Raw genomic sequence first — 52,527 nt, 5'->3', positions numbered from 1 at the left:
GTCGGCCGGGTCCGCTTCGCAAAACACGGATGCCGGCCATGACGGTCTCGAAGGCCGGGGCGTCGCCCGCCTGGCCTGCGGTGACGCGAAGGGCCAGTGGCCGTGCACGGCTATCGCTGGCGAGGTGGACTTTCGTGCTCAGGCCGCCGCGGGAGCGTCCGAGGGCGTGGTCGTCGGGTTCGGCCCGGCCTGGTGCCCCTTTTTCCTGGCGCCGGCAGCATGCTGGTGAGCCCGGCAGACGGTGGAGTCCACCGAGACGGTCCAGCCGATGTCGGCGTCAGCGTCCGCTGCTGCCAGAACTGCGGCGAGGATGCGTTCCCAGGTGCCGTCCACGGCCCACCTGATCAGGCGTTTATGAGCGGTCTGAAACGAGCCGAGTTCATCCGGCAGATCCCGCCAGGGCGAGCAGGTGCGGTACTTCCACGCGATGGCTTCCAAGGTTCGGCGGTGGTCGGCCCATCGTCGACCGCGGACCGGATCGGCTGGCATCAGCGGCTCGATCCGGTCCCACATCGCATCAGTGATCACTAATCGGACAGACACATCCGGTCAACTGACCACCCGATCAAGGAGACACGCTCTAGACGCCGACCGCATTGCAAAACAAGAGGTGAAAGCCATGTCCACATCCGCTTCCCGGCCATCCATGGAGATGCACCCGGACATCATCGAAATGCGTGAGCGCCACGAAATGGCCGAGCGTGCCACCAGCACGCCGCAGGGGCAGGCGGTCGGAACGCTTGCCTTCCTCACCGGGATCTACCTGGCGGCCTCCCCGTGGATCACGGGCTTCAACGGACTGTCGACGCTCGCCGTGACCAACCTGCTCGTGGGTATCGCCTACGCGCTGCTGATGAGCGGAGGGTTCGGACGGGCGTACGAACGTACGCACAGCATGGCGTGGGGCGCCTGCGCCCTGGGCCTGTGGACGATCGTCGCGCCGTGGGTGGTCGCCGGTGACGTCAGCACCACGAAGACCGTCGTCAACAACGTCATCACCGGAGCGATAGCCGCTCTGCTGGCCATAGCCGCCAGTGCCGCCACCCGTGCGGCGGAATCCCGCAAAGCCCGATCGGGCATGACGGCGTCGTACCCCCGGCACGGCTGAGTCACCTTTCAAGGCAAGCCTGCCGGGCTAGGCCCTGTCGTTCGACGCCTGGGCTTCCGGCAGCTCGGGCGTCTGCCCGCACCAGCGCACCAGCGGAAAGGTGCGCTGGTGACGGCTGTGCTCAGACCGATTCCGCCGTCGGAACGACCGTGCGGTGGGGGCGAGCAGCGGCCTGAAGCACGTCGAGCCGATCATGCGCCTTGGCCGGCGTTCGCCGTACGCTCGGCAGGAGATACCGCCCTCACCCTCCCTTCCCGGGGCGGACGGCGCGAGCCCGCCCCGGGAAGGGAGGGGGCACGCGAACAGCCTCCGTGCGCCGACAGGCGCGCAGATCGCATGGGCAATGGATCAGCCATTCCCGCTCTCCGGTAGTTTCGAGACATGAGTCATCCGCATCCAGACCTCAAAGCCGCCCCGCCCCTTGCCGAAGGAGGGCTGCGGGTCATCGCCCTGGGCGGCCTGGGTGAGATCGGCCGCAACATGACCGTCTTCGAGCACGCCGGCAAGCTACTCATCGTCGACTGCGGTGTGCTGTTCCCCGAGGAGACCCAGCCCGGCGTGGATGTGATCCTGCCGGACTTCACCTCGATCCGGGACCGGCTGGACGACATCGTGGCCATCGTTCTCACCCATGGCCATGAAGACCACATCGGCGGCGTGCCGTACCTGCTGCGCGAGCGGTCCGACATTCCCGTCGTCGGCTCCAAGCTGACGCTGGCGTTCCTGGAGGCCAAGCTCAAGGAACACGGCATCCGGCCGCGCACGGTGCGGGTGCGGGAGAGCGACCGGCGCCGCTTCGGGCCCTTCGACTGCGAGTTCGTCGCGGTCAACCACTCCATCCCGGACAGCCTCGCGGTCGCGATCCGCACCAGCGCCGGGATGGTGCTGCACACCGGCGACTTCAAGATGGACCAGTTCCCTCTCGACGAGCGCATCACCGATCTGCGCGCCTTCGCCCGCCTCGGCGAGGAGGGCGTGGACCTCTTCCTCACCGACTCCACCAACGCCGAGGTACCGGGCTTCACCACCTCCGAGCGTGAGCTGAACCCGGCGATCGAGCAGGTGATGCGCACCGCGCCGCGCCGGGTCATCGTCTCCAGCTTCGCCAGCCATGTGCACCGGATCCAGCAGGTCCTGGACGCCGCCCACCAGAACGGCCGCAAGGTCGCCTTCGTCGGCCGCTCCATGGTCCGCAACATGGGCATCGCCCGCGACCTGGGCTATCTGAAGGTCCCCTCCGGACTGGTCGTGAGCACGAAGGAGCTGGAGAAGCTCCCGGACCACAAGATCACTCTGGTGTGCACCGGCTCGCAGGGTGAACCGATGGCGGCGCTGTCACGGATCGCCAACCGCGACCACATGATCCGCATCGGCAAGGGCGACACCGTCCTGCTCGCCAGCTCCCTCATCCCCGGCAACGAGAACGCCATCTACCGGGTGATCAACGGCCTTACCCGGTGGGGTGCCCATGTGGTCCACAAGGGCAACGCCAAGGTGCACGTCTCCGGGCACGCCAGCGCCGGCGAACTCGTCTACTGCTACAACATCGTCAAGCCCCGCAACGTCATGCCCGTGCACGGCGAGTGGCGTCACCTGCGGGCCAACGGCGACCTCGCGATCCGTACCGGTGTCGACCCCGACCGGGTCGTCATCGCCGAGGACGGCGTCGTGGTCGACCTCGTCGACGGGCGCGCGTCCATCACCGGCAAGGTTCCGGCCGGCAACGTCTACGTGGACGGCATGGAGGTCGGCGGCGCCACCGAGGCTTCCCTCAAGGACCGCCTCACCCTCGCCTCCGAGGGCGTGGTCACGGTGGTCGCGATCGTCGACGCGGACACCGGCGCCCTCGCCGAGGCCCCCGACTTCCTGGCGCGTGGCTTCGTCCACGACGACGCGACCTTCGAGCCGGTCATCCCCGTCATCGAGAAGACCCTCGCGACCGCGGCCGAGGAAGGCGTCGGGGACGCGCACCAACTCGAACAGCTCGTCGGCCGGGCCGTGGCGAACTGGGCGTTCCGCACCTACCGCCGCAAGCCCCTCATCATCCCGGTCATCATCGACGCCTGAGGCCGGCACAGCTGTGCTGCCGGCCGGCTCCTGAGTATCAACAGCCCGTCGGCACAGCCGAGTCATGAAGGTCAAGCATCCCTGGCAAGTGCCCGTACCGGTGCGGGACGGCCAGACACGGGAGGTCGCCCCGCAGGGGGTGACCTCCCGTAGTGCTGCCAGACGGACAACGCAGAGGAGTTAGCCCGGCCGAGGCGGCATCCGACCCTGGCTACGCAACTGGGCGGCAAAGCAAGCGAGTTGCTGTCAACTTCCTTGTGGCGGAGGCATGACACAGGGCGGTGCAGGCACTACGTTCCCTGCTAGGTCTATGCCAATGCATGGCCGGAAGGGGAGGAACTCGTGAGGTTCACGAAGGTCCCGGTGGGGCTGAGCAGAGCTGCCGTCACGGTCACGGCCATGGCGTTCGTCGCCGTGCTGGGCTCAGCCACCACAGCCAGCGCGGGTGCGAGTTGCAGCGTGGCCGGGTGTTCGTCGTCAGTCAACGACACCAACTTGGGGGCGACGGCGCTCAAGAACTGGTGCCGGGCCGGCGACAGCACAGGGGCGTGGACGGCGACCCAGCCGACCTGCAAGAGCGACGACGTGGCGCAGACGACCTACTACCTCTCCGTGAACGGTGGCCACACGCCCTACCGCGAGGACTGGGACACGCTGCGCGTGGACGCCGGGTACTGCTACAAGGTGAAGTTCATCGTCGACCTGGGCTCGGACTTCACCCGGACCTACGACCGTCGCGGCACGACGGCCGCGTACGTGAAGGCCGCGGACAACGCGGACGCCCACGTCATCGGCCAGAGTTCCAGTTCCTGCCCGTGATCGGGACCGTGCCGCTCCGGTAGCGACGGTTACTGACGGTCGGACGTCGGCCGGAGGCGATCCCCGTGCGGAGAGGGGAGGTTGTCGCCGCGTTGCCGTGGCGGCACCTGAAACGGACGGCGGGGTCAGCTTCCGGCTGGGCTGGAGGATGGTGTTTCCTGCCGGCGGATCCTGCTTGCGGTCATCGGACACCGTTGCGCCGGACCGCCCGGCTCGGCCAGTTTCCAGCCGCGTGGCGGGGTGTTCAGTTCCGGGTTGATGTGGAAGCAGGCGGTCCGACCGGAAGGGGCGACGGATTTCGGTCGCTTCCGAACACGCCGACAGGTCTAAACCTTCTGGGGCCGTGACTCCCGAGTGCCGTTTTGCGGGCTTTTACCGGGCTTGCGGCGAGGAAGAGGTGGGGCTGATTCCAGGGTGAATGAGGAAAGCGATCGGGGGTATGGCTCGAAAATTTGCACGAGTCCTGTGACAGGTTGTGTGTTCCTGGTGACTACCGGGGTTGCCGGGGCTCATTCTCCTGTGGGGGGAAATCGTGCACTCACGTGCCTTTGGCGCGCCCGCTCGGCGTGCCCGCAAGAGAGCAACTCGCTTGTCCATCGCGTCCGTTGTGGTGTCCGGTGTGCTCGCGCTGTCGATGCTGCCGGCCGCCACCGCTTCGGCGGACGACCCTGAGCCGGTCTCCGCCTGGGGCAAGGACGCGCCCCGTTTCACCATGCCGGAGGTGAAGGTCGGTTCCAACGAACCGGTCCCCTCGAAGCCGGAGAAGACGCCTTCGGAGGAGCTTCAGGCCTGGCGTGCGGCGCAGAAGGAACATGCCACCAAGCCCACCGCACCGGGTCAGAAGGGCTCCCGTTCCGCGGCGCGGGATGCCGGCGCTCTGAGCCTGGTGCCGGAGGGCCAGGGGGATGTGCCCTGGCACCGCATCACGGAGTTCGCGATCACCGACGCGCTCACCGCGCGGATCGACTACTCGACGGGCAACCTGATGCTCGCCGCGACCGACTTCCAGGTCGCCGGCGTGGGCCGGAAACTGACGCTGGCGCGGACCTACAACTCGCTGGACGCCCCCTGGGGCAAGGTGTCCCAGCGGTGGTGGCAGCAGTACGAGCGTTACCTGTCGCTCTCCTCGAGCACCGAGGCCGTCTTCTACGACGCCAGCGGTGCGACGCTGCGGTTCAAGAAGAACACCGACGGCACGTTCGCCACGCCCAAGGGGTACTCGCAGGAGCTGAAGAAGAACAGCGACGGCACCTACACCCTGTCCAACTGGAAGTCCCATTCCAAGGACACCTACGACGCGAACGGAACCCTGACGAAGGTCACCGACCGCAACAAGGGGACCATCACCGTCACCCAGCACGACGAGGGCAGCGAGCACAAGGGCTTCAAGCTCACCGAGACCCGTTCCGGGCGCTGGGTCGACCTGCTGAAGACGGACGCCTCGCAGTGGCAGGCCAAAGACCACACCGGCCGCACCGCCGTCTTCGACCTCGACCCGGCCGGCAACCTCGCCACAACCACCGACACCGAAGGCAAGTCCACCGTCTTCGGCTACGACTCCTCGCGTCGCATCAACAAGATCACCACCGCCGAGGGCCGTGTCACCGTCTTCGCCTACGACGACGCCAACCGTGTCACCTCGATGCTGCGCGGCACCGGCTTCAACAGCGACGGCCACACCGGCCCGACCTGGACCTACGTGTATAGCGCCGACTCGGCGACCGCGGCCGGAACCACCACGACCACGGACCCGGAGACCCACGCCACCAAGACAGCCACGACGCGGACGGCCAGGTCACCGAGGTGACCGACGCGCTCACCCACAAGCGGTCCACGAAGTTCGACGCGAACCACAACATCGACTCCAGCACCGACGCGATGGGTTCGGGCACCACGCCGGGCAACGTCACCGAGTACGGCTTCAACACCCGCAACAACCTCGAGACGGTGAGCCTGCCCACCGGCGGGGCCACGGTCAACCACTGGCAGACCATCGCCGGCTCCGGTGACGTGCCGTCAGACTCCACCAACCCCGACGGTGAGAAGACCGAGTTCAAGTACGACACCGCCGGCAACACCATGTCGGTGGCGCAGACCGGGACCGGCGGCGGCAACGTCTCCTACACCTACAACTCTTCCAGTCCGACGTGCGGCGGCTTCGAGGGCCAGCGCTGCACCGAGAAGACGAAGATGACCTCGACGAAGACGGTCACCACCGCCTTCCACTACGACGCCAAGGGCAACCTCGACACCGTCACCCCGCCCGCACCGCTTGCCAAGACCACGTACACCTACGACGCGCTGGGCCGCACCGAGACGATGACGGACGGCCGTGGCATCAAGACCGTGTACGAGTACGACGAGCGCGACCGCATCAAGACGGTGTCCTCCACCAACGACACCGTCCGCTACTGGTACGACGGCGACGGCAACCTCAGCCAGCGCAGCGACGGCACGGGCACCATCACCTACAAGTTCGACCCGCTGCAGCGCGAGACGATCCGCACCCTTCAGGACGGCTCGCAGACCTTGCTGGCCTACACGCCGGCGGGCAACGTCGACTACTACAAGGACCCCGTCGGCACGACCGACTACACCTGGAACAAGGTCAACAAGCTTGAGCAGCTGAAGGACCCCCAGGGCCGGATCACGACGTACAAGTACAACAGCAACGACTTCCGCACCACCACCACCTATCCAGGTGGCACGGTGCAGGAGGTCAAGCCAGACAAGAGCAGCCGCCCCGAGTCCATCAAGGCCACCTCGCCCCAGGGCACGTTGGTCAACCTCTCCTACACCTACGGCTACGGCACGAACGCCTCGACGGACGGCAGCAAGATCCGCACCAGCACGGACAGCGTCTCCGGGCTGAAGCGGACCTACAGCTACGACGGCGCGGGCCGCTTCTCCTACGCCAAGGAAGAGAAGGCGGGCGCGATCGCCGACTCCTGGCAGTACTGCTACGACCTGGCCGGCAACCTCACCAGCCAGGGCGCCGACCCGGGCTGCCCGCGCGGCACCACCTACACCTACAACGACGCCCAGCAGTTGACGAACAAGTCTTCTACGACCGGGACTTGGTCCTACGACGCCATCGGCAACGAGACCGCAGCCGCCTCCACCGACGACTACATCCGCACCGGCGAGAAGTGGTCGGACTACTCGCAGATGACGTCGATCACCGTCAACTCCAAGACCTACGCGGGCCAGTACGGCTCCACCGACCAGAGCGAGCGCATCAAGCTCGGCGACACGTTCTTCCACAACGGCCCGCTCGGGCTGTCCGCCAAGACCACCGCGGGCGTGGACATGGGATTCAACCGGGAACCCGGGGGCACCTTGAACTCCATGACGACCGGGGGCAAGGCGTACTACTACCTCACCGACGCGATCGGCAGCGTCATCGCCCTCACCGACGAGGACGGCAACAAGGTCGACTCCTACACCTACAGCCCCCGCGGCGTACGCATCCTGGCCCAGTCCACCGAACCGGTCGCCCAGCCCTACCGCTTCGCCGGCGGCTACCAGGACCCCACCGGCCTCTACCACCTCAAGGCCCGCTACTACGACGCCAACATCGGCCGCTTCACCCAACCCGACCCCTCCGGCCAGGAACAGAACCCGTACCTGTACGCCGAAGGCGACCCGGTCAACCGCATCGACCCCAATGGACTGCTCAGCTTCGGCGATGTCGCCGACTGGTTGGACAGCTCTAATGACTGGGTGGGAGCCGCAGTCGGATGTGTCGCCGGTATCGAGGCAGCGGCAGAAACCGGGACTATAAGTTACGCCTCAGCAGTCGGCGGCGTGGTCGGTGCCGGCGTCGGCAGTGCTGTGGGTGCCGGAGTCGCCGTGGCGACAGGCTGCGCGGTCGGAGCGGTAGCCGGCTACTACAACTCTGACCTCCTCACATACGGGTAGAGCCGTTGGCGTGACTCGACGTCTGGGCCGGGCCCCCGGCCCAGACGTTTCGGAAGGCAGCAAGCACCGGAATCGGAAGAATGCACAGTCGGGGTAAGAGGAGACTCATGATTACGGAAGCGATTCGGAAAACGCTGATCTTCTCTGCTATTGCGATAGTGGCGGGCGTGTGCGGATGTATCGCTGGTACCGCAACTGGCGACAAACCGCCCATTTTCTTCGGGGCGGTTGCGATTGCGGGCGGAATAATCTTGGCCGTCATGGCCGTACTGGCCAAACGTAAGCAATCGCTGAAACCGGAGTGAGTCGGCGAGGCCTGGTCCGTCTGGTGTACCTGCGCCGGTACCACACTCTCCATGTGGGTCAATGGATCTCTTCGCGTACGGAAGTGACCTACGCCGCCTTCCTGGACGGCTGGGGCGTCGCGAGTGGAGAGCGCCGACCTTTGCCCGCCGCGTGCAGTCGCTCCCAGTCGCCCACTGCGTGGGCGGGGACGATCGCGTCGACGGCGCCGGCCCGGTTCCGTGTTGAAGTGGACTGCATCGATGGCGGGGAGCGGACCCAGCCCAGCCGCACCACGTCGTCGCAGTCCGCACGGCTGCCGCACGCAGGCGGCCTGTTCAGGCTCGAGCAGATTGTCGACGGCGACCACGACATAGAGCCCCCCGGCGGTGTACGCATCCTGGCCCAGTACAGCGAACCGGTCGCTCAGCCCTCAAAGGCGACCCCGTCAACCGCACCGACCCCAACAGCACCGTCAGCCTCGGCACGGTGCTCGACGCTGTCGGCAAGGGCGGAGATGCCATCGCTGCCGGCCCGTTCGTCGGACAGTTGATAACCGGTGACTACAAGGCAGCGGCTGGAACGGCGATCAGCTTCGCGGCCGACAAGGCATTCGCCGCCGGATGCACGTACCTGACCGGCGGGGCTGGAGCAACCCCCTGCGCAGTCGGTGGGATGGCAGTAGGGAAGGCTACCGAAGCGGCGTACAACGACACGCTCTGCCTGCGACGAAGGAGACATCATGCAATCAACAGCAGAATCGACTGTAATCGCCTACAAGGGACTTGATGGCGTCCCTCTCTGGCTGGTATTCGGAATCGCCATCCTTGCCTTCATCGCCTTGGCCGTCGCCCAGGCTCGCAAGAGGAAGTAGCAGCAGCTGGATCCTTACGGGGTTCTGCCCGATACCGTCGTCTCCGGTTACGTCGACACTTTTCTCCATGGCTCCGCTCGGGAAACCGAGGTGACTGAGCGCCTATACGTAAAGGCTGTGAGGTGCCGCAGGCTACTACGAAGGGGAATCCTCACCTATGGGTAACGCGTGAAGAGCAGCTCACTCGGGAGACTAGGGCTCTAGCTCACAGTTGGGTCGAGAATTCATTCTCGACCCAACCAGCTTTTCCTACGGAATGCATCCGAAAAGGTTCGCCGAGTGAAACAATAAGAAAAGTGCGGACCTTTACGCAGTTTCGACCACAGGAGGGATATAAGCATTCATTATGAGAAAGTTACTGACGATGCTGTACCGCTTGCACTCGCTGTGATCGTTCTGGGGTCGGATACGGCGCCGGCGAACTGGGCGAGAAGGCCGCAACCAGCGTCCTGAACTAGACACCGCTAAGCAGCAGCCAGCAGACAGGAGAGCCACATGCCACACGTTCAACTTCTGGCCAAGGGTGCCGGGGAGGGTACTCCGCCCTTCTGGATCATCGCTGTCGCTCTAGTCGCTATCGTCGGTGTGGCGTTCTTGGTGGGCAAGGCCCGCAAGCGATAGCAGCATTCAGGGAACGCGAGAAGGCCTGGCCTCTCGTCCGGTTGGCCTGTGCCAGAAATTTCCCGGGCGGCAGCCCGTTTAAAGGCACCGCCTTCACTGCTGTGATGCTTGCCATCTTCATCATCCTGGCCATGGTTCTGGCTGTGCGCAGCAGAAAGAACAAATATCACGAGTAGGCACCTCGGATCTCGGACCGTCGGCTGTCCCGCCCCATCAGGGGTAGGGGGTTCGACCGGGAACCCGAGGCACCTTGCGCTTTGACGGCGCTGGCAGTGCCGGTCTTGCACCTCAGCGCTGAGCTCCCACCGCTGGCGGGTCAGCTGTGCGTCAGGGCGAAGACCCCGATGCGCCAAGCTCTGAGCCTGCCGAGCGAGTTGGATCCGAGACCCTGGGTCTGCCTGCGACGGACAAGGCATCGCGCAAGCAAGCGCAGAGTCGACCGTCCTGGCCTGCAACGCGCTTGACGGCGCCCCTCGCTGGAGATGCTGGACTGGCGGAACCGCAAGGTCTTCCCGACCGCACAGACTTGCTGGCACCTGCAACAGCCGGGAGGGGGAGGCAGCAGCCCAGCCCCACCCCTGGACAGCGGCTCAAGTGCAGCTCGCTTCGCTCGCCGTTCCGAAGGCTGGGGCGAGCAGAGCACCCCCGGTTGGACGGTGTCCGATGGGCAGCTACCCGCGACTTCGCACCTTTCGCGAGCCGTTCAACAAGATGAAGCCAGCACATCCTCCGTTGTGTTGTCATGTACCAGCGCTATGTTCGGACTGTGCGGATGGCGTCGCTCACGATGCGCTGCAAGATCTTTGTCCGCCGTCCGATCGTGATGGGCTCGGCTGGGGGGAATGGTGTTCGAACAGCGGAAGGCACGTCAGTCGCTCGACGACCTGGTGAACGGGGTCAGTCATCTGACGGCTCCCGTCCCGCCCGATGTACTGTGCGCCGCCCTGTGTGAGGTGATGGGGAAACGGCGAGCTAGGGACATCCGGTTCCGTACGAGCTCGTTCCCACCGGGCACTGCGAGCGGCATCGCCCTCGATCTCGGGGACAAGGACCTCGTAGTGGTCGAGAAGAATACGGCTCCTGACCATCAAGTCATCATCACCGGACACGAGCTGCGCCATCTGGAATTGGGTCACTGTCACACCGGTCTCTCCGGCACACCGGCGGCCGCCCGTCTTCTGCGGCACGACGCCGAGCTGAAGGAAGTGATCGAATCCGTGCTGGCGGTCGCGGGCAGGCACAGCCCTCTCCTCGCGGCACCGGACGAGGCGAAGGCAGCTCAGCACGTGAAGGAGGAGCAGCAGGTCGAGCAGTACGGACTGGCGCTCGCGCACGCCGTACGTCACCTGCTGCCCGGTGCGCAGACACGGATCCCCGATCTTGGCACTCCCGCCGGACGCATCGAGGCGGCTCTCGGATACCGGGGCGCCCGAGGCTGACCATGTCGGACATCACCTTCTTCATACCCGCGCTACTGGGCGGCCTCGCTTTCCTTTTCAGACTTCCTGGCCTGATCAGAAACCCTCGCGACCCCCTGCTGTGGTGCGTGGCCTCGCTGCTTCTCACCGCGTGCGGGGTGTTCTTCTTCGCCTCCATTCCCGTGATCGCCGCTGTCAACGACATCACCGGCATCCCGAACTTCAGCGGCCCCCTCGTCTACTGCGTCCTGACGGCCTACAGCGGCTCCTGCCTCGTGCTGCTGGTCAACTGGCGTGGCGGCCCACCGGGGCAGGTCCGCAGGGCGACACGTCTGTGCATCGCGCTCTACAGCGGCATCTGCGTCCTGCTCTTCGTCCTGTTCTTCCTGGCCGGGCATACCGTCGAACGGCTCAGGGACCTCGACACCTACTTCGCAAACACCCTGTACATGCGCGAAATGATCGTGCTGTACCTGACCGCGCACTCTGTCTCAGCCATCGTCATGACCGTCTTGTGCTGGCGCTGGTCGCGCGAGGTGGACGGCGCGCTGCGTACCGGTCTGTACCTCATGGTGCCGGGCATTCTGCTGACCCTGGCCTATGACGCCCTGAAGTTCGCCGCTGTCGGCGCCCGGTGGGCGGGTCACGACTGGGATTTCCTCGGCACGGATATCGCCCGGCCGATCGCTGCCGCCGGCGCTCCCCTCATAGCGGTCGGGTTCGGGTACCCGCTGGTCGCCCAGCGCCTGTCGAGCGCCCTCTCAGACCGTCGCCGCTACCGGCAGCTGGGACTGTTGTGGCAAGTGACCAAAGAGCTGACGGGTGCCGACCGCTCCACCGCGGTCCCGCCGTGGACGTCACCGGGCATGCGGCTCCTCCAACGCGAGCGTGACATCCACGACGCGCTGCTCGCCCTCAACCCCTACTTCGACGAAGCGGTCCGGACTCGTGCCCATACCGATGCCCTCGCGGCCGGGAAAACCCGGCAGGAAGCGGATGCCGCGGCTGACGCCGCCATGATTTTGGCCGCACTTGATGCTGTCCGTGCCGATCCCGACCGGCACGTCATCGCCTCCTCCCAAGCGCTCCAAGCCGTCGCGGGGGAGAACTCGCGCAGCCTTGTCGCCATATCTGCGGCTCTCGGCCACTCCCCCACCGGTGCTCACACAAGCGTCACCGCCAACGGTTGAGGGGCGCCGCCTGAGCAAGGGCGTCACCTGCAACGCACGACCAGAACTGGAACCCGAATCCGCCCCCAACACACCGCACACCAGGCATGCTTGCGCTGTCCCGCATCACCCACGCAGCCACAACGCGGTGCGCCGTCACCCACCACGGGCTGAGAGAAGAGCAGTCACATGACCGACGGGAAGACAGTCCACCCAGCCCCCGGAGCCCGCCGGGCCGTCATCATCGGCGGAAGCCTCGCCGGGATGCTGGCGGCTGCCGCGCTGCACGCACATGTCGACGAGACCTGGATCGTCGAAGCCGACGAACTCCCCCACGGCGCGAAACCTCGCAGGGGGCTTCCTCAGGCAGACCACGTGCACCTCATGTGGAGCGGCGGGGCGAACGCAGCCGAGACCGTGCTGCCGGGCATCATCGACAACTGGCTGCTGGCCGGCGCACGCCGTATTCCAATCCCCACCGGAATGGTGGGCCTCAGCACTCAGGGCTGGTTCCGCCGATGGGGACGCGAAACGCACTTCCTGATCGCATGCAGCCGTGACCTCCTGGACTCCGTGGTCCGCGATCAGGTCCTGTCCCTGTCCGGCGTAAAGGTCGTGCACGCCCGCGCGGAGGGCCTTGCGGGAACCGTGCAGCGCGTCACCGGCGTCCACATACGCCACGCCGACTCCAGCCGCGAGGTCCTGGCGGCGGACTTCGTCATCGACGCGAGCGGACGCGGCTCCCGCTCCCCCCAATACCTTGAAGAACTCGGAGCCGGCAACTGCCCGCAACGCACCGTCGACTCGGGTCTGGTGTACGCAACGCGCATCTTCCGCGCGCCTCCGGGAGCCGACGATTTCCCCGTCGTGACCATCCAGGCGGATCCGCGCGCCGCCGGGCCGGGACAAAGCGCCTCGATCCTGCCCATCGAAGGTGAGCGGTGGCTCGTCACCGCCTCCGGCACCCGTGGCGGCGAGCCCAGCGGCCGCAACGAGGACTTCGAAGCCTTCGCCAGGCAACTGCGCCATCCCATCGTCGGGGAACTCATCTCCCACCTCACGCCGCTCACGGACGTCACCGTCAGCCGTAGCACGCGCAACCAGCGCCGCTACTTCGAGAAGGTCCGGCGGTGGCCCGACCGCTTCGTAGTACTCGGAGACGCGGTGGCGGCCTTCAACCCCGTCTACGGCCACGGCATGTCCGTCGCCGCACAAGGAGCCGTGGCCCTGGGCGAGATGGCGTCAGCCTACGGTCTGGCCGAACCCGGCTTGGCGCGACGGATCCAGAGAAGGGTGGCCAAACGCGTGGACGTGGCGTGGAGTCTGGCGACCGGTCAGGACATCTTCTTCCCCGGTGTGACGGGAGGTGCCCCCAACATGGCGGACCGTCTCCTGGCCAAATACGTGGACCGGCTACTCAAGACGACAACGGGCAGCTTCACGGCCACCAGGAAGTTCACCGACGTGTCTTCGCTCCAAGCACCTCTCACCACGCTGGTGGGACCGCGCCTGCTTCTGGCGGCCGCAGTCGGACCGCACCTGCCGCCGTTGAGCGGCCCTCCCCTGTCCCAGGAGGAGAGGGCCGTCGCAACGGGGAAGAACGACTACTGAGAAGTCGATTCCTGTCGAACGGCGGCCGGTTTGAGGGAGCGGCCGGCGTGAACGGTGCGGGCGCCGCTTCGGCACCGGACGCGGTGTGTCAAAGGTGACGCGCTTCACCGGTTCCTGCCGGCCAGGAGGTGGGGTGGACGCGGGACCCAGACCGCCGAGCTCAGCGTCTGTTGCCGACTCACCCGGCCACGCCGACGTCCGGGCAGAGGGCGACGAGTACATCGTCTACGGCGAAGAACAGGTCACGCTCTCGTTCATCTTCGGACGGACGGTGGCAAGGGCACGCTCGTACGGCCCCCGAACGCCGGACCAGTACCGCCGCTACGGCCCACGGCGGCCGGACCGGGAACGTCCGACCGCCCCTCGCCCCGCGGTCACCCCACGGGAACCCCGGCCTCCAGATACAGCGCCGCCTGCCGTTCACGGGCCCGCAGCGCCCAGCGCAGGCGCTCGTAGCGCACCGGTGGCAGCAGGGTGGCGGCCTCCTTCTCGGTGACGAAGCGCCAGTCGCGCAGCTCCGGGCCGGGGAGCAGGAGCCGGCCGGCCTCGGAGGCGGGCAGGCGTCCGCCGTCGAAGAGGAGGCGCAGGCCCCCGTAGCCGGGCGGTGCGGGTGGCTCCCAGTCGACGACGAGGAGCCGGGGCACCTCGTCGAGGGTGAGGCCGGTCTCCTCGGTGACCTCGCGCATGCCCGCGCGCGCGGGCGCCTCGCCGGGTTCCACGACGCCTCCCGGGAACTCCCAGCCGGGCTTGTACGTCGGGTCGACGAGCAGGACCCGGTCCTGTTCGTCGAAGAGGAGCACCCCGGCGGCGAGCGTCTCGGCGGTCGGCTCGGGCGTCTGCACGATGTCGCTCACGGCCGCGTCCCCGCTGCGGACGGCCTCGGCGACGCGCAGCGCGGCCTCGTGCGGGCTGAGGACGCTGGTGTCCACGGGATGCGCGTCGGCGGTGAGCCACGAGGCGAGCGCGGCACGGTAGGGCTCGATGTGGTCGTAGGCCCACTGGCGCACCCGCAACTCGCCGTCGGGGAGGTCGGGTGGCACCTCGCGCCCGGCTATTCGCTCCCGCAGGATCGTTTCCGCCGGGGCCAGGAGCACATGCCGTACGGAGATCCGGCGCGAGGCGAGGCCACCGAAGATCTCGTCACGGTACTCCTGGCGCAGCAGGGTCATCGGGACCACCAGGACGCCGCCGAGCTCGGCGAGCATGGCGGCCGCGGTGTCGACCACGAGGCGTCGCCAGATCGGCAGGTCCTGGAAGTCGCCGACCTCGGCGAGGCGCTTGGCCGGCAGCAGGTGCGTGAGTGCGCCGCCGATGACCTCGGGGTCGAAGAGCGTGCTGTTCGGGATCAGGTCGATCAGTTCCCGTGCGGTCGTCGTCTTCCCCGCACCGAACGCACCGTTGATCCAGACGATCACGGTTCCCCCTCTTCTGTTGGCCCCCTGAGGCTTGCCCGTTCCACCCTGCCACGGAAACCAGGTGCTGTTGAGGTGAGCCTCCCCGAAGGGCGACATGCGGCGGCGCCGGCCCCCTGTCCCACGGGTACCGGCGCCGCGCAAGTCTCTCGTCAGCCGTCCTGGTCGAGGACGCCCTCCTCCATCGCCAGGCTGTCGTTGCTGATCGTGTGGTCCAGGTCGCTGACGGTGCTGTCGAGGTTCAGGTCGCCGAGCGGGTCCCCCGCGAGAGCGTGGGACGGGGTGACCGCCGCGACGACGAATCCGGCGGCGAGGGAGGCAACGGCGAGCATGCTTCGCTTCTTCATGCCCGGATCAACTACGAATCCCGCCTCTGGTCACGGGTAGCGCTCACGCCGACCGCACGGCCGTCCGGCTTCGCGCGGTCCGGACCGCGCAGGTCGGCCGACGGCAGCATGCCCCGCTCTTCCGGTGCTGTCCCTGACGGGGCGGAAGAGCGGGGCACAGCAGTAACCCGACTTGTTCGTAGTTACAGTGCCGCCAGCGTAGCGACGGGCACTGACAATCGGGGTCCGCGCCCGGACCTCCGATGTCCTGCTCCGGCCGACAGGGGCACCGGGACCCCGCCTGAGGCACGAGCGACGACGCGCCGCCCCTCGGCCCATCCAACACAACCGAACGCCGAGGGAGGACCTCGCAGCCATGCGACGGCACCGGAAGGCGAACTGACGAGGTATCGCACAGGTCCGTCCCCTCCCCTTCCAACAGAGTCCGACAGGTCCTACCGTAAACGCGCACGATTGACGCGAGCATGCAGACATCCCATCTCTCGCGAGTTTCGGAGGACGTAACGATGCGTCACCTTCACCCCCACACAACCCGCAGAAGAATGGTCGGAGCAGTCGCAGCGGGCCTGCTGTGCGCGACCGGGCTCGTGGCACCGACGGCCCTGGCCGCCCCAGCCCCCGCTCCCGAGCCGGGCGCACCCGCCCTGGCCGACGGTCTCGCCCTCACCCCTCCGATGGGCTTCAACAACTGGAACTCCACGGGCTGCCGTTCGGAGTTCAACGAGGACATGGTCAAGGGGATCGCGGACATCTTCGTGGCCAAGGGCCTCAAGGACGCGGGGTACCAGTACGTCAACCTGGACGACGGGGGGGCCCTGCCGACGCGGGACGCGGACGGCAAGCTGGTGCCGGATCCCACGCGATTCCCCAACGGGATCAAGGCAGTTGCCGACTACGTCCACTCCAAGGGCCTCAAGCTCGGCATCTACACCAGTGCGGGCACGAGGACATGCAGCAACGTCGGGTTCCCCGGAGCGCTCGGCCACGAGTACAGCGACGCACGGCAGTTCGCGGACTGGGGTGTCGACTACCTCAAGTACGACAACTGCAACAGGAGCAGCGGCAGCAGCTGGTCCAGCCGCGTGTAGGCGCCGGCGGCGAAGGCGGCGGCCTGCGGCGACGTCTCCGGCGGACAACCGCGGTGCCGGGGCCGCCCACGCTGCCGCCGGGTCGGCGAGGATGCCGGCCCCCAGTGCAACTCCCGCCGCCAGCACACTGCGTCGCTCCACACCCGGCCCCTTCCGCTGCACGGCGCCGACGGGCAGCCGGGCCTCGTCGTGACGCTACGTCCGGGTGGGCCGGCCGCGGCAGGACGCGCACCGCCGGCTGTGCCCACCCCGTCGCCGGCCCGTGCCGAGGCGCGCCGCGCGCCAGACGGCCCTGTCCTGGGCCCGCAAGGTCTCCGGGCGGCATCGATCTCGCCGGGCGGCGGCCAGCGTCCGGCGCGGCTCTTCGGTGCTGATGAGCCGTGGTGCGCGTGGACGCCGGGCGACGCCGAGGGGACTACGTCTCGTCGAAGTAGTGCAGGACGACAGTGCGCCGGACGCCGGCCTCCAGCATGGCCTGGGCCCGGTGCTGGCCGTTGACGTAACCGGTCTTACTGGCCGGCTGCAGCGCGTTGGAGACGCTGAACAGGGACGCCAGCGCCTCAGTCTGCCACCGGGAGGCTCCGGCCGCGTTCGCGTGGGCGATGGCGAACTCCTCCATGCCGTCGGGTTCCACGGACTGCGCGCGGGCCCGTTCGAGGACCTTCAGCGCCATCGCGTTGACCGCGTGCCAGTCGCCGCCGTGGTACCAGCAGCAGGTGCGAGCGTCGCCGCGGAGCGGCAGCACCTGACGTGTCCAGCGGCGCCACCAGGGCACCCCGGCCGGCATGCACGCCGACTCGCGGAACGGCTCCGGGCGGGCGAGACGGGCCACCGCGAACGCGGCGAACACCAGCTGCGGTTCCGGCTCGACGGCGCGCGGCACATAGCCGGTGCCGCGGTCCGTTGCGACGCTCGCGCCGACCAGGTCCTGCAGCTCTTCGTGGGTGATCACCGACCAGTGCGGGCCGTGCGGCCGGTAGTGGTCGGCGCCGTCGAACACCACGCGCCGAAAGCGGGTCTCTTCCAGCGCACCCTGCAGCTCCATCTGGCGCTCCACCCACACCGGCGGCAGGTCCTGGTCGGGGCAGTGCTTCTCCCACACCGCGCCCGCGAACCTCTCGACCCCGTTCATCAGGCTCATGCCTTCCGCTCCGGCGATCTGGGTCGCCACCGCGACCGGGCGCGCCCCGGGAGCAGTGAACAACTGCAGCCGGAACGTCCCCGACAGCCCTGGAGCGGTGAACATGTGGTCGTCCACGCTCAGCCGACGCGGAGCCGCCAGGGCGCGAAGCTCGTCCTGGCCTCCAGGGCGCGACGCTGTCTCGGGGGCCGGGCCGGCGGGAAGGTCATCGCTCATCCCCCGATCATTCCCGACCCGGCGACGTAGATCTCGCGCTCACTTCAACGGCGCGGTGGACCACTGCTGGATCACCGTGGCGGCGTCGGGCGAGTGGTGGTCGCGCCATACGTTCCAGGCGGTGCTGCGCAGATCGGCCAGGAACTGGATGCCGACGGCCTTCGGCTCGCCCGTGGAGATGTGCCGGCCGATCAGGTCGGCGAGTTTGCTCTCCTCTTCCGGGGAGCCGGTCGCGAAGAGCATGAGGACGTAGTCAGCGAAGTCGTGAGCCACCCACCGGTGGTCGTGGGACGGCCTGGTGAACGCGGTGATGCAGCCCTTGATCTTCTTGAATCCGTAGCTGTGTTCGCCGGGCCGCCAGTACTTCCAGAAGTGGCCCTCCTCGGTGGGGGGACCGAGGATGCCGATCAAGCGCAGGAGCCGGTCAAGGTCAGGGCACTCCTGTACGGGTTTGTTCATGCGCCGGACGGTAGACGCGCTGTGAACGGCCGGCCATCGGGTTGCTGATTATCGGCCAGAGGTCGGCGCCAAGTCGCCGCTGCCATACGAAAAGTAGAAGGCCGTCCGCCTCAGCCGCGAGGGAGGCCCGTGGGTGCCGATCCAGGCCACAGGCCGGATTCTTCACCGAACTCCTCACCTGGCAGCAGACGCCGCAGCTGTGAGCCGGCGCTTCACCCGGCCCGCAGCTGCGGCGGTGCCGCCTGGCCGGAGCGGTTCGGCCCGGCGTCGGTGCGTGGCGTAGCGCCGGCGGGGGTGTCAGTGGCGGGTGGGATCATCGCTTGGAGTGTCTGCGAGGCAGGGGGCCGGTTGTGGCGGTGGAGTGGGACCGGGTCGGGCAGCCGGGGTTCGACCGGATCGTTGAAGCGCTGGTGCACCGCGTGTACGACGCGACGGCGCGCGTGGAGGTGGTGAACGGGCGCGGCGGGGACGCCGGCATCGACATCAAAGTCACCCATGGCTCGAGGCTGCGGATATTCCAGTTGAAGTACTACCCGGACGGTTTCCCGACCACAGCGCACAAAGGGCGGCGCAAGTCGATCAGGCAGTCGTTCGCGCGGGCTCTACAGCACCAGCCCTGGGAGTGGATCTTGGTGGTTCCATGCACCCTGACCACGGCGGAGCGGGAGTTCGTCACCTCGCTGGCGGCTGGACAGACAGTACGGGTCAGGGTGTGGGACCGAGCCAAGCTGGACGGGCTGCTGGCCACACACGCCGACCTGGAGGCGTCCTTCACCCGAGGACCAGCTGTTCGAGGCGGCGAAGGTCTACGGGCAGGAGCGGGCGCTGCTCATGGGCGGGATGCGGGATGTGAGCGCCCGGGTGACGGCGCTGGGACGTCAGGCCGACGGGCTGGACGACCACTGGACCGTGGACTTCGCCCGCCAGGGCAAGACGGTGGTGCACACGCTGCGGGCCAAACACGCGCGGGCGCACGAGGTCTCCCCCGTGGAAATCACCCTGACAGGCAGCGGCCCCCTGACGCCGGACCTGGCCCAGGCCGTGCGGCGCAGCCTGGGTTTCGGGCTTGGGGCGTACCCCGGCGTTCTCACGCAGGCTGCGCGGGCCCGCGGGTGTGACCCGCGGTGCCCTGCACGACTCCATGGCCGGGCGGCGGCCGCCCGCTATGGAATCGGCAGCCGGCTCCGCCGCGGGGCGGCGCCGGCCAGGATCCGCGCGCGAGAGCGGACGGGCCCCGGGGGTGCGGCTGAGCGCCACGCGGGATACCAGCGGGTGACGTACGGCCCCCTTTGCCCGGCTCGACAGGACGGCCGCGGCCTGCGGTCCCGCGCTTCCTTCGCACGTTGCGCGGAAACCGCACTCATCGTCCGCTGCTCTGCGCCCACGTCCGCAGCCGCGTGAGGATGCGGCCCTGGACGGCATCCCCCGCCGACGGGTCCACGGACCACCGACGCGCGGCGTGCGGCGTGCGGCGAGCCGACGGCGGAGCACCGTGTACGACTCGAGGACGGGGGCCGGGGCCGGGAAATACGCCGAGCCGGCACCGGGGGCGGTGCCGGCTGGGCGGGTCGGCGGGCGCGGGCCAACGCGCCTGCCGAGGAGTCCTGAAACGGGTTCGGGCTTGCGACCAGGGCCGTCAGGAGACACCGCGGCTTGACCGTCGGCGTCAGGTGCGGGGAGCACGACGGCGATGTCAGCCGGTACGGGTTGGTCGCGGGACCATCCCCACGGGTGCGGGGAGCAGCTCGACGGTTGGAAGCTGTACGTCCTGAACCGGGGACCATCTCCACGGGTGCGGGGAGCAGTCCTCCATCGACGAAACCCGCATCCAGACACCGGGACCATCCCAGCAGGTGCGGGGAGCAGTTGCGGCCGGAGTCGGTGCTTAGGTCGAGGGTGGGACCATCCCCGCGGGTGCAGGGAGCAGATCGCCGAGGAAGTCGCCATGCTGCGCCGCAAGGGCCCATCCCCGCGGGTGCGGGGAGCAGGTCAGCCCGGTTCCGTGGCGGTGCGGGCCGTTGGGACCATCCCCGCGGGTGCGGGGAGCAGTGAATCCGCAGCGCGGCGCTGCCACTGCTCGGGACCATCCCCGCGGATGCGGGGAGCAGGCCGCCGAGTAGCGGGTGTTGCGGTCGGCGAGGGGACCATCCCCGCGGGTGCAGGGAGCAGACGGCCTCGAGGCGGGCGATCTTCTGGCGGTAGGGATCATCCCCGCGCGCGGGGAGCAGGAGCTCGGCGGGGACGTCGGGTACGAGGTCCTGGGATCATCCCGGCGGGCGCGGGGAGCAGCCGGCCCCCTGGGCGACCGACCAGCGGGATTCGGGATCATCCCCGCGGGTGCGAGGAACAGGCCGGTCGTACCGAGCAGCGCCGTGACGTCGTGGGGACCATCCCCGCGGGTGCGGGGGAGCAGGGGGTCACCCTGATCTGGCGCCCCTTGACGACGGGATCATCCCCGCGGGCGCGGGGAGCAGGACTTCGGTTTCAGCCAGGCGCGGAGAACGGGGGATCATCCCTGCAGCCACGGGGAGCAGCCTGTCGTGCGGATCGGCAGCCCGAGGTAGACAGGATCATCCCCGCAGGCGCGGGGAGCAGGCGGTGGTCGTGGCCGACTCGAGGTCGGTCTCGGGACCATCCCCGCGGGTGCGGGAAGCAGCCGAAGTGGTGCGCGTCCGCGATGTTGAGGCTGGGACCATCCCCGCGGTGCGGGGAGCAGACAACCGCGACCAAGGTTATGGCCTACGAGCCGGGACCATCCCCGCGGGTGCTGGGAGCAGTGGCTCGTGCTTCCCGTCCTCCGCAAGCCCGGGACCATCCACGCGGGTGCGGGGAGCAGGCCCGCCTCTCGTGCGGCGGCATGCCCCGCTTGGGACCATCCCCGCGGGTGTGGGGAGCAGGAGTCGCCATTCACCAGCATGGTTGCGGCGACGGGACCATCCCCGTGGGCGCGGGAAGCAGTTCCTCGACACGATCAACGAGTACTCGACCCAGGGATCATCCCCGCCGGCGCGGGGAGCAGTCGGTCATGTCCCATGGATCCGTGTGGGGGTAGGGATCATCCCCGCGGGCGCGGGGAACAGGGTTCGCGGCGGGCCCACCGGTACGCCTGCTCGGGATCATCCCCGCACGCGCGGGGATAGTCCCGCGGTCCGCTCGCCCGCTTCCGCCGCCGGTCCGGCTCTCCGCGCAGTGGGGTTAGAAGGCACACCGTCACCCACCGCCGCACGCCTACCTCAACCCAAGCCTCGCGCAGCCTGGTTGAGGCGATCAATCACCCGCTTGAGTGAACTCAATGACTGCTAGCGGTAGTTGCGTCGCGGAAAGTGGCAATCTCCGTGGCACACGTCGGTGGCTCATCACCGGCGTCCGCCTCATGCCGCCTTCGGTGGAGCAGGAGCAAGCTGCGAGAGGTCCAAGCGCTACCGAGGCGCTGTTGGGACTGATCGTTCTTCGGACGCTGCCAGGTGGACCGTACGGGGCGAGGACGGCCGCACACCCTCACGGGTGTCGGCCTGATTCCTCGCCGGCACGAGGCTTCGGCACTCGGGCGCGTGACACGCTCCCGAGGGACGGGAGCTTCTGTGGCCGCCCGGAATGCCCGGGTGGAAGGACGACACCATGGCCGTGAAACGGTCCGACGACATCTACCCGCAGATCGGCAACGCCCTCTGGGCCGACCGACTCGCGGACGCGATCGAGAACACCTGTACGGATCACGAGGTCGTGCCGCCTCCGCGGCAGGCGATCCTTGAGGGCCTGGCCGCCGCGCTCCCCGACACCGAGATCAAGGCCTTGATCGCCACACAGCGCGGCAGGAGGGTCCTCAAGCCCAACGCCTACCGGGTCGTGCAGGCTGGCGACGAGCAGGTACTCCTGCTGACCTGCGACGTCCACGGCGCTGCGGTGGTCCCATGGGACCTCAACGACCGCACCGCCGTCTGCTGGTCTTCGCCCGCCCCGGAAGCAAGCCACCGCGTCAAGGACCTCGTCGCCGCCGAGCTGGCACTCCAGGAGGCCACAAAGAGCGCGAAGTCTGCCGAGCGGGAGCGGGATGTTCTGCGCCGGGCGCCGGGGGACGATGCGTACGCTGCTCAGGCGCTGGCTGCGGCCACGCAGAAACATCAGGACGCCGTCCGCCACGTGCACGAGCTCGAGGCCGAGAAGCACGCTGTGCTCGCCGCGCTGGGACACCGGCGGCCGCGCCCGGTGGTCCGCGCCACCCAGGAGGACGGGCAGCCGAAGGCGGCGCTCACCCTCGCCGAGCAGCCGTACGCGGTTGCCGTGCACATGCAGCGGTACGCCGCCGACAACCTTCAGCGCGCCGGGAAAACCCGTGGGTACGACCTGGCCGAGTCCCTGGCGGACACGGGTCAGCTTTCCAAGGGCATGAACGTCCTGCAACAGTGGCAGATCATTCACTCCGACGGCACGATGTCGAAGTTGTGGCGGCTGGCCGCCGTGACCGGGAACAACCGTGCGCTGGCCCGTCTCGACGTCTTCCGGGTGCGTCCGGAGCACCTGGTCACGGGGATGCCCCAGTCCCTCGTCCCCATGCCGAAGGACAAGAAGGACGACCCCGAGCCGCTGCTGCTGAGTCTGCGAGAGATCCTCAACCGGCTCTCCGCCCGGCTCAACCGGGACGGCGCAAAGCCGGAGACGGAGGCGACTGACCCGTCGCGGAGGGCGGCGAAGATCGCCACGGTGTCCGCAGAGATCGTCATCGGCTGTACCAAGCCCGAGGCGCTGGAACACGTTCTACGAGCCCTCAACGTCAACGACCACCTGCGCGGCATCCAGCCTTACGACGAGGACGCGCGCTTGATCGCCCTGTTCGCAACGCTCCTCGACGCCTACGCCAGGGAGTCCCTCCTCGCGGACGCGCTCGCCGAGGCGTTCCCCGACGCACGAGGTGCGGACCTCCTCGACCTGGTAGGGGTGCGCGACGCGTTGACTGTCAACGGGCCGCTAGACCCGCTGGAACCGCTCGTTCCCACAGGCGCCGACGTCTCCCCGGTCGTGTTGCGCGACATCGCGGTGCGCGCCATTACCGCGCTGGTGTTCCCCCGAATCCCGCCCGAGGCCCCGCAGAAGGCGAACGTGCGCACCGTCCGCGACACCGGGCGGTTCTGGCCCGTCGTCAGGGGGACGCTGCAGGAGACAGCATGGAGCCAGATTCGGGCGAAGACAGCCGAGGGACGCACACGCTTGTGGTCCGCCGCCGTCGCACAGCTGTTTGTGCGACGGGGCAACATCCTCTCCGCCCTTGGTCTCTTTGGCACCACAGAGACCAAGGAGGGGGCCGTACAGGATCCGAGGCCGCTAACGGAGCTGCTCCTCGGGGCGGAGGCCGGTGACGCGGCCGCGTGGACCGCCCTGGTCCAGCGGATGGCGCCAGCGCTGATTCACGCTCCGCAGCCGTTCATCACCCCGGGGCAGGGCAGTGAGGCGGGCACCGGGCGCAAGGGCGTGCGCCGCACCCCTAAGAGCGCCCTCGCCGCCCTGATGCTGGCGTACACGGCGGGCGCGCCGGGTACCAGCCGGGCCCTTCTCCTCGCGTTCGCGAAGGCCGTGCTGGAGCACCCGGACGCACTGCGGCCGCCCGAGGCGGACGACGAGACGCCACTGGTCTGCTATGGCGAGCAGCACTGGGCCGAGTCGGAACGGACAGCAATCACTGCGGGGATGGTGATCGCTCCGGATGGCGAGGGCCGGCCAACCCGCTACGTCGCTGACAAGGCGTGGTTCGATGAGCTCTTCCCCGTCGACCTCTGCACCCCGGTACCGGCCACGTCCAGTGACCCGGCCAACGCGCATGCCAGCGCAGGCAACACGGGGGGCGCCGACGCCCCGAGCACCGCGAAAGGCGAGGCGGCTGCCGACCCACGCGACCAGCTGGTCAAGCTGCGCCGGGAGCTGCCAGCGCGGGTCGAACTCGTCGAGGGGAGCTACCAGAAAGCAGTGGACTCCGCTCACACCCTAATGACGGACTTCGAAGAGGCTCACCGCCTGCGCATCCAGCTCGGAGAAGAACCCCTCCCGGCTGAACAGCGGATCGAGTGGATGGAGAAGTTGTCGAAGGCGCGGGCCGCCGCGCAGGCCAGCGTGACGACGCTCGAACAGGTAGAAGCGCTCATCTTGAAGGTCTGACCGGTCAACAGCTTCAGCGCCTGTGCTGCGGAACCGGCCCGGTAGCCCTGCGACCGCGCCACCGCCGCACTCCCGGGACGGCAACCCCGGATGGAGGGGCCAGTCCTCAACTGAGGGCTGGCCCCCCGCTCTCCCGGGGCATTCGCCGCCAGCTCCGGAAAAGCCGCCGACGGCTCCCTTCTTGGGGACCGTCCGCGCAGGTGCGGGAAACAAGTCCGGCGAGGCCTCCGCCGGCAGGCGCGGACGCGACCATCCCCGCGAGTACGGGGAGCAGTCGCCGGAGCGGACGGCGTACCGGTCGCTGCCGGGACCATCCTGGCGGTGCGGGGATCAGCCTTTCCGGGTGCGGGGAGCAGACCGCCGAAGGCACCACCACGGCCAGCCGGGTGGAACCATCCCAGGTGCGGGAATCGGTCAATGAGATCGAGGCTCCTGACCACGTAGTTCGGACCATTCCCGCGGGTGCAGGGAGCGTCATTCGTGGCGCTCAAAGCTGAGAACCTGCGCGAGGCCATCCCTGCTGGTGCGGGGATCAGGTGGCCACGGAGAGCGTGAACGTGGAGCCCGCGGGACCATCCCCGCGGGTGGAGGGGAGCAGCGCTGGCAGACGTCACAGCGCACCTTCGACCTGGGACCATCCCCGCGGTGCGGGAAGCAGGCTGCTTCGCGGAGGTCGGTCCAGCCGTCGCAGGGACCATCCCCGCGGGTGCGGGGAGCAGGCGAACCAGGCGCACCTGAAGGCGGGCGCATGGGGACCATTCCCGCGGGTGCGGGGAGCAGGTCTGGTCGAGGGCGGCGCGGGTGGTGGGGTCGGGGCCGGCCATCCCCGCGGGTGCGGGGAGCAGTGCTGGAAATGCCGCCGTGTATCGCTGGCCCCGGGGCCATCCCCGCTGGTGCGGGGAGCAGGCCGCCCGGGGTGTCCCCCCGGACATGGTCCAGGGGCCATCCCGGCGGGTGCGGGGAGCAGCTGTTCTGCCACCGCGACGGCGGACGGATCACGGGACCATCCCCGCGGGTGCGGGGAGCAGGACGACCGCATACAGCCCGGCGGCCGGCCGCTCGGGACCATCCCCGCGGGTGCGGGGAGCAGTGCCCGTTGTCGGAGGCGCCGGCCTCGATGCCCGGACCATCCCCGCGGGTGCGGGGAGCAGCCCTTGCTCGTCAGGGCCCGGAAGAGGGGATCGGGACCATCCCCGCGGGTGCGGGAGCAGGTGTACCCGCCGAACGTCTGCAGGGCGTCGCCGGGACCATCCCCGCGGGCGCGGGGAGCAGCTCGTGTGCACGGTCCGCCTGGTCGAGAGGACGGGATCATCCCCGCGGGCGCGGGGAGCAGCGGGCGCGTTCAGGCGCAGGATGGGATCATCCCCGCGGGCGCGGGGAGCAGGGGGCTGGCTTACGTAGTCCCCGACCAGGGACGGGATCATCCCCGCGGGCGCGGGGAGCAGACTGGTCCCGTCTGCGGCCGTCCGTGCCGGACGGGATCATCCCCGCGGGCGCGGGGAGCAGGAGGGTGGTCCGTCCCGCGAGTTCATGGGCGAGGGATCATCCCCGCGGGCGCGGGGAGCAGCCCCCGAGTACGAAGTGCATCGACCTGATGCGGGGATCATCCCCGCGGGCGCGGGGAGCAGGTCCACCGCAGGATGCCCTCGTCGTCCGCCATGGGATCATCCCCGCGGGCGCGGGGAGCAGGCCTTCGGCACCTTTGGCCGCCTTCGGCGGTGAGGATCATCCCCGCGGGCGCGGGGAGCAGGCGGGCGCTCACAGCGTCTCCTTCAGGTCGGTGGGATCATCCCCGCGGGCGCGGGGAGCAGGGTGCGGCGATGCTCTGACCAGGACCGTAGGCGGGATCATCCCCGCGGGCGCGGGGAGCAGCGCAGCAGACCGCCGAACGTGGCCATGCGCTGGGGATCATCCCCGCGGGCGCGGGGAGCAGTCGGGATCGGACAGGCTGAAACCGGCGTCGTACGGATCATCCCCGCGGGCGCGGGGAGCAGCGGCTCGCCTCGGACGTCGTGGGGGCCGGGAAGGGATCATCCCCGCGGGCGCGGGGAGCAGCCGGCCGTCCGTGGCGCCGTCGCCTACGACTGGGGATCATCCCCGCGGGCGCGGGGAGCAGGGCTCCGCGGACCCTGCTTTCACTCCCGGCGGGGGATCATCCCCGCGGGCGCGGGGAGCAGTTCGCGATCACCAACCCCCGCAACACCGGCTGGGGATCATCCCCGCGGGCGCGGGGAGCAGGCCGAGTCCGTTGCCGGGTGCACGACCGTCGCGGGATCATCCCCGCGGGCGCGGGGAGCAGCCAGTCACCGCGATGCCTTCCCTCGCCGCCCGGGGATCATCCCCGCGGGCGCGGGGAGCAGGTCACCGACCAGACGTTGGCGAGGCCTTCGCTGGGATCATCCCCGCGGGCGCGGGGAGCAGACCGATCATCGTGCGCCGTCTCCGGGCGGTCAGGGATCATCCCCGCGGGCGCGGGGAGCAGGCCACGGCCACGCACAACGGGACGACGTACACGGGATCATCCCCGCGGGCGCGGGGAGCAGTTCCTGTTCGTCTCCCAGGCCCCGCAGTCCGAGGGATCATCCCCGCGGGCGCGGGGAGCAGATCGGACGAGACATCAGCGACACCCCCTTACGGGGATCATCCCCGCGGGCGCGGGGAGCAGACGCCGAAGCCGTCGACCACCGGCGGACCCTCGGGATCATCCCCGCGGGCGCGGGGAGCAGCCGTGGGTACCGACGTCGGCCGAGGTGGTCGCGGGATCATCCCCGCGGGCGCGGGGAGCAGGTCACCGTCGGCGTCAACGATCGCGGCATGTGGGGATCATCCCCGCGGGCGCGGGGAGCAGAGCAGCTCGCTCTCGTTCTCGACCGTCGGCCCGGGATCATCCCCGCGGGCGCGGGGAGCAGTCGGTGCCCGGGTGTCCGTCGGCCGCGCAGATGGGATCACCCGCGGGCGCGGGGAGCAGTTCCGCATCGAACGCGACGGCGAGCTCGTCGAGGGATCATCCCCGCGGGCGCGGGGAGCAGGGACGCCGGCCCCGGGGACCGCCCCACCTACCGGGATCATCCCCGCGGGCGCGGGGAGCAGCCAGTGCCCAGCACCATGTCGTTGGCCTGGTGGGGATCATCCCCACGGGCGCGGGGAGCGGGCGATGGCGAGGCGAGCTCGGCGGCTGGTCCCGGGATCATCCCCGCGGGCGCGGGGAGCAGGTGTCCATGATCGCGCGCCAATTGGCGAAGGGGGGATCATCCCCGCGGGCGCGGGGAGCAGGCACGGAGACCGACGCTCGTGCCGGTCGCCACGGGATCATCCCCGCGGGCGCGGGGAGCAGACGCTGCTGATGTGGACCGGCGCGGCGATGCCGGGACCATCCCCGCGCATGCGGGGAGCAGTTGAGCATGCCGACGGCGCCGTGGCCCAGGCCGGGACCATCCCCGCGCATGCGGGGAGCAGGACAGCCACGCGTCGGCCGCGTGTGTGACCTGGGGACCATCCCCGCGGGGCGGGGAGCAGATCACACCGTAGTGCGCCGGATGCTGCACCACGGGACCATCCCCGCGGGTGCGGGGAGCAGTGCGGTTCCGTCTCGACCTGCTCGGTCTCCTCGGGACCATCCCCGCGGGTGCGGGGAGCAGCCAGTGCCCAGCACCATGTCGTTGGCCTGGTGGGGATCATCCCCACGGGCGCGGGGAGCAGCTCTCGGCCGCTCCCCGCCAGTCGATCGTGGTGGGATCATCCCTGCGGGCGCGGGGAGCAGTACGTCGGGATGAAGTTGGCGCGGCCGAACTCGGGATCATCCCCGCGGGCGCGGGGAGCAGTCCGGGCAGGGGATCTTGTAGCAGGGCTTGGTGGGATCATCCCCGCGGGCGCGGGGAGCAGCTGATCGGCCCGGTCCTCTGCTACGGCCACGGCCACGAGGGACCATCCCCGCGGGTACGGGGAGCAGCCCAGGTCCTCGTGGATGGCCGGGCAACCACCGGGACCATCCCCGCGGGCGCGGGGAGCAGATGACCCACCCGCCGCCGGCGTCGCGCGCGGCGGGATCATCCCCGCAGGCGCGGGGCAACGGAGGGGCTGTGTCACCTCAACCCAAACGTGATCCTGCAGCGAGTCTGCCCAGGTAGCGCAGTGCCCCGGGGGCGAATTGAGGAAGCAGTGCGATCGTAGAGCTCCAATCCCCATCTAATAGCAGCTGGTGAACAATGCGCCGAGCGATTGCCATGTCGGACTTGGTGTTGCCGGATCGGTGGGCAAGCGTCAGACAAGTCCGAACGACGCGGTCGTGGGCCCGATAGTCCGTAGCTAAGGTCACCGGCACATGTGCGAGATGCATAGCAGCTGCGCTAAGGGCAGTCGTTCGTTCATTTGGTGTCGGTGCCGATTTGGCGTAGCCCCACAGGGCTGCAGTGTCTCCGGCCAGAGCAGATAGCAATGTGCATTCTGTAATGGCTTGCGCAGGCTCAAGTGAGCGTCGCCATCGATGTATGAGGCTGGCGACGAGAGGGTGGTCATTTTCTGCGAGGTGTCCGAGGTGCTGGAGTACCACCAGGACAGTGATCGACGCTGTGTGCCATCTCTGTGGTGTGGCGACGCTCGAAAGCACGGCGCGTCGGAGGGTCTCAGGCAAAAGTGAGTCCGCTTGCCGGATGTCGGGGTAGGCGAGTTGCAGAGCCGCAAGGTCTGGAAGGACCCTGAAGGAGCTTCCCTCGTCGAGCCGTTGCGCTAGGTTCTGCAGCAGCGGCTCGGCGATACGAATGGCTGTCGCGGGGTCGTGGTGTGTCAGTCCGGCGGCAACTGCCGTGAGCGCCTGGCGTCTAAGCGCGGTGCCGGCGCAGTCGGCTACTGCAGCTACTGCTGCTGCCCCGTCTCCCGCGTGAGCCAGTGCCTGGGCGACGAGGTTACAGGAGGCGGGGGCAGAGCTATCGGACAGCAGGCCTGCCGCTTGGTCGGCGTACCGGCTGGCTAGATTGTGGTAGCCGCCCAAGGATGCTCCGAGAGAAAGAGCGGCTAGGTGGCGCACGCGGTCTGGTGTGTTGTGCCGAGCATTGGCAACAGCTTCGGCTGTGGCGAAGTCGCCTACCATACCCAGCGCCTGTGACAGAGTCACCGTCCACTCCCCTGGGAGCGGCGGAGGGGCGGCCGACGTCGGAGAGTGCCGTAGCAATTTTTCCAGCATTTCCCGGCTGCGCAGAAGGTCACCTGTACTCAGCAGGTCTTCTGCTTCCTGAAGCATCGCCATGTGATCAGGGTTGGGCGTGCCGCTGGAGGTGGGCAGCCCTGTGGTGGGTCTGTGTCGTCTGCGTGTTCGCCGGGCTTCGGGGGCGGGTAGGGACTTTTTCGTAGAGGCTCCCGGGGCCGTTTGGCGGCAACTGGCTCGTTCGTAATCGGCTCTCCATTTCTCCTGTTCTTTCTCCCTGGCTTTGTGGCGTGCTTTTTTCCCTTCCTTGTCTTTCACGGCGGCCCGTCTGTCCTCCTCTGCCAGGAATTCCTCAAAGGCTTCGGTGAGTGACGTTGCCCGCTCGGTGATGACGTCCCCAAGGACACCGATGCGCAGGTGCGCGGGCAGGGAGGTCAGCACCCGGACAATTTGGCTGAGCTCGTACCGTGTGCGGCCCGTGTAGGTGACGGCCCTCACGAGACGGGCCAGCATTCCGGCGAGCTCGCGGCGAAGGTAAGCCTGATCGTCCTCGGACAAGGCGGCGGGGTCATCGAGCGTGTCGGTGAACAGGGTGAGTGCCCTTTGGGTCAGCTTCTCGGCCTCGCGGTGCCGTCGCGCCGGTAGTCGAGCGAGCGCCGCGGCGGCGACAGCCAGTATGTCGACCGCTCCCAGCCCGTCTTCGGCGGTGAGTTCGGCGCAGATAGCCGCGATATGGTCTCCGGCGGCGCCGTCGGTTGCAGGTAGGGCGGGGGCGAGCGCTCCCCAGAGCTCCACCGCAGCTGCACGGGCACGTGTGCTGCCCTGGCCAAGGTCCTTGGCCCGGTCGCACAGCGTCACCAAGATGTCCGTGTCTTGGACGGTGACGAGCAACTTTGCCGCCTCCGTCAAAGCGTCTATTCCGGCTGCCTGATCGTTGACCACACAACGCAGCAGCGCTCGGGCTCCATCGAACCTGTGCAGTTGGACCAGCGTGCGGGTGGCTTCCATAAGCCGGGCATACATCGCGGGGTCCTGGCACGTCCCGGGACGGTCAAGGGGGGTGGATTGCAGCTGCCCGGCTGCTTCCTGTGCGACTGCATCGGCTTCTGGGTGATCGGTGTAGGCCATCTCCACCGCCACCTCTGCCAGGTGTACGGCACGCGCAGCCCGGGTCACGGTGGGCGCGTAGCGGGCCATGTTGTGAGCGCGTTTAGGTTCGCCGAGGCGGACGAGGAGGGAAGGTGCACCGTGGGGGACCTCACGCATCTCTCCATGCAGCATGGTTCGTGCCGCAGCCAGCGCGATACGCGTCGCCAGGTCGTCGTGGACGTTCTCATGGGGGGTGGCGTCGATTTCGGCTGTGTAAGCGTCCAGCTGCGCGAGGGCGATCTCCTGGCCGGCAACGACGGAGAACCGACGCAACCGGTGAGGGTCGAGGACGTAGGCGGCTCGTTCCGGGGCCTCCGTCAGCAGCCGCAGACCGTGGGCCAGGGGGTATGGGGGTGTCTCTCCAGGCCAGCCTGCCCTCTGCCACTGCCGCGACCAGTCGCGCAGCGCACGCGTGTGCCGGGCCATTGCTTCGTGGCCGAGGTCTTGACGGATCTGGCGGACGAGGTCGGGGCCAGTCAGGGCATAGGTCTGCAACGCCGGGTCGTCGAGGACGAATGCGCGCCCCTCTGGTTCCCGCATGAGGCGTTCGATGCGGTCGACGGAGGCATGGGTGAGCTCGGCGAGGTCCTGCGCTCGCAGGCCGCCGCCTGCTGCGGAGAGAAGGCCGGCTGCCAGTTCACCAAGGGCTGTCAAAGCCGGCGGCTTCCGACCGTTCTGCGATACCCCGTCAAGGGGCACAAGAGCAAGTAAGTTGGTGCGCGGGCGCAGGCGGTCGGCGATGTCCTTGGGCAGGTGTTCCCAGCGCCTTACGGCGAGGATGACCCGCATGTTGGCATGCGGAGATATGGGCAGGTGGGCGGCGATGCTCCTGCGGTTTCTACTGCCGTCTTGCGGGCCTGGACCCGTCACGTCGTCGTCGAGACCGTCGAGGACCAGCACGAGTTTGCGGCCGTGTTGTGCGCTGTATTCGGCTGCGGTGGTGAAGAGCGTTCTCCACTGGCGGATCCCGCCCGGGATGCCGTGGTGAGCGGAGCGAAGGAGCGCGCCGATCTGGTCGGCAATGTCCCGTTCGAATTGCGCGCGCGGGTCGGTGGCAGGTGTCGCGGCGATGAAGAAGTTCAGGATGTCGGCAGCTGGTGGCGGCCGTTTGACGTAGTCGGCAAGGAGGGAAGTCTTGCCGACCGGAGCATCGGCATACCAGCACAGGTACGAGGGCGCCCCGCGGCCGGAGTTCCGGACGAAAGCGTTCATGATCGCGCGTTCTGCCTCACGCCCTGCAAACCCGGGCGGGGCGGCTTCGGCAGCAGGTCCGTGCGGCCGGACGAAGCGATGGCGCTCGTCTTTCTCCCACGGCTGTGCCGCCTGTTGGCCTTGCCGCGCGGCCGCTTCTGCCTGGGCGGTACGCAGGGCAGTATCCCATCGGCTGTCCGTGTAGAGCGGATAACCGGACAGGCGCTGCAAGGCGTGTACGACAGCCCGGAAGTCCTCTGTCCGCTCGACCGACGGGGTGGTCCGCCCCGTGCGCCAGTCCCGGAGAGTCGATGCAGCGATCCCTAGCTGCCGGGCAGCGCCGCGCGGGGGTCGCGCTGCTTCCCACAGCGTGGCAAGCATGTCCTTCAACGGCTCGGGTTCAGGGCTCTGCACGTCGCTCACGCGATTGTCCTTCCGGCACTCAACTGCGAGAAAACGTTGACCGCGTCGTCGAGAATCACGCCTCTGAGCTGGGCAAATCGAAATTTTGTCCAGGTAGCGGCTCGCCGTCACCCATGGCGCTTCGCGACTCTGGGGTCACCACCACAGCAGTCGGCTTCCGGGCCCCTTGCGGAAGGATGATCCGTGTCCCAGATTTCACAGCTTCTCTCCTACAGCGCCGCTCTGAGCGGGTGCGCAGGACTGCTTTATACAGGCGTCCTGTTCACTGTGGCGTTGGTTTCGGTGTTCGCGCCCACCCCTCAACGCCGCAGGGACGCCCGGACCACCCTGGCCATCCTCGTGCGCCGCCGGACGCGGTGAGCAGAACACGGCGGGAGACCTGGCGCCCTGAGCGCGCACCGCCTTTGAGGAACCAGGCTCGCGGCACGGTGACCGTCACCGGTGACCACCGCGAGGCACGTCCCGCCGCGCTCGCAGCACCAATGTCCAACTCGACAGCTTTAAGAGCATCACCCGAGTATTTGATCAGGATCAATTCGCGAACTCACCTCGTGCGCAAGCGGGATGAGATACAAATGCAGTCGCGGAAGGGTGCGCCCTGCACGCCGTTATCGGCGGCCCTGCTCGGCAGCAGCAGGGCTGGAGGTCTCGATACGGGGCGGACCCTTGCGCGACTGGCTGGGGTCACGGGGGGGGAGTTGGTTCTCATCGTCGTTGCAGGGGTCGTCAGCGCTCGCTCGCGCATCCCTACGCCCGTTCTCGGCTCAGAACCTGGGCCAAAAAACTGTCGGCCCAAGCGGCCGGTTTCTGGTCTGAACGCACGGAACCGGGCCCGGCATCGTCCGTCTGTCGGCGTGGGCCGCGGCGGCGCCGTCGCCCGGGGCGGCCGGCGCGGCGCGCGAAGTATCGGCAGGCTCACCTGGCATGTGTCCGAGCAGTCCGAAGCCTCCGCATGTGGAGGGGAGTTGATCGGCATTTGGAGAGGTCCCGCAGGCAGGCGGGAATGGCCCGTCGACAGCATTGAGGGCTCTGCCTGAGTCTCTCCCCGCGTGCGCGGGGACTGCCCTTCTTCTGTCTTCGCGGTGAGCGCGCTGTACAGCCCGGCGGTACATCGTTTCCGGCCGGCTGCCTTGCCGTCCAACGATTCGGTGTCTTGCCATTGAGAGAGCGGTGGTCACACTTGCCCAAGTCTCGTCCGCTCAGATCCGGCGAGCAGCGTCCCAGCTGGGACCCGCGCCGCAAGCCCTGCATTCCGACGATAACCATCGACGGCGCGATGGCTCACCACTCCTTATGCTCGCTCCTCACCCACGCCGATGAACTGGCCGCTGTGGACTGCGCTTCACCCGGCGAGACGGTCGCGGTGATCGAGTACCTGATGGCCGTCTGCTTCGCCTCCGGAACCTCACCGTCCTCGGATCAAGAGTGGCACGCCTGGATCGTCGGCCGGCGAAATCTTGCGTCCGCCGCCGCCTGGCTGGACAGCCAGCCGGACGGCTCCTGGGACCTGTTCCATCCCACGGTTCCCCTCCTGCAGAACTCCCAGCTGGTCGACGACCTCGCCGAGAGTGGAACAGGAACGGCCCAGCTGGTCATCGAACACTCCGGTGACTACAACCAGCACTTCGACCACCACCATCTCGAGCTCAACAACCCGCTTCCTGCAGCGGATGCCTTCCGCGCCACACTCACCCAGCACGTATACGGCCCCTATGGGCGGGCCCGGATGTCCGGTGAGCGGCTCGGCGCCAAAGTCACCAATCTCGCCGCGGGACGCCTGACGGGAAGAATCCGCGTCTTAGCTCTGGGGCAGACGCTGGGTGAAACGCTGCGCCTGAACCTGTACCCGTCCGAGGGGCCGGCAGACTTCCTCAACACCTCCTGGACCACCGACGGCGTCGATCGCCGTACGTTCAAGGACAAACCCCGCCCCCGTCCACCGCGCAGTTCCGCAGACCTGCACAGCGCGTTGGGGCGGTCCGTGCTGTTGCATCCGGAGCGCGGGCCGGGCGGACAGATCGTCGTCGACCGGGTCCTGATCGGTGCCGGCGAATTGCTGGAGATCGACCCGGACCGGCACCTTCAGGACGCGGTGTTCAGCACGGCAACCAACGGCGCCAGGAAGCCGCTGTGGCCGTCTCCGAGCAGGGCCCTGTGGCAGGAGGCGCATGCCCTCTACAGCGCCGTCAGGGACGACCGGGTCGGACTGTACGCGCGACTGCGTTCCTTGCCCTACGAGCGCAAGGGGGTCGGGGCTCCCTATCAGCTGTGGGCAGTCGGCCTGCTCACCAACAAGACCCTGCCACTCGCCTGGACGCATGGCGTCTACCCCTACGCTCCCGGCATGGCCGCCCACCTCTACCGGGCGTCCCGCCGAGGCTCCGACATCGCCGAATACATCGCCAGAAGCCTCAAGAACGCAGCGATTGTGGCCGCCGAGACCGCCTTTCCCGCCATGCGAGCCGCGGACGAAGCCGGCCAGGTGGCACGGCTCGATGCCCGGTGGATGTTCTGGCCCGCGGCGGAAACGCCCTTCCACGAACTGCTGGACGAGGTGGTCGAGCGCGGACCGCAGGACGACGACCCGGTGTCCGAACCCCTCATCACCTACGCGCAGGACCTACTGGCCACCGCCCACACCCAGTTGCTGCAGCTCCTCGACACCCTGCCGCCTAACGACCGCAACCACCGCGCGCGGGCCCGCGCCGAGCAGCTCTTCGACGACGCCATGTCCGGCAACCGGGCCCCGGCCGAACTACGAGGGGAGATCGCGCGTGACTGAGCACAACCTATCCTTCGGAGCCGATTCCGATCGCTCGCACCTACAGCACGACAGCGCGGCGCTCACCGCCTGGCTCACCACGCTCGTCCGCAACCGTGAGAACGGCACACTCGCCGAGCTGCGCCGGGCCAAAGGCGGTACGAACGCGCACATCCGCGCCGGCTGGTACGGCGGCCACGACCACCGGGACCTGTTCGAGCGGATGGCGTTCCTGTTCGCCCTCTACCACCAAGGTCGCCCTCAGCCGTCGTATGGCCACGGCAGCCTCGGCGCCGCCGCCCGCCGGATCGGGGACGGCACCGGCCGTGGCCCCGACAACCCAGGAGCCCAGCGCCTGGTGGACCGCCTGGTCGCGAGCCGGCGCGTCCCCTGGCGCCACCTCCAGCACGCCGTCACCCGGCTGCGGTCCTGCGAACAGCCCCCACCGTCCTGGACCACGCTGACCGAGGACCTCCTCAAGTGGAACGACCGCAAAGCGCGCGTCGCCTACCGGTGGTCGGTCGAGTTCCATACCCCGCCGGCCAGAGCCCGGCAATCAACGGCCCAACCGACGACGCGGAAGGACACCACCTCGTGACCGAGGCAGCATCCCGCAGCCAGTTCCTCTCCCTGCACCTCCTTGAGACACTGGCGGCCGTTCTCCCGGTGCGCGACGAGAACGCCCAGCCCAAAACGCTGGTCTTCGGAGGCGTGGAACGCCACATGATCACCAGCCAGGCACGGCGCCGCGCCGAGCGGGTCTACGCCCGCAACCGCGCCAACGAAGGCCGTGGCGCCCTCAAGGGCCGCAGCATGGGTGTCCGCACCCGCGAATGGGCGATCCTCGCCGGACGCGAACTCGAATCCGCACACGGCTGGGAAAAGGAACAAGCCCTCGACACCGCCCGCGCCGTGATGGAGGGAAGCGGACTCAAATTCGGCGACGCGCAAAAGCGCACCGTGGCCAATCTGACGAAGGTTCTCATCTTCGCCCCCTCCGACGCCGGCCTGAAGATCGCCAACTACATCGCCGCTCACGCCGAAGAGGTCGAACAGTGGCGCAGCGCCTACCGCGAAGCCCAGGCTCGAGCGGAAGCGGCGAAGAAGGCCCGCAGGTCGTCAGCCAAGAAGAAGACGGCATCGCCCGCAGAAGCGGACGCCGGGGAAGAGACGCCTACAGCGGAGCAGAGCGCGGCTTCCGTCTTGCCACCGCTGCCCAAGACCATCCGTGACGCCGTTCTGGTCGCCCTCGCTCCCCGCGACGCCGTGGACATCGCCCTGTACGGCCGCTTCCTGGCGGAGATTCCTGACTCTCCGAACGTCGACGGTGCCATCCAGACCGGTCACGCCTTCAGCGTGCACGAGGCCGAGCAGATCGAAGACTTCTACGCTGCGGCCGACGACGCAAAGCTGGACCGCAAACGCAACGCTCTCTCCTTCCTGGACGCCGCCGATGACGCAGGCGCCGGCATGACCGGCTACCAGTCCCTGATCTCCGGCACCTTCTACCGCCACGCCGTTTTGGACCGCACCCAGTTGCGCACCAACCTGCGCGCGGCAGGCATGGACGACGACGAGGCCGAGACTGCCGCGTCACAAGCCGAGCAGGAGTTTGTGAACGCCTTTGTGGAAGCCTTTCCCGAGGCGAAGAAGAACTCCACTGCCTCCACCGGATCACTGCCGGTGCTCGTCCTTGCCTTCGAAGGGGAACGCCCCTACAACTACGCCTCCGCCTTCCAGCGCCCGGTCGACGAAGGGCCCGAGGCCGCGGGCGGAGAAGGGCCGGCCGGTCCCGCCGCCGTCCGCAGGCTGCTGCGCCACCACACCTTCGTCAGCCGTCGCCGCCAGGACCTGCGCACCGCACGAGTGCTCACCTACGATGCGGAGATCGACACGCTGCTGGGACAGCTCCAGCTGCCCGAAACAGTGACCGTCGTGGAGCGAGCCGAGGACCTCACCCCATGAGCGAGGCGCACGTGCTGCTCATCCGCCTCGCCGGGCCCCTGCAGTCCTGGGGCCTCACCGGCCGCTTCACCCGCCGTGATACCCACAGCCGTCCCACCAAGTCCGGCGTGATCGGCCTGTGCGCCGCCGCCCTCGGCCTCGACCGGGAGGACCCTCTGGGAGAACTCGCCGAGGTCCTGTTCGCAGTCCGCGCCGACCGGCCCGGCACACCGATGCGCGACTACCACACCGTCGGCGGCGGAACCTACCCCCTGCGACCGCGCGACCTCCTCACCGACCACCAGCGCGCCGCCAAGGCCACACTGCACCACGAAGCGGACGGCGGCACGGAACCTGCGCCGTTCGGCCGCACCGACCTCGCCTCCTGGTACGGCTCACCGAAATACGTCACCACCGACCCTGCCTCCGGCGCCCTCGTCTCCAAAGAGGTACGCCGCCACTCCCTGATCACCGAACGCTGGTACCTCGCCGACGCCGCCTTCCTCGTCGGTCTGCAGCACCCCGACCACGCCTTCCTGCAGCGCATCGCCCACGCCCTGGAGCACCCCAAACGCCTGCTCTGGCTCGGACGCAAGGCCTGCCCGCCCTCAGGCGACATCGCCCTCGGCGTGGTCCCGGGAAACCTCAAGCAAGCCTTCGAGACACACGCCCTGCTCCCGGACACCGCCTCACACGACCGCGCGCCACAGGCAGCGGCGGCCGGCGGCCGCCCCTGGGCCTGGATCGAAAGCCCACGCCCGCTGCCGGGCGTCGGCCCCCTGTCGGATCAGCCCGTACGCTTCAGCGCCGACGCAGCCGTCCACAGCCTGCGCTGGGAAACCCGCCAGCGCATCACCATCGCCTCGAACGCCCGCGGATGGGACATCATCCTGTGAACACGACGCCCACCGAGCAGCACCAGGGATCAGGACCCGACCAGGCCGCGAGATTCGTCGCCACCCAGACCCTGCTCACCCTGGACGCCCGCCACCCCTACGTCGCGAAATCCCTCATCGACGCCCACGACATGCACCGCACCGTCATGAGCGGCTTCCCCGGCTGGGTCGAAAACGGCAGCCCCGACGCCCGCTCCCAAATGGGCATCCTGTCCACCTGGACCGTAGACCTGCGCCAGGCACAGCTACACCTGGTGGTGCAGTCCACCGTCCCCGCCAACTGGAGCGGCATCCCCCGCGCCGCCATAGTCCAGGCACCAGAAACCCTCACCGTCGACCGCACCTTCCGCACCAACGACCGCGTCGACTTCCGAACCGTCGTCAACCCCGTCCGCACCATTCCCCCCGCACCCGGCTCACCACCCAAAACCCGCGGCACCCGTGTCGCCCACACCCGCCCCGAACACGTCAAAAAATGGTTCACGCGACGCCTGCAACCACCCGGCGAACCCCCCACCGCCCCCGACGGAGTCACCCGCATCGGAAGCACCACAGACACCGAACGCCTCGCCCTGCGCATGCTCCCCCCCGTCTCCAGCCCTGCCCCCCACAAAGGCCTACGCATCGCCCGCGCAGAAATCAAAGGCACCCTCACCATCACAGACCCGCAAACCTTCGTCACCGCGCTCACCCAAGGCATCGGCCACGCACGCGCGTACAGCTGCGGACTCATCCTCACCCGCTAACAACCACACCACCCAAACAACACGGCAGCACCCCCGTGACAACCAGGACCACCCCACACCACATAGCAGCTCGCTCCGGACGCTTTCCGCCACCGACAGCAGTGAAAGACTCCTTCTCCCTCAACCTCAGGGTGCGGTACGAGACGAATGGAACGTCTCGCGCTCCGCTCCCCGCCAGCGGGGATGCTCCCTTGACCGCGAGTACCTCACCGGTATCCGCCTCCTGCTCCCCGCACGCGCGGGGATGGTCCCCGGCAACTGCACCTCGGGACCCACGACGGGGCCCTGCTCCCCGCACGCGCTGGGATGGCCCCTTCGTCTCGGGGTTGCCCGACGTCCACAGGCTCTGCTCGCCTCACGCGCGGGGATGGTCCCGACTGGCGCGGCGCGGGGTGCCCCCGATCTGCTCCCCGCACGCGCTGAGATGGCCCCCACGTCCTCGACGATTCCACACCCCAGCACAACCGCTCCCCACACCCGTGGGGATGATCCTGACTACACCGCGCTGTTCGCTGAGGAATGCATCTGCTCCCCGCAGATCCGGGGATGGTCCCTACGAGAAGGGCCTGATCACCTTCCGCGCCGACTGCTCCCCGCACGCGCGGGGATACTCTTGACGGCACTGCACGGCACGGCATGCCTTGTCGGTGTCAGGGACATGCTCCCCGCAGGCGCGGGAATGGTCCCGTCGGCTCGTAGGAGACGTGGATCTCCAGATGCTGCTCCCCGCACGCGCGGGGATGGCCCCTTGATCTCGCACCACCAGCCCGGGCCGACCGGCTGCTCCCCGCGCGCGGGGATGGGCCCTACCCTGGTGGCCTCCAGGGCGCCTTGGTGGCTTTCTCCCCGTACGCGCGGGGATGGTCCCCGCGGCACCATCACCCGCCTCGATCTCTTGCCCTGCTCCCCGCACACGCGGGGACGGTCCCCTCGCCGGCGTGCAGACCAACGCGTCGCAGATCTGCTCCCCGCACGCGCAGGGATGGTCCCTGCACGGTCTTAGCGGGGGTCTGCTGAAGGCCCTGCTCCCCGCACGCGTGGGGATGGTCCCGTCAAGGTCACGGAGTGGACCGCTGCCAACCTCTGCTCCCGTCACGCGCGGGGATGGTCCCGACTAGCCAGTCGGGTTGTTGATTTCGCGGTTGGGTTGCTGCCCGATCAAGGAGCGGACGGTCAAGTGCTACGCCGCCACCGCCCACTCGGAGCACACCGCAACGCACCCAGGCAACCGAGCAGGCTTGTGCGGCCCGGACAGAGAATGTCGGACTCTGCGAGGGCTCAATTGCCGACGAGACCGGGAGTTGAGGCGTGCGGAGAGTCGGCTGGCGGTGTTCTAAGCGGTGAGCCAGCTTCTATGGCGTGCCCAGTGGTGAGTTCTCTGTAGTGACTGTTGCAAGTGAGAAGGTGCTCGTGGCTTCCGGAGACTGCTGTCCCGTCTTCCGTGAGCAGGATGACGTGCCGGGCCCTGCGGATGGTGGGCAGTCGGTGGCTGGCGACGATGACGCAGCGGGTGGCCGCCAGGTCGTCCACGGCTCGGCTGACGAGGCGCTCGCTAATGGTGTCCAAGTGGGAGTTTGGCTCGTCGAGGAGGAGGATGTCGCTGTCTGTGAGTAGGGCGCGGGCTACGGCGAGGCGCTGGCGTTGCCCGCCGGACAGGTCGTGGACGCGGCCCAGGGGCGTGTCGAGGCCTTGGGGGAGACGCAACACGGTTTGGTGTAGTCCGACCGTCTCCAACGCGTTCAGCAGGTCTGCTTCGCTGTGCGGTTTGGCGAGACCAAGTTGCAGGTTCTCGCGAATGGTGCCTTCGATGAGGGTGGACTGTTGGTCGACGTAGGTGACGCGTCGGCGCAGGTCGCCGAGGGGCCAGTTGCTGACGGACCTGCCTAGGACGCGGATTTCCCCGTGCTCGGGCTGTGTGAGGCAGTTGATCAGCGTGAGGACCGTGGACTTTCCGGTGCCGGAGGAACCGATGAGGGCGGTTAGCCCGGTCGCGGGGATGTGGAAGCTCGCTTGGTGCAAGACACGGTGGCCTTGTGGAAGGCGGAAGGTGACACGGCGGAAGATCACCGCATGTGCGTCGGGGCGGGGTAGGGGCAGGGTGGGAGCTGCTGTCGTCTCTTGTTCCGCTTCCGCTGGGCGAGTGAGGAGGTGGTGGAAGCGGCCTCGTGCGGTTCGTCCCGCCTGTAGGTGGCCGATGCCCAGGGCGACGACTGTCAGGGGCGAGGTGAGGTGCAGCAAGTAGAGAAAGAAGCCGCTGAAGGCGGCCAGAGGCAACTGGCCGTGCGTGATTTGCTGCCCTGCTGCCAATGCGACGGCTAGCACGGCAATCTGCTGGCCCAAACTCACGACCGGGCCGATGAGGCACTGCAAGCGGGAGGCGGGCAGACACGCTGAACGAACGGCGTCTGCGGCGTGCCCAAGTTTGTGTGCGGCCTCACTCTCATAGCGGCAGGCTTTGACGGTGACGAGTGCGACGAGGTGGGCGGTGAGGCTCTGTGCGAGCTGTCCGAGCGCGTGCTGCTGGGCGACTGCGAGGCGTTTCATCCGGGCCGTCATTGGGGCGATGCAAGCTCCAGTGAGCCCGAAAGCTCCGACGGCGACCATGGTGAGGCCTGGGTCGATGACGACCATGGCGGTAAGCGTGGCCGCCGTGGCGATGAGCGCCACCGGGAGGTGGACGAAACCGGATTCGATCAGCAGACGCAGGAGCGCAGCATCTGAGGTGACCCTGGCAGTGAGGCTGCCAGTGCCCTCGTCGCGTACCGCGTGCAGCGGAAGCCGCAGCAGATGCCCCATGGCCAGGCGGCGCAGTCGCAACACGGCGCGCTCGCCGACTCCCGCCAGTAACCACCCGCTGAGAGCTTGCAGCCCGGCCGCGCCCAGGACAGCGACGCTCATGCCCACGGCGGGAGGGGTGACCGGCTGGTGCCGGGTGAGAGCGTGCATCACGCCCATCGCCAGCCACGGCACCGCCAGACCGGCTGCGGCCGAAGCAAGGGACAGGATGACCGCCAGAGCGAGCAGCAGTCGATCACCGCACAGGAGGTCCTGGCCGATGCGCAGCCCTGGAAACGCCCCGCAGTCCGGAGTCAGTGAACGGGTCGACGATCGCGGGCGGACGGATGGGAAGGTCATATCGCGGTGCCTCGTTTACGAAGACCGGGCGAGGGAGGAGCCAATCGACCGCAGCCCGGACCTCTGCTCATGGTGTCGCGGAAGAGGAGGCGTACTGCCGGCTCCGGGTCCGGTGCAGGCAGCGGCGATCACCGATCGAAGCCCTCGGCACGGCTACAGTCGACGGCGGCAGGCTGCTCTCTGCTGGGTCGTCCAGGGGAGGGAGCCGGAAGGCCCCCTCATACCGGCTGGGGGACATCGTCGGGTGTGAAGTGCACTGCTGTGCCGTACAGGTCGAGCAGTCCTTCGAAGGGCTGGGCGGGCAGGCCGGGCTTCCACAGTTCGACGGCCATCTCCCCGTGGTACAGCAGGGGCCAGCGCACATAGGTCCGCAAATCGGCCGGATCGTTGACGGCGTGTGACCGGCGGACGGTGTCGCGGGCGATCTCGACCGTCAGGTCGGTACCGCAGCCGAAGCCGTAGGGGAACTGTTCGCGGTCCGCTTCGACGGTTTCGATCACCGTGTGGTCGCTGGATACGACACCGACGTGGGCGTGAATGCCGGCCCGGATGAGCGGTACCTCGCGTTCTCCGTCGGGGTCCAGGCCCCAGGTGCCCGACGGGTCCTTCGTGACGCGGACGGTGGGGCACGCCTCCATCAGGGCGCAGATCTCCCACGTCTCTACTGATGGTTGCATCGGCAGCATGCCGCTGGGCGCCAGGACACGCAGGCGCCGCCCGTCGGCCAGGCGCGGCTCGACGGCCACGGTCTGCTCCCGTGTCAGGCTGCGCTTGTCGACGTCCCAGGAACCTGATGCGCTGACCACCAGGCAGTTGAGATCGGGGTCGAAGGCGAACAGCATGCCTTCGCTGAAGCCCCGCATTCCCATGTAGACCTCGTACATGTCGGCCAGCTGGTCGGAGACGAAGTCGGACACCTTCACCGGCGCCGGCAGCAGTCCCAGCTCGCCCATCCGACGGCCGGCATAGGCCAGTTGCTCAGGTGCGGTGCTGGCCTGCCACGCCTCGGGGGTGATCGCGTCCCGGACGGTGTCGTAGTCCTCAGCGACCTGCCGGGCGCACGCCGCGGTGACCAGCCGATCACGCATGCGGTCGGCGATGTCCGTGGTCTCGGTGGGATGACCACCCTCCATGTTGCAGAACGTCACCTCTGCCACCTGACCGGGAGCATCCCCGCGGGACACGAACAGGACCTTGGCCGCGCCGAGCCGGCCCATGGCTGTGCGGGCGGTGGCGACGACGTCTGCGTGGGGGAACGCGCTGAGCCGTTCAGGCACCTCGACCACGGCGACGACATGGCGCGGGTTGCGGCGCAGGCCGTGCTGGTGACGCAGCATGGCACTCAGCGGCGGGTAGGTGTCCGGGATCCTCTCCCGCAGGGGTTGCGGCCCCTCAGGGATCTGCCCGCACATGAGCATCAGGTCAACGTCGCCGTAGGAGCGGTCCAGGACGGTGTGGCCCTGTACCTCGAAGGAGGCGACCAGATGGTTCAGGAAGGACCGCAGCGCCTGCTGTCCTGCCGGCACCTCGCCGATGACCTGAACCGTGCACGGACGCCACCAGCCGCAAGCGGTGACATCGGTTTGGACGTCGGGTACGGCGACTGGGGAACTGCTCATGGCCTACCTTCCGGGAACGTTACGGCCGCCTTGAAAGGGGCCTTCGTCGGCTGGGTCGCGGCGCGCGGAAGCGCGGCGGTGACACGTTTGTTGCCGTGGACGCGCAAGAGGCCGCGTGTGAAAACGGGCTCGGGACGTCGGCGACCCTACCGGCGCCTGAAGGAACACTCATCTACCCACCCTTTCCGGGGATAGACGAGCGGTCCGTTGACGCGCACGCGGCGTTTTTGCACGTCAGCGCCCTGGGATCGGCGCGCACTTCACGCACATGGGTGAATGACCGAGGGGTCCTGGGCCGCCGGATCGGCCGAAATCGCCCCGTATATTCTGCAGATTTGTCTCTAGCGTTCACCCGCACGCGCATCGCGTGCCATAACTGTTCGTCGCTTTCCCTAAGATCACGGCGTCACCGGCGGTGGAAGCACTTTTCGCGCGCCATCACCTGCAAGGCGTCTTTGTTGCCCCTCTTTTTTTCTTGTGCATTGGGAGAACTCTGTGATTGTGGCCCCCACGAACCCTGACAGGCCCGCCGTGGCGATCGTGGGCCTCTCGTGCCGGTTGCCAGGCGGCGTCGATGGGCCGCAGGACCTGTGGGAGGCGCTGGAGGGAGGACGTGACCTGGTGGGAGAGGTCCCGCCGGACCGGTTCGACCCCGAGCGGTTCGTCGACACCCAGCGGCGCAGGAGCAACAAGAGCTACACGGCTGCGGGCGGATTCCTCCAGGACGTGACCGGTTTTGACAACGGCTACTTCCAGCGGGTCTCACCGCGCGAGGCGGCGCGCATGGATCCGCAGCACCGGCTGCTGCTAGAGATGGCGGTCGAGGCCCTGGACGACGCCGGCATCGACCAGACCGCCACCGCCGGGTCGGACACGGCGGTGTTCGTCGGCATGTCCAGTCACGACTACGCCGACTTGCAGTCCACCGGCGGTGATGCCCCCAACGCGTACTCGATGGCTGGTCTGGCCGCGACCAACGCCGCCAATCGCATCTCCCACCTGCTTGACTGGCACGGGCCGAGCATGGCGGTGGATACCGCCTGCTCCTCGGCCCTGACCGCCCTGCATCAGGCATGCGAGACGCTGCGCGCGGGCCGGGCGCGTATGGCTCTGGCGGGTGGAGTGAGCGTCCTGCTCAGTCCGTTCGGTTTCACCGGTTTCTCGGCCGCCTCCATGCTCTCGCCGACCGGTCGCTGCCGTGTCTTCTCGGCCGAAGCCGACGGCTACGTGCGTGCGGAGGGCGGCGGCGTCGTGGCCCTCAAGCTCCTGTCCGATGCGCTCGCCGACGGCGACCGCATCCATGGGGTGATCCTGGCGAGCGGCGTCAACAGCGACGGCAGCACCACCGGGCTGGCACTCCCCAGCGCCCAGGCGCAGGCAGCGCTGCTGGAGCAGGTCTACGCCCAGGCCGGCGTGAGCGCCGACGATCTGTCCTATCTGGAGGCCCACGGTACGGGAACACCGGTGGGCGACCCGATCGAGTGCGACGCCATCGGCCGGGCCCTGGGCGCCCGTCGCACGGTCGGGTCGCTGCCGATCGGATCGGTCAAGAGCAACACAGGTCACCTGGAGGCCGCATCCGGCATGGCCGGACTGGTGAAAGCCCTCCTCGTCCTGCGTCACCGCCGTATCCCACCGACCCTGCACGCGCAGCCGCTCAGTCCTCACATCGACTTCGAGGGCTGGCAGCTCGATCCGTGCACCGAAGCCAGGCCTCTTGCCGGGCAGCGGCCCGTGGTCGGCGTCAACTCCTTCGGCTTCGGGGGCTCCAACGCGCACGTCGTCCTGGCCGCCGCGCCCGTAGTACCCGTCAACAGCCCGAGCGAGCCCCCTAAGGGTGTGCTGCCGGTAGTGGTCTCGGCCCGCACCCCGGAGGCGCTGGAGGCCGCAGCGGCCCGCATGGCTCAGCGACTGCAGGAGGAGACCTCCGAGGGGTTCTACGCCGTTGCATGGACGGCCGCTCGTCGTCGTACCCTGCACCCCCATCGGGCCGTGGTCCTGGCTTCCGGTGCCCGGCAGGCAGCCGAAGCGCTAGAGGCCGTCGGCCAGGGGGCACTGCCCCTGCCCGCCGCCACCGCCACAGGACAAGGGGTGGCAAAGGGCCGAGTGGTGTTCGCCTTCAGCGGCAACGGCTCCCAGTGGGCCGGCATGGGAGCGGACCTGCTACGCGAGGAACCCGTTTTCAGGGCAGCGCTCGACCGGGTCGATGACTCGCTCCGACCCCACCTGGGCTGGTCGGTGCGTGAGGAGATGGCCGCGGCCGACCCCACGCGCATCGAGGCCACCGAGATCGCCCAACCGCTGCTGTTCGCCTTCCAGATCGCTCTGGTGGAACTGCTCAAGGCCCGTGGTATCCGCCCGGCCGCGGTCCTGGGCCACAGCGTCGGCGAGATCGCCGCCGCCCACATCGCCGGCGCTCTCGACCTGCCTGCCGCCGCCCGGGTGGTAGCTGAACGCAGCCGTGCTCAGGCAACCACGCGCGGCGGAGGCCGCATGGCCGCAGTCGGCCTGTCCGCGGAGGAGGCGACCAAGGAACTCGCCCCCTACGCCGGCGCTCTGGAGATCGCCGCCGTCAACGGCGACCATGACGTCACCATCTGCGGTCCCCAGGAACACCTCCAAGCCCTGGGCGCCGACTTGGAGCTGCGCGCGGTCTTCTTCCGCATGCTAGAGCTGGACTACGCCTTCCACAGCCAAGCCATGGACCCCGTACGGGACGGCCTGCTCGCGTCCCTGGAGGGGCTGCGCCCTGCCACCACCGCTGTTCCGTTCGTCTCGACGGTCACCGGCACCGTCTGCCCGGGCGAGGAGCTCGGAGCCCACTACTGGTGGCGCAACGTCCGCGAGCCCGTGCTGTTCGGACCAGCCCTGCATACGTTGCTCGATGACGGTTTCGACATTTTCGTCGATATCGGTCCTCACCCCATCCTGCGGCCGTACTTGCGCAAGGCGGTCAAGGGATCGGAACAGCCTGTGCTGGTCACGGCTACCTGTGCCCGGGCCGTGCCAGGGCCCGCCGCTGTCGACACTGCGGCGGCCCAGGTGCTGGCCGCAGGCGCTCACATCCAGTGGGACGCCTTCTTCCCGCAGCCCGGACACACGACCGACTTGCCGGCCTATCCCTGGCAGCGCGAGCGGCAATGGCACGGTGACCCTCAGTGGTGGCTGCGCGTCACCGGCGAGACCACCCCCGTCCAGCACCCCTTGCTGGGGGCACGCGTCCCCGTGCAGCAGCCCTGCTGGTCCAACCTAGTAGAGCCCACCCGGTTGCCGTGGCTGGCCGACCACCAGGTCGCAGGCTCCGCCGTCATGCCCGCCGCCGCCTACCTGGAGATGGCCCTCGCCGCAGGCGGCCTCGTCCACGATGCCCCCGTCGAGGTCAACCATCTCCTCATCACCCGTGCTCTCGATCTGCCCTGGGATGACGAGGCCGCCGACGTGCGCGTACAGGTCTCGCTCAGCGACGGCGACCAGGCCCTAACGATCGCGGCACGTACCGGCGACGACCTGCCGTGGCAGCCGTACGCCCGGGCCCGCGTGCGGCGTCTGCTGGCCGCCGCACCACCCTGCGTCGACCTCGCCGCCCTGCGCTCGCGCCTGCACACCCGCATGGACGTCGCCGAGCACTACGCCCGGGCCCGGCGCGCGGGCCTGGTGTACGGCCCCGCCTTCCAGGTCCTGACGGAGCTGCAGCTGCACGAGGGGGAAGCCCTCGCCTCCTACACTCTGGGGGAACCCGCTGACGGCTACCACGTCCACCCGGCGCTCCTGGACGGCGCACTCCAGGCAGGCGGTTGCCTGACTGGTGTCAACGGCGAGTACCTGCCGTTCTTGCCGGTGGCCGTCGAAGCCTTGCGCCTGTGGCGCACTCCGCCGCAGAGCGGAATGATCCACGTACGCCTGCGGGAGAACAACCCCCAGGAAACGTGCTGGGACATCACCCTCTCCGACGCCGACGGCCTTGTCTGCCTCCAGCTCACCGGCTGCCGGTTGCGCCGCATGGGCAACACCCCCACCGAACCCGTACAGCACCTGGTCAACGTGCTGCGCGCCGCTCCGGGCGCCACCGACCCGGCACTGCCCGCCCTGCTGCCCTCGCCCACCGCTCTGGCGCAGGCGTGTCTGCCCTACCGCGACCGTCTGGAGGAGACCTGGCGCGAGGAGGGGAACGAAGCCGGGCTGCAGCGTCTACGCGAGTGCTGCTCGCGCCTGATCGCCGACGCGTTCGCCCAGATGCTGCCAGAAGGGCAGAGCGAGTTCGACACCGGGGATCTGGTGGCAGGCGGCATGCAGCTCCGCCACGCCCCTCTGGCCGAGCTGCTCGCCCATGCCACCCGGGGTCTGCTGCGCCCGATCCAGCCGGCCGGAGAAGGCCGCCCTGCCCGCTGGCGCCTTCCCGACACAGACGGCCCCCCGGCGCTGGAGCTGTTCGAGCAACTCGTTCGCGACTTCCCCCGGCATGCGGTCGAGACGTCCCTGTTCGGCCGGTGCTGCCTGCACCTGGCCGACGTCCTGAGCGGCAAGCGCGATCCGCTGACGCTGCTCTTCGACGAACCCGACCGCCATCTGATCGAGTACTTCTACAGCGACGCCGTCCAGCCTCGCTTCCACAATCAGCTGCTGCTCGCCCTGGTACGCGAACAGGTCCGCACCTGGCCCGAGGACCGGCCGCTGCGCATCCTGGAGGTCGGTGCCGGTACCGGCAGCAGCACCGCCCTGCTTCTGCCGCACCTGCCGCCCGAGCGCACCGCCTACGCCTTCACCGACCTGTCCGCTGGTTTCTTCCCCTCCGCCAAGGCGCGCTTCGCCGACTTCGACTTCGTCGACTACCGCTGTCTGGATCTGAACCAGGACCCGGCCGAGCAGGGCTTCACCGCGGGCTCCTTCGACGTGGTGATCGCCACCAACGTCCTGCATGCCACCCGGGACCTGCGTGCGACGCTCGCCCGCGTCACCCATCTCCTTGCCGACGGCGGACAACTTCTCGCCCACGAGACCCACGAACCGGGTCTGCTGGCCCCCTGCTTCGGCACCCTTGAGGGATTCTGGGACTTCACCGACGCCCCGTTGCGCCAGGACTCCCCTCTGCTGCCGGCGCAGGCATGGGCACCTCTGCTGCGCGAGTGCGGCTTCGACGAGGTCGCCCAACTCGGACATGACCAAGCTTTGCCGGAACTCGAGTACTCGGTGCTCTGCGCCCGCCGCGCACCCCGCTCCCCCGCCCTCCCCGTCCCCCTCACACCGCCCGCCGCCGCGGACGCGCGTTGGCTGCTGGCCGGGGAGAAGCCCGACGGCGACCTGCTGCGTGACCTCGTCGTCGTTCTCCTCGAGGCGGGCGTCGACGTCCGCGTCACCGGTCTGGACCAGGCGCCTCGGCACTGGGCACAGGGCGCGGGGGAACAGCAGCCGCCGCACACGGTCCTGGTGTTCGACGCCAATTCCGGCGACAGCCCCGCCGACATGTGCGAGCAGGCCGTCGCCCGACTCGGTGTGCTGCGGGACCTCGCCGAAACCGGCTCACACCTGCCGGCCGGGGCCGCAGCCAACCTGTGGATCGTTACCCGGCCCAGCGGCATCCACCCCGCTCCCGAACGGCCGGGCGCTCCTGAGGACGCAGCACTGTGGGGCGCTACCCGCTCCCTGGCGAACGAGATCCCCCAACTGACCATCCGGCGTATCTCCCTGGATACCGGGGCCTGGCCCGCCGACGACGCGCGGCGCCTGGCGGCCGAACTGCTCCAGCCCACCGACGAGGACGAGGTCGTCCTGACCCGCGGCGGGCGCTTCGTCCCGCGCACCGTTCCCCGGCCCGCTTCCACCACCGCACCCGAGGCCTCCAGCTCAACGCCCTTCACGCTGCGTCTGCACGACGCCGGCCTGCGCCCCCGGCTCACCTGGACCCCGGACCGGCCGCAGCAGCCCGCCGCCGACGAGGTCACCATCGCCGTCGCAGCGGCCGCCCTCAACTACCGCGACGTCATGCTCGCCGTTGGCCTCCTGCCCCCGGGCGCGGAGACCCCGCTGCCGGACGGGCCAGCCCTGGGCCTGGAATGCGCCGGCACGGTCACCGCAGTCGGCGCCAATGTCACCCACCTGGCGCCGGGCGACCGCGTCTACGCGCTCGCGCCCCGCAGCCTCGGCTCCCACGTGACCGTCAACGCCCGCCTCGTGGGGACCATCCCCGACGGCATGACGTTCACCGAAGCCGCCACCCTGCCGGTGGTCTACTTCACCGTCCACCACGCCCTCGATCGCCTCGCGCGTCTCCAGGCCGGCGAGACCGTCCTTGTCCACGGTGCCGCCGGCGGCATCGGCCTCGCCGCCCTCCAGCTCGCCCAAGCCCGCGGCGCCCACGTCATCGCCACCGCCGGCACCCCTGCCAAACGCGACCTGCTGCGCATGCTCGGCGTCCGCCACGTCCTGGACTCCCGCACCCTGGACTTCGCCGAGCACGTCCGCGACCTCACCGGCGGGCAGGGCGTCGACGTCGTCCTCAACTCCCTGGCGGGAGAGGCCATCAGCCGCACCCTGGAACTCCTGCGGCCGGGCGGACGCTTCCTGGAACTCGGCAAGCGCGACATCTACACCTCCACCCCCCTGGCGCTGCGGCCCTTCAGCAACAACATCGCCTTCTTCGGCGTGGACGCCTATCAGCTCATCTCCGGCCGCCTGCCTCAGGCCGGGACCTGCTTCGACGAAACAACCCAGCTCATCGCGGACGGAACCTATCGCCCCTTGCTGCACCTGGCCTACCCGGCCACCCGGATCAGCGAGGCACTGCGCGTCCTGCAACGCTCCCGCCACCTCGGCAAGGTCGTCATCACCTTCGAGGAGCCACCTCCCCTGGAGCGCATCGACCCGCCCCTGCAGCTCTCCCCGGACGCCACCTACCTGGTCACCGGCGGACTCAGCGGCCTGGGAGCAGCCCTCGCCCACCGTCTCGTCGACCACGGCGCACGCCACCTCGCCCTCCTGGGCCGCCGAGGCGCCGACACCCCCGACGCCGCCCAACTGATTGAGACGCTCGCCCAGCGCGGCGCCACCGCCACTGTCCACGCGGCTGATGTCACCCGCGAAGAGGACCTGCGCCGGACATTCGCCACCATCGACACCGACGCCCTCCCCCTGGGCGGGGTGATCCACGCCGCGATGGTCCTGGACGACGCACCGCTGGCCGAACTCACCGACGAACGCCTGCGCACCGCCCTGGAGCCCAAGATGCTCGGCGCGGCCGCCCTGGACGCGCTCACCCGCGAGGGCAACCTCCACCTGTTCGCGACCTGCTCATCGGTCACCGCCTGGTTCGGCAACGCCTACCAGGCCAACTACACCGCCGCCAACGCCTACCTCGAAGCACTCACCCGCACCCGGCGCGCCGCCGGCCTGCCCGGCACGACCGTGTCCTGGGGCGCTGTCGGCGACACCGGTTACGCCGCCCGCCACGGCATCACCGACATGCTCGCGCGCCTCGGCTTGGACAACCTCACCCCCGCCGAGGCCTGCACCGCCCTCACGGACGCCGTCGCCCAGGACACCGACGTCACCGCCGCCGCCAGGATCGACTGGGCCCGCATCCGCAGCATGATGCCGGCCGTGCAGACCCCCCGCCTCGCCGGTCTCATCCCCCTCCACACCCCCCAGGACGACGGCCCCGACCAGCTACGCCACCGCCTCGCCACCGCCACCCCCGACGAAGCACTCACCCTGGCGGCCGACGCCATCACCCAGGTACTGGCCGAGATCCTGCAGACCGACCCCGCCCGCCTCGATCGCGACCGCCGCCTGGACCAGCTCGGCCTGGACTCCCTGATGGCCGTCGAAGCCGTCGTCGCCGCACGCCGCCGCCTGGGCTGCGAACTGCCGACCCTGGAATTCCTCAACGCCCAAGGCATCACCGACCTCGCCCGCCGCGCCCTGATCCGCCTCGGCCACCAGACCCCCACCGTCCCGGCGCCGGCCACGCCCAGTTCAACAGCGTCGGCTCTGCCCATTCCGGGCCCAGCCGGGCCCGCACTGAGCGCTCACACCCCCTGACCCCACCGACCCATACACCTGTCGTAGAGAGGCCGACCGTGATGTGCGAGCCACCCCTGCACCCGGACCGCTCGCACATCCCGGGCCGCTTGGCCGCGCTCGCACGGTGGGCCGCCCGCCGCCACCGGCTCGTCCTGGCCGCCGCCGCACTCTTCGTCGTCCTCACGGGTCTGCTGTCCGCCGGAGTCTCCGCACACCTGAGCAGCGGCGGCTGGCTTGCCGAGAACACCCCGGCAGCACAGGTACGCAACCGGTTGGCGCAGTCCCCCCACGGCGGTATGCCGCCCCTGTTGCTCCTCGCCCGCACCACCGGGTCCGTCGACGATCCGGCTGCGCGCACTGCCGGCACCCGACTTGCCGATGATCTGCGCCAGGTACCCGGCGTCACCGGCGTCGACTCGTACTGGACGGGCCCTCTCACCCCAACCAGCGCCGCTCATACGCCATCGCCCCCGCCCGACCCACTGTTGCGCGCCACCGACGGGCACACGGCCCTCATCGCCTTGTGGCTCGACGCGACAGAACGTGTGCGGCACGACGCCACGGAACGCGTCCTCGTCCACGCTGCCCGCTCACACAGGCCCTTGGAGATCCAGACAGCCGGCGAGGCCGTCGTCACCCGCGAGTTCCAACTGCACAGCGAACAGGACCTGCTGCGTACGGAACACCTGGCCATGCCCATCACCCTCGTACTGCTCCTCCTGATCTTCGGCAGCATTGCGACGGCAGTCTTGCCCCTTGCCGTCGGCGCCGTCGCCATCACCGGCACCACCGCGATCCTGCGCGCCC

23 protein-coding genes, 3 pseudogenes and 3 CRISPR repeat arrays (1 of these 29 only partly in view) are annotated in these 52,527 nt (G+C 68.9%); of the genes and pseudogenes, 18 read left to right on the top strand and 8 right to left on the bottom strand.

Features of this window, described 5'->3' with window-relative positions:
• Positions 1–543 (bottom strand): annotated as a pseudogene (locus tag ACZ4VA_RS14475) (IS5 family transposase); the annotation flags it as partial.
• 103 nt (positions 544–646) lie between these two features.
• Between ACZ4VA_RS14475 and ACZ4VA_RS14470 the strand changes: the two are divergent.
• The 9 genes and pseudogenes from ACZ4VA_RS14470 to ACZ4VA_RS14430 all read left to right on the top strand — a co-directional run bounded on the left by ACZ4VA_RS14470 (position 647) and on the right by ACZ4VA_RS14430 (position 13,890).
• Positions 647–1,108, top strand: a complete 462-nt coding sequence (locus ACZ4VA_RS14470; protein WP_468081502.1) for an SPW repeat protein — start codon at positions 647–649, stop codon at positions 1,106–1,108.
• 381 nt (positions 1,109–1,489) lie between these two features.
• Positions 1,490–3,175, top strand: a complete 1,686-nt coding sequence (locus ACZ4VA_RS14465) for a ribonuclease J (RefSeq protein ID WP_355794100.1) — start codon at positions 1,490–1,492, stop codon at positions 3,173–3,175.
• A gap of 342 nt (positions 3,176–3,517) precedes the next feature.
• Positions 3,518–3,994 carry a hypothetical protein gene (locus ACZ4VA_RS14460; RefSeq protein ID WP_355793705.1) on the top strand — a complete coding sequence of 159 codons (477 nt, stop codon included), beginning with the start codon at positions 3,518–3,520 and terminating at the stop codon, positions 3,992–3,994.
• A gap of 634 nt (positions 3,995–4,628) precedes the next feature.
• Positions 4,629–7,915, top strand: a pseudogene (locus ACZ4VA_RS14455) (RHS repeat-associated core domain-containing protein).
• Between the two features lie 107 nt (positions 7,916–8,022).
• On the top strand, positions 8,023–8,220 hold the full coding sequence (locus ACZ4VA_RS14450) for a hypothetical protein (protein ID WP_355792902.1): 198 nt from the start codon (positions 8,023–8,025) through the stop codon (positions 8,218–8,220).
• A 719-nt stretch (positions 8,221–8,939) separates the two neighbouring features.
• Positions 8,940–9,071 carry a hypothetical protein gene (locus tag ACZ4VA_RS14445; RefSeq protein ID WP_356165807.1) on the top strand — a complete coding sequence of 44 codons (132 nt, stop codon included), beginning with the start codon at positions 8,940–8,942 and terminating at the stop codon, positions 9,069–9,071.
• Positions 9,072–10,534: 1,463 nt separating this feature from the next.
• Positions 10,535–11,131, top strand: a complete 597-nt coding sequence (locus ACZ4VA_RS14440; RefSeq protein ID WP_468081481.1) for a toxin-antitoxin system, toxin component — start codon at positions 10,535–10,537, stop codon at positions 11,129–11,131.
• A gap of 2 nt (positions 11,132–11,133) precedes the next feature.
• Positions 11,134–12,300 (top strand): MAB_1171c family putative transporter, encoded by a 1,167-nt coding sequence (locus ACZ4VA_RS14435; protein WP_468081479.1) that lies wholly within the window; start codon positions 11,134–11,136, stop codon positions 12,298–12,300.
• A 168-nt stretch (positions 12,301–12,468) separates the two neighbouring features.
• A complete protein-coding gene (locus ACZ4VA_RS14430; protein WP_468081477.1) occupies positions 12,469–13,890 on the top strand; it encodes an FAD-dependent monooxygenase in 1,422 nt (473 codons plus the stop codon).
• Positions 13,891–14,264: 374 nt separating this feature from the next.
• Here the strand turns inward: ACZ4VA_RS14430 and ACZ4VA_RS14425 are convergent, their stop codons facing one another.
• Together ACZ4VA_RS14425 and ACZ4VA_RS14420 are read right to left on the bottom strand one after the other, a co-directional pair.
• A complete protein-coding gene (locus tag ACZ4VA_RS14425) occupies positions 14,265–15,305 on the bottom strand; it encodes an NUDIX hydrolase (protein WP_402373010.1) in 1,041 nt (346 codons plus the stop codon).
• Positions 15,306–15,454: 149 nt separating this feature from the next.
• Positions 15,455–15,649 (bottom strand): hypothetical protein, encoded by a 195-nt coding sequence (locus tag ACZ4VA_RS14420; RefSeq protein WP_355785937.1) that lies wholly within the window; start codon positions 15,647–15,649, stop codon positions 15,455–15,457.
• Positions 15,650–16,155: 506 nt separating this feature from the next.
• Here ACZ4VA_RS14420 and ACZ4VA_RS14415 point away from each other — a divergent pair.
• Positions 16,156–16,701, top strand: a pseudogene (locus ACZ4VA_RS14415) (glycoside hydrolase family 27 protein); the annotation flags it as partial.
• Positions 16,702–17,152: 451 nt separating this feature from the next.
• Here ACZ4VA_RS14415 and ACZ4VA_RS14410 read toward each other — a convergent pair.
• On the bottom strand, positions 17,153–18,094 hold the full coding sequence (locus ACZ4VA_RS14410; RefSeq protein WP_468081474.1) for a hypothetical protein: 942 nt from the start codon (positions 18,092–18,094) through the stop codon (positions 17,153–17,155).
• Positions 18,095–18,133: 39 nt separating this feature from the next.
• Complete coding sequence (locus tag ACZ4VA_RS14405) at positions 18,134–18,553, bottom strand: hypothetical protein (protein WP_468081472.1); 420 nt, start codon at positions 18,551–18,553, stop codon at positions 18,134–18,136.
• 3,618 nt (positions 18,554–22,171) lie between these two features.
• On the opposite strand from ACZ4VA_RS14405, the gene ACZ4VA_RS14400 reads away from it, so the two are divergent.
• On the top strand, positions 22,172–24,700 hold the full coding sequence (locus ACZ4VA_RS14400; protein ID WP_468081470.1) for a hypothetical protein: 2,529 nt from the start codon (positions 22,172–22,174) through the stop codon (positions 24,698–24,700).
• Positions 24,701–25,390: 690 nt separating this feature from the next.
• A CRISPR array of direct repeats spans positions 25,391–25,851; the repeat unit is 29 nt.
• Positions 25,852–25,942: 91 nt separating this feature from the next.
• Positions 25,943–27,609: direct repeats of the CRISPR family, unit length 29 nt; unit sequence GGGATCATCCCCGCGGGCGCGGGGAGCAG.
• A 90-nt stretch (positions 27,610–27,699) separates the two neighbouring features.
• A CRISPR array of direct repeats spans positions 27,700–28,156; the repeat unit is 29 nt; unit sequence GGGATCATCCCCGCGGGCGCGGGGAGCAG.
• A gap of 631 nt (positions 28,157–28,787) precedes the next feature.
• Here ACZ4VA_RS14400 and ACZ4VA_RS14395 read toward each other — a convergent pair.
• On the bottom strand, positions 28,788–32,603 hold the full coding sequence (locus ACZ4VA_RS14395; RefSeq protein WP_468081468.1) for a hypothetical protein: 3,816 nt from the start codon (positions 32,601–32,603) through the stop codon (positions 28,788–28,790).
• Between the two features lie 1,153 nt (positions 32,604–33,756).
• Between ACZ4VA_RS14395 and ACZ4VA_RS14390 the strand changes: the two genes are divergently transcribed.
• From ACZ4VA_RS14390 to ACZ4VA_RS14370, 5 genes are read left to right on the top strand one after another with little or no spacing between them, the layout of a single operon-like run.
• Positions 33,757–35,385 carry a type I-E CRISPR-associated protein Cse1/CasA gene (locus tag ACZ4VA_RS14390; RefSeq protein ID WP_468081466.1) on the top strand — a complete coding sequence of 543 codons (1,629 nt, stop codon included), beginning with the start codon at positions 33,757–33,759 and terminating at the stop codon, positions 35,383–35,385.
• The gene (casB, locus tag ACZ4VA_RS14385) at positions 35,378–35,962 is read left to right on the top strand and encodes a type I-E CRISPR-associated protein Cse2/CasB (RefSeq protein WP_468081464.1); all 585 of its coding nucleotides are present in this window, start codon (positions 35,378–35,380) and stop codon (positions 35,960–35,962) included. The genes ACZ4VA_RS14390 and casB overlap by 8 nt, the downstream gene beginning before the upstream one ends.
• Positions 35,959–37,329, top strand: coding sequence for a type I-E CRISPR-associated protein Cas7/Cse4/CasC (locus tag ACZ4VA_RS14380; protein ID WP_468081462.1), 1,371 nt, complete (start codon positions 35,959–35,961; stop codon positions 37,327–37,329). Before casB ends, ACZ4VA_RS14380 begins: the two co-directional genes overlap by 4 nt.
• On the top strand, positions 37,326–38,204 hold the full coding sequence (gene cas5e / locus ACZ4VA_RS14375) for a type I-E CRISPR-associated protein Cas5/CasD (RefSeq protein WP_468081460.1): 879 nt from the start codon (positions 37,326–37,328) through the stop codon (positions 38,202–38,204). Before ACZ4VA_RS14380 ends, cas5e begins: the two co-directional genes overlap by 4 nt.
• On the top strand, positions 38,201–38,950 hold the full coding sequence (locus tag ACZ4VA_RS14370; RefSeq protein ID WP_468081458.1) for a type I-E CRISPR-associated protein Cas6/Cse3/CasE: 750 nt from the start codon (positions 38,201–38,203) through the stop codon (positions 38,948–38,950). The genes cas5e and ACZ4VA_RS14370 overlap by 4 nt, the downstream gene beginning before the upstream one ends.
• Positions 38,951–40,228: 1,278 nt before the next feature.
• On the opposite strand, the gene ACZ4VA_RS14365 is transcribed toward ACZ4VA_RS14370, so the two are convergent.
• Positions 40,229–42,085 (bottom strand): ABC transporter ATP-binding protein, encoded by a 1,857-nt coding sequence (locus ACZ4VA_RS14365; protein ID WP_468081456.1) that lies wholly within the window; start codon positions 42,083–42,085, stop codon positions 40,229–40,231.
• 218 nt (positions 42,086–42,303) lie between these two features.
• Complete coding sequence (locus ACZ4VA_RS14360; RefSeq protein ID WP_468081454.1) at positions 42,304–43,704, bottom strand: hypothetical protein; 1,401 nt, start codon at positions 43,702–43,704, stop codon at positions 42,304–42,306.
• A gap of 477 nt (positions 43,705–44,181) precedes the next feature.
• Between ACZ4VA_RS14360 and ACZ4VA_RS14355 the strand changes: the two genes are divergently transcribed.
• Both ACZ4VA_RS14355 and ACZ4VA_RS14350 read left to right on the top strand, forming a co-directional pair.
• Positions 44,182–51,738 carry an SDR family NAD(P)-dependent oxidoreductase gene (locus ACZ4VA_RS14355; RefSeq protein WP_468081452.1) on the top strand — a complete coding sequence of 2,519 codons (7,557 nt, stop codon included), beginning with the start codon at positions 44,182–44,184 and terminating at the stop codon, positions 51,736–51,738.
• A 41-nt stretch (positions 51,739–51,779) separates the two neighbouring features.
• Positions 51,780–52,527, top strand: partial view of an MMPL family transporter gene (locus ACZ4VA_RS14350; RefSeq protein ID WP_468081450.1) — the beginning only. The gene runs 1,616 nt beyond the window's last position; the window shows 748 of its 2,364 coding nt (coding positions 1–748); its start codon is at positions 51,780–51,782; its stop codon lies off the right edge, out of view.

The sequence above is a fragment of the Streptomyces sp. NPDC028308 genome, assembly GCF_055565855.1.
Note: the sequence above shows the minus strand (reverse complement) of the source record. Positions and strands in the feature narration are given on the sequence as shown.

Bases quoted from the DNA above. Each gene is read 5' to 3' on its own strand.
- ACZ4VA_RS14430 (WP_468081477.1), top strand. From the start codon at position 12,469: ATGACCGACGGGAAGACAGTCCACCCAGCCCCCGGAGCCCGCCGGGCC.
- ACZ4VA_RS14365 (WP_468081456.1), bottom strand. From the start codon at position 42,085: ATGACCTTCCCATCCGTCCGCCCGCGATCGTCGACCCGTTCACTGACT.
- ACZ4VA_RS14445 (WP_356165807.1), top strand. From the start codon at position 8,940: ATGCAATCAACAGCAGAATCGACTGTAATCGCCTACAAGGGACTTGAT.
- ACZ4VA_RS14420 (WP_355785937.1), bottom strand. From the start codon at position 15,649: ATGAAGAAGCGAAGCATGCTCGCCGTTGCCTCCCTCGCCGCCGGATTC.
- ACZ4VA_RS14450 (WP_355792902.1), top strand. From the start codon at position 8,023: ATGATTACGGAAGCGATTCGGAAAACGCTGATCTTCTCTGCTATTGCG.
- ACZ4VA_RS14405 (WP_468081472.1), bottom strand. From the start codon at position 18,553: ATGAACAAACCCGTACAGGAGTGCCCTGACCTTGACCGGCTCCTGCGC.
- ACZ4VA_RS14400 (WP_468081470.1), top strand. From the start codon at position 22,172: ATGGCCGTGAAACGGTCCGACGACATCTACCCGCAGATCGGCAACGCC.
- ACZ4VA_RS14470 (WP_468081502.1), top strand. From the start codon at position 647: ATGGAGATGCACCCGGACATCATCGAAATGCGTGAGCGCCACGAAATG.
- ACZ4VA_RS14410 (WP_468081474.1), bottom strand. From the start codon at position 18,094: ATGAGCGATGACCTTCCCGCCGGCCCGGCCCCCGAGACAGCGTCGCGC.
- ACZ4VA_RS14435 (WP_468081479.1), top strand. From the start codon at position 11,134: ATGTCGGACATCACCTTCTTCATACCCGCGCTACTGGGCGGCCTCGCT.
- cas5e (WP_468081460.1), top strand. From the start codon at position 37,326: ATGAGCGAGGCGCACGTGCTGCTCATCCGCCTCGCCGGGCCCCTGCAG.
- ACZ4VA_RS14465 (WP_355794100.1), top strand. From the start codon at position 1,490: ATGAGTCATCCGCATCCAGACCTCAAAGCCGCCCCGCCCCTTGCCGAA.
- ACZ4VA_RS14360 (WP_468081454.1), bottom strand. From the start codon at position 43,704: ATGAGCAGTTCCCCAGTCGCCGTACCCGACGTCCAAACCGATGTCACC.
- ACZ4VA_RS14440 (WP_468081481.1), top strand. From the start codon at position 10,535: ATGGTGTTCGAACAGCGGAAGGCACGTCAGTCGCTCGACGACCTGGTG.